Genomic DNA, 54,502 nt, shown 5'->3' with positions numbered 1-54,502 from the left:
CGTGCGGGCATTGTCCACCGCCTGGACAAAGACACCACCGGCCTGATGGTGGTGGCCAAGACCCTGCAGGCGCAGACCAAGCTGGTCGAGCAGATGCAGAGCCGCAGTGTCAGCCGCATCTATGAGTGCATCGTGATTGGCGTGGTCACCTCCGGTGCCACCATCAACGCCCCGATCGGTCGCCACGGCGGCTCGCGTCAGCGCATGGCAGTGACCGAGACCGGCAAGCCTGCCGTCAGCCACTACCGCGTGCTCACCCGCTTCCGTTCGCACACCCATGTGCGGGTCAAGCTGGAGACCGGCCGTACGCACCAGATCCGCGTGCACATGGCCCACGTCGGCTATCCGCTGATTGGTGACCAGACCTACGGCGGTCGCTTCCGCATCCCGCCTGCGGCCGAGCCGGAGATGGTCACTGCGCTGAAGACCTTCCCGCGTCAGGCCCTGCACGCACGCTTCCTCGCCCTCGATCACCCGCTCACGGGTGAGCGGATGCAATGGAAGTCGGCGCTGCCGGAAGACTTCGTCGGCTTGCTGGAGCTGCTCCAGGAAGACCGCGACAGCTTTATCGGATGAACGGTCTGACGCAGCTGCTGCACCCCGATTGGCCGGCCCCGGCCACGGTGCGCGCCTGCGTCACCACCCGTGCGGGTGGCGCCAGCCTGCCGCCGTACGACAGCTTCAACCTGGGCGATCATGTCGGCGACGACCCGGCTGCCGTCAGTGAAAACCGCCGACGCCTCAGTGAGCAATTCGACATTCATCCCGCCTGGCTCAAGCAAGTCCACGGCGTGGTGGTGGCTGACGCTGACCCGGCGCAGGTAATCGAAGCCGATGCGAGCTGGACCGACCAGGCACAAATTGCCTGTACGGTGATGACCGCCGACTGCCTGCCAGTTTTGTTCTGCGATCGCGCCGGTACCCGCGTTGCCGCAGCCCATGCCGGCTGGCGCGGGCTGGCGGGCGGCGTGCTCGAGGCTACCCTCGAGCGCCTGGCAGTGCCGGCCGGTCAGGTGCTGGTCTGGCTCGGCCCGGCCATTGGCCCGAGCGCATTCGAAGTTGGCGAAGAAGTCCGTGACGCCTTCACTGCCGAGCACCCGCAAGCCGCCGAGGCATTCGTGCCGGGTGAACGTCCGGGCAAACTGCTGGCCGACATCTACCAGCTGGCACGCATCCGCCTCGCGGCGCGCGGCATCACAGCTGTTTACGGTGGTGGCCTGTGCACGGTCAGCGACCCACGCTTCTATTCCTATCGGCGCACTCCGCAAGGTGGACGCTTCGCCTCGCTGGTCTGGCTCGATCCGCTCTGCGTCTGATTTGAGAGCGCCCCCAGCATTGCCAGCTCCTCATGCAGTCATCGTTCTTGTAGGACATTCCCGCAACTGATCTCGATCAACCCCGCTAAGCTTGAAACTCCCAGAATAAGCCTTATCTATTAGTCATCTCTGGCAGGTTTCTTCATCAGGTGTGTCCATCGCTCCGGCCTGCCCTTATTTAGGAAGGTATCCCCATGCGAATAGACCGATTAACCAGCAAACTGCAATTAGCGTTATCTGACTCGCAATCTCTGGCGGTGGGCATGGACCACCCGGCCATCGAGCCGTTGCACCTGCTGCAGGCGCTGATCGACCAGCAAGGTGGTTCGATCAAGCCGCTGCTGATGCAGGTCGGCTTTGACGTCAACAGCCTGCGCAAGGCGTTGAGCAAAGAGCTCGACCAACTGCCGAAAATCCAGAACCCGACCGGCGACGTCAACATGTCGCAGGACCTGGCGCGCATGCTCAACCAGGCCGACCGTCTGGCCCAGCAGAAGGGTGACCAGTTCATCTCCAGCGAACTGGTGCTGCTGGCAGCCATGGACGAGAACAGCAAGGTCGGCAAACTGCTGCTCGGCCAGGGCGTGAGCAAGAAAGCCCTGGAAAACGCCATCAATAACCTGCGTGGCGGTGCGGCCGTCAACGACGCCAACGTCGAAGAGTCGCGTCAGGCCCTGGACAAGTACACCGTCGACCTGACCAAGCGTGCCGAAGAAGGCAAGCTTGACCCGGTGATCGGCCGTGACGACGAAATCCGCCGCACCGTGCAGGTATTGCAACGTCGGACCAAGAACAACCCGGTGCTGATCGGCGAGCCTGGCGTGGGTAAAACCGCCATCGCCGAAGGCCTGGCCCAGCGCATCATCAACGGCGAAGTGCCGGACGGCCTCAAAGGCAAGCGCCTGCTCGCCCTGGATATGGGTGCGCTAATTGCTGGCGCCAAGTATCGCGGCGAATTCGAAGAGCGCCTCAAAGGCCTGCTCAACGAGCTGTCCAAGCAGGAAGGGCAGATCATTCTGTTCATCGACGAGCTGCACACCATGGTTGGCGCTGGTAAAGGCGAGGGCGCCATGGACGCCGGTAACATGCTCAAACCTGCACTGGCCCGTGGCGAGCTGCACTGTGTTGGCGCCACCACGCTCAACGAGTACCGCCAGTTCATCGAGAAGGACGCGGCGCTCGAGCGACGCTTCCAGAAGGTGCTGGTCGAGGAGCCGAGCGAGGAAGACACCATCGCCATCCTGCGCGGCCTGAAAGAGCGCTATGAAGTGCACCACAAGGTGGCCATCACCGACGGTGCGATCATTGCCGCGGCCAAGCTCAGCCACCGCTACATCACCGATCGCCAGCTGCCGGACAAGGCCATCGACCTTATCGACGAAGCGGCCAGCCGCATCCGTATGGAGATCGACTCCAAGCCTGAAGTGCTCGACCGTCTCGACCGTCGTCTGATTCAGCTCAAGGTCGAATCCCAGGCGCTGAAAAAAGAAGAAGACGAGGCGGCGAAAAAACGCCTCGAGAAACTTCACGAGGAAATCCAGCGGCTGGAGCGCGAATACTCCGACCTGGAAGAGATCTGGCAGTCGGAAAAAGCCGAAGTACAGGGCTCGGCGCAGATCCAGCAAAAGATCGAGCAAGCCCGTCAGGAGCTTGAAGCTGCCCGCCGCAAAGGCGACCTGAGCCGTATGGCCGAGCTGCAGTACGGGGTGATCCCGGACCTGGAGCGCAGCCTGCAGATGGTCGACCAGCACGGCAAGAGCGAAAACCAGCTGCTGCGCAACAAGGTCACCGAGGAAGAGATCGCCGAAGTGGTCTCGAAGTGGACCGGCATCCCGGTGTCGAAAATGCTCGAAGGCGAGCGCGACAAGTTGCTGAAAATGGAAGCGCTGCTGCACCAGCGGGTGATTGGCCAGCACGAGGCCGTGACCGCCGTGGCCAACGCCGTGCGCCGTTCGCGGGCCGGGTTGTCTGACCCTAACCGGCCAAGTGGTTCGTTCATGTTCCTTGGCCCGACTGGCGTGGGTAAGACCGAGCTGTGCAAGGCCTTGGCCGAGTTCCTGTTCGACACCGAAGAGGCCATGGTGCGTATCGATATGTCCGAGTTCATGGAGAAACATTCCGTGGCTCGCCTGATCGGTGCTCCACCAGGCTATGTAGGTTACGAAGAGGGCGGGTACCTGACCGAAGCCGTGCGCCGCAAGCCGTACACCGTGTTGCTGCTGGACGAGGTCGAGAAGGCCCATCCGGATGTATTCAACGTGCTGCTGCAAGTGCTGGAAGACGGTCGCCTGACCGACAGCCATGGCCGTACGGTGGACTTCCGCAACACGGTCATCGTGATGACCTCCAACCTTGGCTCGGCACAGATCCAGGAGTTGGTCGGCGACCGTGAGGCGCAGCGTGCGGCGGTAATGGATGCGGTGGGTAACCACTTCCGGCCGGAGTTCATCAACCGGATCGACGAGGTGGTGGTGTTCGAGCCGCTGGGCCGTGAGCAGATCGCCGGTATCACCGAGATCCAGCTGGGCCGCCTGCGCAGCCGTCTCGCCGAGCGCGAGCTGTCGCTGGAGCTGAGCCCGCAGGCGGTCGACAAGCTGATCGCGATTGGCTACGACCCGGTGTATGGCGCACGTCCACTGAAGCGCGCGATCCAGCGCTGGATCGAAAACCCGCTGGCGCAGTTGATCCTGGCAGGGCAGTTCATGCCAGGGACGACGATTACCGCCAAGGTCGAAGGCGACGAAATAGTCTTCGAATAAAAAATAATCTTGAGCCCCGCACGTGCGGGGCTTTTTTTTGCGCAGATTGCTCGTTTTTTTAATTCGCCAATGGCCTTCACCGGAAAAAAAAGCCTGCCATGGCGATTATTTTGCGCAGTGAGAAGCCAGATTCAGTGCTCGTTTTTGCCCTCGCGCAGGCTCGCAGAGCGCTCGTAAGCTACTGATAATCCCGGCAAAACCCCCAATTTACGGGGGCTCGCGGCAACCCTGAAAAATTATTGAAATTTATGCTTGCATCTAAAATCGAGTGCTCCTAATATACGCCCCGCTGTCAGCCACTAAGCAGATCGCCAGCGGTAACGACGATCTGAAAACAGTTTGCAAATCAGTAAGTTGAATGCAAATTGGGGGTTGACAAGCAAAACGAAGGATGTAGAATAGCCGGCCTCAGAGACGCAAACGCAGAAATGCAGAGTGTTGAAGAGATCGAAGCTTAAACAGCCTTCGAGATCGGAAGATCGAAGTTTAGTTCCGCGATAGCTCAGTCGGTAGAGCAAATGACTGTTAATCATTGGGTCCCTGGTTCGAGTCCAGGTCGCGGAGCCATTTCGGGGTGTAGCGCAGTCCGGTAGCGCGCCTGCTTTGGGAGCAGGATGTCAGGAGTTCGAATCCCCTCACCCCGACCATTTTCCGGGTCGTTAGCTCAGTTGGTAGAGCAGTTGGCTTTTAACCAATTGGTCGTAGGTTCGAATCCTACACGACCCACCAGTAAGATAAGGGTACCTCGATTGAGGTGCCCTTTTTCTTCGTCTAGCGTTTGCTTTTGTACAGTTTCACTTTCGGGGTGTAGCGCAGTCCGGTAGCGCGCCTGCTTTGGGAGCAGGATGTCAGGAGTTCGAATCCCCTCACCCCGACCATATTCCGGGTCGTTAGCTCAGTTGGTAGAGCAGTTGGCTTTTAACCAATTGGTCGTAGGTTCGAATCCTACACGACCCACCATGTAAGAGAAGGGCACCTCGACTGAGGTGCCCTTTTTCTTTGTCTGGATTTTATCTCTGCAGGTTTTCCCGCCTGCCCCCGCCACGTTGCCGACCTGCCGGCACAGCCTTTCCAGGGCGTGCTCCGACGGCGAGCGCCAGCAAGATCAGCAGCATCGCCGCCAACCCCAATGCACTTGGCCATTGCCCCAGTATTAACATCGAGCTGACGATGCCGAACAGCGGGATCAGCAGCGACAGCGGTGCTACCTGTGATACCGGGTATTCGCGCAGCAGCAGGTTCCACCCCCAGTAGCAAAACAGCGTCGCGCCGTATACCTGAAACGCCAGCGAAAACAAGGTAAACCCGTGCAACTGGGCCGGCAGCGCGGTGAATGGTGCTGAGCCGTGTGCAAGCCAGGTCAGCAGTAATAGCGGGATTGGCGGGAACAGGCTGGCCCAGACCACAAAAGCAAAGATTTCCTGCACCTTCGACTTTTTGATCAGTACATTGCCGATGCTCCAGGCCAGGGCGCTGGCGATTACCAGTGCTAAACCGACCGTGCTGACGGTGCCTGAGCCATCCACCAGCACGACGAACAGGCCAAGAGCCGCCAGGCATATGCCGATCAGTTGTGGCCGATTCAGGCTTTCGCCAAACCACAATACGCCCCAGCCCAAGGTGAAAAACGCACTTAGCTGAATCAGCAGCGAGGCACTGCCAGGTGGTACGCCCAAGGCGATGCCTTGGTTGATAAGCGCCCACATGGCCACGCCGAAGATCAAGCCGTAGCCGGCCAGCCAGCGAAACCTGACCTGCGGCCGCTTGACCACGAATACCCAAGGCAGGGCGGCAAGGCTGAAGCGCAGCGCGGTCAGCAGCAGCGGATCGATCTCGGCCAGGCCGAGCTTGGTGATGGGGAAGTTCAACCCCCAGATGGCCGTGACCATGACGGCCAGGCACAGGTGCTTTTTTTGCATTGTCAGACTTTTCCCGGAACAACGAGCGCACAGGCGCGAGAGCGGGAAATATGCGAGAAATGGCGCTGGCCTGCTTTCAGCTTGAGGCCAACTATCATTAAAATCAGGCCATGGAAGAATCTTTCGGTCTTGATCCTTACCAGAACGTCCCGCGTGATGCGGTGGTGACGGTGCGTGATTACGCCGACGGCCAGGTATTTGCCGCGCACAGCCATCAGCGCGGACAGTTTGCTTATGCCTCATGTGGCGTCATCACCGTGTTTACCGACAGGGGTAATTGGGTAGTGCCGCCCCAGCGGGCTATCTGGGTGCCGGCGCGGCTGGGTCATGCCATGCACATGTGTGGCCCGGTCACCATGCTCAACACCTATATCCGCGAGCCTGCTGCACTGGCTTTGGGCTTGCCGGAGGCGTGCCAGGTGTACGGTGTATCTGCACTGCTACGGCAGTTGCTGGACAAGGCGATTGAGGTCCCTGCGCTTTATTCCGCAGAGGGGCGTGATGGCCACCTGATGGGCCTGTTGTTGCATGAGATAGCGGCCATGCCAGCGCTGTCGCTGAATGCGCCACTGCCACAAGAGCCGCGGCTGGCGCAGGCCTGCCGCGAGTTTCTCGAGCAGCCTTCACTGGAGGTCGGCATTGACGCCATGGCCCAGCGCACGGCCATGAGCCGGCGCACGTTCACCCGCGTGTTCAGGGCGCAGACCGGCATCAGCTTCATCGAATGGCGGCAACAGGCTTGCCTGCACGCGGCGGTGATCAGGTTGGGCAACGGCGAGCCAGTCACGCAGGTGGCAGTAGCGCTTGGCTACAGCAGCTCAAGTGCCTTTGCGACTGTTTTCAAGCGGGTGCTGGGCGAGGTGCCGAGTCGCTATATGGCGGAGTCGGCAGGCGGCAGGAGAGGCGGTTAGCGAGGCGTAGCCACCGGGGCCGCAAGGCTGCGGCCCGGCAGTCTTTACATCAGTGCAGCTTGAGTCGCGGTTCGGTGCCGCGGCCGATCTTGCTGCCGATCATCAGCATCGCCGTGCGGAACGCGCCATACAGCGCCATCTGGTGCATGCGATACAGCGACACATAAAACATCCGCGCCAGCCAGCCTTCCAGCATCACGCTGCCGGTCAGGTTACCCATCAGATTGCCCACTGCCGAGAAGCGCGACAGCGATACCAGCGAGCCGTAATCCTTGTAGGCATAGGTTGGCAGCGGCTTGTTGTCCAGGCGCGCTTTCAGGCTCTTGGCCAGCATCGAGGCCTGCTGATGTGCAGCCTGCGCGCGAGGCGGCACATTGCGGTCGCTGCCCGGTTGTGGGCATGCAGCGCAGTCGCCAAAAGCGAAGATATCGTCATCCAGTGTGGTCTGCAGGGTAGGGCGCACCAGCAGCTGGTTGATTCGGTTGCTTTCCAGGCCGTCAATGTCCTTGAGGAAGCCCGGCGCACGAATACCTGCCGCCCATACTTTGAGGCTGGCCTGGATCACTTCGCCGGAGGCGGTTTTCAGGCCATCTTCGGTCACTTCACTGACCGAGGCGTTGGTCAGCACCGTTACCCCGAGTTTCTCCAGGGTCTTGTGCACTGGCACGCTGATGCGCTCAGGCAATGCCGGCAACACGCGCGGGCCGGCTTCGATCAGTGTGATGTGCATGTCTTGCGGCTGGATCTTGTCCAGGCCGTAGGCTGCCAGCTCGTGCGCGGCGTTGTGCAGCTCAGCGGCCAGCTCGACGCCCGTGGCGCCGGCACCGACGATGGCCACGCTGATTTTTTCGCCCGCTGCATTACCGGCATGGGCGCGCAGGTAGTGATTGAGCAGCTGCTGATGGAAGCGCTCGGCCTGCTTGCGGCTGTCGAGGAACAAGCAGTGCTGCGCCGCGCCCAAGGTGCCGAAATCATTGGTATTGCTGCCAACTGCAATCACCAGCGTGTCGTAGCCTAGTGTGCGCGCCGGGAGCAGTTCGCGACCGTTTTCGTCGAGGGTTGCCGCCAGCTGGATCTGCTTGCTCTCACGCTCTAGACCACTCATGCGGCCGAGCTGGAAGTTGAAGTGGTTCCATTTGGCCTGGGCGACGTAGTTGAGCTCGTCTTCCGAAGAGTTCAGCGAGCCGGCCGCCACTTCGTGCAGCAGCGGTTTCCAGATGTGGGTCAGGTTGGCGTCGACCAGGGTGATTTCGGCCTTTTTGCTCTTGCCCAGGCTTTTACCCAGGCGGGTCGCCAGTTCCAGGCCGCCGGCGCCGCCGCCGACAATCACAATGCGATGTGTCATGGAGATATCTCATAAGGTTAAACGAATGCTTGGCCCTGAGGGCCGGCGTCGTAGCCGAGGGGAGGGCGAGCGCAACGCAGCTCATAGCACCAGTCCACTCAACAAACGACTCAAGAGGCCCAGACCGATGGTCACTGCCACCACTAGCGCCAGGAGCAGCCATGGCCGAAAAGGCCTGCGCTCGACTTGGTGCTGAGGGGCTTTGAGATACTCATCGACGCGACGCTGATCTTCAGGATTCAGGCGGCTGGTCATGGCGGGCCTCGTCAGATAGACGCTTGAGACTGCACGAACGCTACAGGGTTCGCGCACCAGGCAGCAACGAATGATAATACTTTCTGTCTATGCCGCCGAGTGTACGCCGCTGCAAAGACTCTCGGCAGTGGATCAAAGACTGATCCCGACATCGAAAACGATACTGCGTCCCAGGTTGCCGCGCAGAAAATCCGGCGCGTCCGGGTGGGCGAACAGCACCCGGGCAAAGGTTGGTCCGACCAGCGACAACGACCGCCAGCCCTGGCGCAGGTATTCGGTCGGCGGCGGGAAATGGCTGTTCAGGTCGAGCACTTCCCGCTTGAGGCTGGCAAAAGCGATTATATCCAGCTCGTTCAGCTCCAGGCCGCGCTCGCGGTAATTGTGGGCTTTCTTGCGCAAGGTTGGTGCCAGGCGCAGCAGCAGTTCCTGCGCGCTGATGCGTCTGGGCCGGGCTTCGCGCCGTACCAGCTGGCTCAGCGAGAAAGCACTGCGCCGCCGTTGCAGCTCTTCGCGCCACTCGTCATTCAGCCGCCGACCCTCATCGAGCACGAAAAATACCTCGAATGCCGCGTCGCGAAACAGCACGTCCGGCGGCTCCTGCCCGGCCGGGGTGAAGTCTTCGTTGCGGTAGGGAATGTTCAGCCCCTGCAGCAGGCGCTGGCAGACCCAACGCTCGCGTTCCCATTTGCGGGCATTGGACAGAAAGGCATTGGCCTGTTCGGCCTGAATTGTGAGCAGGCGCAGGTAATCTGAGTCATCCATGGCTCAAGCTTAGCCGCTAATCTGTGAAGGTAAGATGTTGTTTAACGATGTAAATCAGCCCACCTCCAGGTCAACGCGGTCCCGTAGGAGCGGCCTTGTGTCGCGAAAGGCCAGCGAAGCTGGCCCGGCGATATCAGCGGCGAAGCTGAAAATGTGGGGCCGCTGCGCAGCCCTTTCGCGACACAAGGCCGCTCCTACGCCGAGCGCGCCAGGTTTGGAAGAATGGATAGTCAACACAGGAGACATCAAACGTGATCAGCGCACAGGTCCTGTCCACCACCAGCCTCACCCTCGGCTGGCTGGCTTACCTGCCACTGCTGCTCTGGGCCATATCCCGCAGCAGCTGGATCGAACTGTGCAGCGACCGCCGCCGCCAACACCTGCTGTTCGGCGCGATATTCGCCTTGTTTGCGCTGTGGCTGGTGCGCCGCGACTTCGACACCGGCGTCTCCTACCACTTCATCGGCATGACTGCCGTAACCTTACTGCTCGACTGGCCGTTGGCAATCGTCGCAGGCTTCATCGCCCAACTCGGCTTGCTGGCGCTGGGCCGACAGGACCTGGCCGCGCTCGGCATCAACGGCCTGCTGATCGTCGGCCTGCCCGTGCTGGTTACCGAAACCTGCGCAATCCTGGTCGAGCGCGCGCAGCCGCGTAACCTGTTTATCTATATCTTTTCAGGCTTTTTCGCCGCTGCGCTGTCAGCCCTGCTGTGCCTGACGGCTGCGCTGGGCCTGCTCTGGGTTGATGGCCTGTTCGCCATGCCCGAGTGGCTAACGGACTTTGTCGGTTACCTGTGGCTGATGATGTTTCCCGAAGCCTTTATCAACGGCATGGTCATCAGCGCACTGGTGGTGTTCTGCCCGGAATGGCTGGAGACCTTCAACCGCACCCGCTACCTGCAGGCGCCGTGGAAGGATGACGAGCACTGAGGCCCATCATCCAGGCGTGGACTCAGTGACGCGGCTCCAGATCAGCCGAATACAACTCATCTTCCGATTCCGGCGCGCTGGCAATCTTGTGTTCCTCGGCCGCCCAGGCGCCAAGGTCGATCAATTTACAGCGATCGGAGCAAAACGGCCGATTGACGCTGGCCTCGGTCCATTCCACAGGTGCGCCACAGGTTGGGCAATCAACGGACAACGGCTGGCTCATGGCTGGCCTCCTCGTAAAGTCAGGTAAAAGTGGTGCAACTGGTCGATCTGCTCGTGCAGCCAAGGCACATCGCGATCATTCACCAGCACATCGTCGGCATGCTGCAAGCGCTCCTCACGAGTCGCCTGCGCCGCCAGAATCGCCTGCACCTGCTCAGGGCTGGTGCCGTCGCGCTGCAATGTACGCTGCACTTGCAGCGCCTGCGGCACATCGATCACCAGCACGCGCTGGGTCTTGCGATACTGCCCCGACTCGATCAACAGCGGCGAAACATACACCGCATAGGGCGACTCGGCCTTGGCCAGATAGCTGAAGATCTCCTGTCCGATCAACGGGTGCAGCAACGCTTCAAGCCAGCGCCGCTGTTCAGGGTCGGCAAAAATCAGCTGGCGCAGTGCCGCTCGATCGAGCTGGCCATCGCCCTGCAGCACGCCTGCGCCAAAGCGCTCGACGATACTGGCCAACGCTGGCCGCCCAGGCTCGACCACCCAGCGCGCAGCCTGATCAGCGTCGACCAGGTGCACACCCAGCTCGACAAAACGCTCGGCCGCAGCACTCTTGCCGCTGCCGATGCCGCCGGTCAGGCCCAGGATCCAAGGGGAAAACGCCGCAGTGGTCATCAGATTCCAAGCAGTTGCAGGTAAGAGGCGTACATTTCATCACCCCAGAGCACAGCAATCCACCCCGCAATTGCCAGATACGGACCAAACGGCATCGCCGTGCCCAGCGAAGCATTACGCCAACGCAGCAAACACAGGCCGATCAGTGCCCCGACCAGCGACGACAACAACAGCGTCAACGGCAGCACCTGCCAGCCGCCCCAGGCGCCGAACATCGCCAGCAGCTTGAAGTCGCCATAGCCCATACCGTCCTTGCCGGTCACCAGTTTGAATAGCCAGAACACCGTCCACAGGCTCAGGTAGCCCATCACCGCGCCCCACAGCGCGTCCGGCAACGGCACGAACATACCCGTGGCATTGAGCATCAAACCGATCCACAGCATCGGCAGCACCAGCACATCGGGCAGCAACTGATGCTCGCTGTCGATCAAGCTCAACGCCAGCAGGCACCAGGTCAGTAACAGCGCAGACAGCGCCTGCAGCCCAGGCCCGTAGTGCCATGCCACCACCAGCGACAGCCCCGCACACGCCAGCTCCACCAGCGGATAACGCACGCTGATCGACCCCTTGCACCCCGCACAACGCCCCCGCAGCAGCAGGTAACTGAGCACAGGAATATTCTCCCAAGCCCGGATCCGATGCCCACAGTGCGGGCAATGCGAAGCCGGCAGCGCCAGATCAAACCGCCCATGTTCGGCGACCGGCAACTCCAGCACTTCCTGCGCTTCACGCTGCCACTGCCGTTCCAGCATGATCGGCAAACGGTGCACCAACACATTGATGAAGCTGCCCACCAGCAAGCCCAGCAGTGTCGCCAAACAGATGAAATAAACCGGCTGTGCGGTCAAAAGCGTCCACAGATTCATATTCAGACCAAACTACCCAACTGGAAAATCGGTAGATACATCGCCACCACCAAACCACCCACCAGTACCCCGAGGATCAGCACGATGGCCGGCTCAAGCAAGCCGGTCAACTGATCCAGCGCCTGGCTCACCTGCTCTTCATAATGACTGGCCGCCTTGCCCAGCATCTGGTCCAGCGTGCCACTGGATTCGCCGATGGCCGCAAGCTGCACCAACAACGGCGGAAACAATCGATCCGCACTCATCGCCTGATGCAACCCCAGCCCATTGGCCATGCCCTGGCGCAAACGCAGGATCGCCTGCTCATGCACCACGCCACCACTCACCGACGCCACCGTCGCCAATGCGTCCAGCAACGGCACCCCCGCCGCGTACGCCGTGCCCAAACTACGCGCAAAGCGCGCCAACGCTGCCTGCGCCAGCAACCGCCCCAGCACCGGCACCTCAAGCACCCGCAGAGATATCCACAAGCGCGCCACAGCGTTGTGCCGATACAGCCAACGCAGCGCCACTGTGGATAACATCATCAATGCCCCCAGCCAAGGCGCATGCCGCGCCAGCCCTGTGGACAAGTCCAGCACCCACTGGGTGAACGCCGGCAAGCTCTTGTCAAAACCGGCAAACAACCCCTGAAAGCGCGGCACCACCTCCAGCAGCAGCAGCGCCGAAACCCCCAGCCCCGTCAGTAACAGCAGCAGCGGATAAATCATCGCCTTACGCACCCGCCGCTGCAGCGCCTGACGCTGCTCAAGCATGTTCGCCAGCTCCTCCAGCTGCCCATCCAGCTTGCCCGACTGCTCACCCACCCGCACCAGGTTGCAGTACAGCCGATCAAACCAAAGCGGCTGGCGCTGTAACGCATCCGCCAATCCCAACCCCGCTGCCACATCCTGCTGCAATTTCACCAGCAACCGCCCCAGACTCTCGTCGCCACCACTGCGCCCCATCACCTCAAACGCTTGCAACAACGGCACCCCCGCCTTCAGCAGCGTCGCCAACTGCCGACTGAACCCCGCCGCATCCGGCTTACCCCGCCGCTGCGGCCAACTCAGCTGCCAGCCACCAACCGGCCGCAGCCGCGCAATACTGATGCCCCGCCGCAACAGCCCAGCCCGCACCCACGCCGGGCTGCGCCCCTCGCACTGGCCGCTGACCCGCGCACCGCTGCGGTCGGTGCCCTCCCAGGTGTAAATACGCGATGTAGTACTCATGCACAGCTCCTTGCGGCTGATGCGACAAGCCCGGTAACAGCTTGCCGCGCCCATCCATGGGCGGGTTGCGAAGATGCTCACTAGAGTAGTTCAGCGAACATGACGTCCTGCCGAGCAGGGGTGACAAAAGGTGTCTGTTGAGGCCTACTGCGCGCCTGCCAGGCTGACGTCCACAGTGGATGAAGGCTCAGCCGAATCAACAAGGAAACGCGTTCATGAAAGCCCAACAAGGCATCACCCTGATCGAACTGATGATCGTCGTCGCAATCATCGGCATCCTCGCCACCATCGCCGTACCGATGTACACCAACCACCAGTCCCGCACCAAAGCCGCAGCCGGGTTGCTGGAGATATCCGCGCTGAAGACCGCGATGGACCTGCGCCTGAACGAAGGCAAGGACGTGCCCGATGTGGCTGCTCTGGGCGGACAGGCGACTACGGCGCATTGTGCGATTGCTGCCAGTGGCGTTGCTGCTAGCGGGGTAGGGAGCATTGCCTGCACGCTGGTGGAAGCGCCGGGGAATGTGGTGGGGAAGGTGATTACCCTGAGCCGGTCGGCGGCGGGGTGGGTTTGTAGTACCAGTATTGAAGAGGATCTGGCTCCTTCGGGGTGTAAGGCGGGATAACGCTTAACTCGGTCACTTGCCCCGGCGGTTGCGATCTTGAGTTACGTCCGCAGGTGCGCGATTGCTGGTAAGCAGGGGTTTGCCTAAGCGTTGCGGCTAGTGGTACGTTCGCGATACGCCGGTGTAGCTCAGTCGGTAGAGCAGCGCACTCGTAACGCGAAGGTCGCAGGTTCGATTCCTGTCTCCGGCACCACATCCAGCTCCACTGCATTCCGCTGAATGCTTTGGAAGCCCTCTAAACCGGCCTTCTGGCCGGTTTTTCGTTTCCACGACCCTCCGTCGGGAACCAACTAGATCCCCAATAACCGGGGGTATTTCTGGGGTACAGCGTCTTTCCTGAATGGAGAACGTACCTCTATGCCACGTCTAGCCATCCCGCTCAGCGACCTCAAATGCCGCACGGCCAAACCGCGTGATCGTGCTTACAAACTGTTCGACGGCGGGGGTATGTACCTGTACGTCGCGCCCAGTGGCTCGAAGACTTGGCGGCTGCGGTATTTCAAACCCAACGGCAAGGAAGGCACGCTGATCATCGGCAAGTACCCAATCGTTTCGTTGGCCGTTGCGAGGACCAAGCGCGATGAGGCCAAGGCTCTGTTGCTCGACAACCTTGATCCGATGGAGGAAAAGCAGAAGGCCAAAATCGCTGCCCAGCGGGCGAGCCTTCTGTTTGAAACCGTCGCCTTGGAGTGGCACGGTGAAATGTCCCGACGCTGGACCGAGGGCCATGCCAAGACGGTGCTGAGCAGGTTGCGTACCCATGTGTTTCCGCTGATTGGTCAGCGGCCTATCGCTGAACTCGACACCCATGATCTCCTTGAGGTCACCCAGCGGATCGAGGATCGCGGCACCATGGATGTAGCGCTGCGTGTGCAGAACTACCTCTCCACGATCATGCGGGGTGCGAAGCGGGCGCGGCAGATCACTCAAAATCCGGCGCTCGATCTGGCCGGCTCGATTCAAGCGCCGCGTACTGTGCACCGTCCAGCACTCTCGCTGAACCGCCTTCCTGAATTGTTGGACCGAATCGACAACTACACCGGTCGCGAGCTGACTCGGCTCGCAGTGCTGTTGACGCTGCATGTGTTCGTGCGCTCCAGCGAACTGCGCTTCGCCCGGTGGGATGAATTCGACCTCCAACGGACGATGTGGGAGATCCCCGATACCCGTGAGCCGATTGAAGGCGTCCGCTATTCCACACGCGGGACCAAGTTGAGTGGGGACATTCAGATAGTGCCGCTGTCGCCTCAAGTCATCGAGATCCTTGAACAGCTGCGCAGTTTGAATCGCTTCTCTGAACTGGTTTTGCCCGGCGACCACAGATATTGGAGGCCCTTGTCGGAGAATACGGTTAACCAGGTGCTGCGCAATATGGGGTACGACACCACCAAGGACGTGGGCGGGCATGGTTTCAGGACCATGGCTTGTAGTGCCTTGCTCGAATCAGGGCTGTGGACGGACGCGGCGATTGAGCGGCAGATGAGCCATCAGGAGCGTAACCGCGTGCGCGGCGCGTACATTCACAAGGCCCAATGTTTGGAGCAGCGTCGGTTGATCATGGCGTGGTGGAGTAACTACATCGATGCCAACAGATCGGGCCACGTCACTCCGCATGAGTTTGCCCATCCGGTAGGCGACAACGTCACCGCCTTGCCAAATGGTCATGGCGCATTCAATCGCGGGTGAGTCTGCAAGATCGGCGCGGGCTGCTCTTTCACGCGGGTCCATCCAAACAGGGCTGGAGAGCCGCCCTGTTTGGATGGATCTCACTTTGAAAAGCTAAAAGCCAAGACGTTGTCCGGGGTTTACCACTGAATTCCAGCGGTGGATAACCGCTTCTCACATGCCCAATATCGCTGAGTTTCGACCCTTGACCGGGTTTATCCGCAGGCGTAGAACTGGCCGTGCAAGCGCTGTCGATGACAGCAACCCAGGTGGCCCAAACCTTGAAGGTCACGCCGCTCCTGCGGTGGCTCTCCCCCAAATGGCGATTCGCGTCCGGCAGCTCGCCCGGTCACCTCCCCGGTGATGGATGCTTACATCAGATCATGGCCCTCGTGCGCCAGACAACACCTCCTACTTCGCTGCCCTGCAGCAACCTATTCGCTTGGCCATTTCACGTGCGCCAACCTGCGCCCGTCTCTTTCACTGGAAAGAGACGGGCGCTCCTGACACTGCTGCAGCCCTGATCGCACATGGCTCAGCGGCAATTTGGGCGCGGTGACCTCGCCGTCAGCACCGCACAAACTCGGCTATCCAGCGTTAACAGGACCATGGCAGCGCTTCGCGGTGATCAGTGCGTGAAGTTCCCTAGTCCGAGCAAGGCGTTGAGTATGGAGCGCAACGGGGTTCGCCAGTCGGTGCCGCAGGGCCAAGATCGCGAACAGGTTAAGCAGATCGTCGATGCGCTTTGCAGCCGTGACCAGAGACGGGCCGCAGCGATTGTCCTGTTGGCGCGAGTCACCGGCATGCGCTTGCGTGAGGCTATCTTGGCTGACCTGCCACGGCTAAGCCGTGAGGCTCACAACCTAGGCAAGATTGGCACCTCGACTCGAAGCAATCGACGCATCGGCTAAAGGGCGGCTATCGGCCAGCAGCGCCAAACGGTGATCACTACCGGCGGTAGTGTTCTAAGCAGATGACGCGAGCTATGGAAGCGACTCTGTCAGGATCGTGGTCAAGGCGGGAGGCCTGATTGTTGAGGAAATGTATGAGCTCCAGGAAGGGTAATGGTCGTTTGACTATGAACAGTTCTTGAGCGGTGGATCTGGGTTCACCGACTTAAAATTTGAGGTCTACTCAAACAAAGCAGCTTTCCCTGATTCAGATCCTCTCTGGGATCTCGGGCTCCCCGTGATGGAGCCGTCGCAGCACGCGGCACCGAGTCTCCTGGCTGCTGGGGGCAGATGAGGTTGTGTTTTCGGAGCCTTGCCCTTACCATGACCCCATGTCAGTGACTAGGGGTATCCTCCGGTCAATAAGCTGACCTCTAGAGGTCTTGATCCATGTTACATTTGTATGGCCTCCCTGCTCTGTAGTCGTTTGAGTGGGGGGCCATGCAGACTGTAAACGCCTCTATAAGTCCTCTCCTCCGCCAGCGGCCTCCCGGCTTCCTCCTCTGATTGCCCCTTACCCCCTTAGCTTGACTCTGAAATTGTAAATCGACCGCGTCCTCGCCCGTCCTTTGACACCTCTCGTAGCACTCATGTTCATTCATTTTGTGTTCTGGTGTGTGCGTGTGCATGAAAATGGACTAGCATAAGTAATTAACAGTTTGTTAGTCTTTATCAGTAGTGATAAAAATCGCTGGCGTTTAATCTACTTAGAGATATATTTTGTGTCTAGTTTAGACTTTGAATCTGCATTCGAAGCCATGTATCACGGAAAGCATGACTTCGAAGATTTCAAATCAGGAGAGATTCTCTCTAAGTATCGCGCACTAGTATTTAAAAAGAAAAAAGTTTACGAGGCTGGTGCGGATCTTAAGGTCTATCATAAGTTTCTAAGTCTATTTGTTTTTCAGTGGTTGGAATTCAATGAGAGATGTGTTTACTCCTATCGCAAGGGGATGAACGTTGTTGATGCTGTTAAAAAGCATGCGAACAGCAAGCATTTTTTTCAGACTGATTTGAATGACTTTTTTGGAAGTATACAAGGCGATCTTGTAAAGCTGTGTATTCGTGGAAGTTTGGATAGAATTCCAATTTCTGATGCCAGTTCGTATATAGATAGAGTGGTTGATCTGGTTACGGTGGAAAATAAGCTTCCAGTAGGTTTTTCCACCTCGCCCTTGATCAGTAATGCGTGTCTGTTGCCGTTCGATAATGCGTTGGAAGCATATTGTAATCACAGCGGGCTTGTATATACGCGCTATTCGGATGATGTGATTATTTCCGGTGGTGATAGTAAGCTCTACGGTATCGAGAAAGTTGTTGAGTATACATTGGCTCAATGCTATGGCGGAGATTTTACTATAAATTCTGCTAAAACAAAATTTAGTTCAGCTGGTAATAAGGTTAAAATTCTTGGAATGATGATTCTGCCTAACGGCACTATCACGATTGACACCAAGTTAAAGTCTGATATTGAGGTCATGCTTCATTTTTTCATAAAGGATAAGCAGCGCTTTATGGATAAGGTAGATGCTGAAGGGACTGCTGCTGCACTTGCTAAGGTGTCCGGCTACTTAAACTATATCAACACTACAGACCCAGCATACTTGAATAAGCTTCGGAAGAAATATGGGGCGTCCGTCGTCGATATGTTTATTCGTGGGTCGGTAAAGTCCCTATGAAAATTAGTATCGAGATTGAGAATATTCAGCATGTATCACTGCTGAAGTTTGATATTGATCTGACTTTAAATAAGCTTACCTGCCTCGTGGGGAAAAATGGCATCGGTAAAACAACCCTGGTTAAAGCGATTCAAAATATTAGATTTGCCGATACATTCGCTCAAACCTCCCAGCCAGGCATTTTTAGCAGCACGAGCCTCATAAAGTATCAAGTAGATGCGGAAAATTATTCTTTTTATTTTGATCCGGATATTCGAACATTAAACTCTAAGAGCATTATTCCAGAGGATATAAAGAATAATATTGACGTAGAGTTGCCAATGCCGTACGGGCAGCGTTTTAAGTTTTTTCAGACACTGTCTCAGGCTGACAAGGATATTCGTAGTAGTATTGTCTTGAGGTCTTATGATGTACCTAATGAACTTATTGAGTTTCTGAACTACATCTATTCGTCGAGAAAGTTTGATCGCCTCATTCAGGTCAAGGTTAAGCGCACAGATTATTATTGCATTTTGTTGGATGATAATAGGTACATTCGCGAAGACTATTTAAGTTCTGGTGAGTATCTGCTGATAAGCGTATATAGAAAGATTGCAAGTGGTTGTCGACTTATAGTGATCGATGAACTGGATATGTCACTTGATGCTGCTGCTCAAACGAGGTTGGCAGCTCGGTTGCGTGAGTTTTGTGTAATATATGGGGTCAATATCTTATTTACGACTCACTCATTGGCGCTGATGAAGACGCTAGAGGATGATGAAATCTTCTATTTGCTTGATGATCCGCGCTGCATTCGCCCCGTCCCAGCATCTTATAGCTATGTAAAAAGCTTGCTGTTCGGTTTCAAGGGGTGGGACAGATACATCCTTACTGAGGATGATGTTCTACAGAAGCTCATTGAGTATGTTCTGAAAAAATACCACGCTGGCGCGCACTTTCAATATAAGGTTATTTATATTGGTGGAGGGAGCGGTGTTGTTGATCTGATGAAGCGAAATGCAAGCGAAGAGTTTTTTGCTGGCCAAGATAAAGTCATATCTATCTTGGATGGTGATCAGGCTCAGTTGAGGTATGTAAGGAATTTTAATAACGTACATTGCATTCCTTTCTTGAGTGTAGAAAAGCAATTTCATGCAGACTATTATGCTGGGTCGGCTTATTTGGGCGCGAAGCTTGGTCAAATTCAACAGCTTGATAATAAATCTTTTTATAAACATGTGCTAAAAAACAACCTCATGAGTGAGACTGAAATTATAGAGTATCTTTGCAGTAACCATGCAGTAGAGACTCAGGCCTTTGCTCAGATTTTTGATACATTCCTGTACCCAGCCCGCTAGCTATACTGATCAATATGGGCTTTCAAACATGGCTCGTTTAAAGTTGCAATGTAACCTATAGAAAAAATACTAAGCGAAATAAATAAGTCGCCCAGATAAAAGAACATATTGAAGTATGCTTCGCTACAAAGTCGCATTCCGCAAATAAATGAATGTGGCAGCTTTCAATGCTCACGTTACTTTAATGGGTTTTATTACAGGTCGGGAAGTGCGATGCCGTAATCATGTCCGACAGGCATGGGCTAATTTAGACATCGCTTAACACAGAGCAAGCTGAAGCGCCCCAGATCAGCGCTTAAATTCTCTCCAGCTGCCATTTGACCTGCCGGCGCGCGGTTGCAATAATGTCTGAGAACAAAAGAAGCTTCACATTGGGTTCGATATACTGCACAGGAAAATCAGTGGATCGCCGACCACCGAGCAACAGGACAATTATCGGCTTTGCTGTGTATTTTGCAAACTCATGCCGATACCTTGTGGCCTGCTGGTAATCCTCATGGTTCAAGCCGTGCGAGGGTCTCTTGAATTCTATAAGTAGGTACTCACCATTCAAATTTTCATTGAGCAGAAGGTCCGGTCGATCTGCACCAGATTTCCCCTGGTACTTCAGACCTAAATACTCCTCGACTTGTTTTTTCAACCCTTCATTTGAGCTGAAAGCAGTGTATTCCGCCCCAAAAATCCAGAGAGCCTTCTCGATAGCGCGGTGAACCGTGACCTCAAGACAGGCCTTGTTTTCTACCAGATTTTCCAACCAGTCCAGGAAAGCCATTCGAGCTTTTGCTTGCTCCACCAGGATTGCCATGTCCGCTAGGCCGAACTGCTCAAGCGCCTCAGCGACTGCTGCTACGTCTGCCTTCTTCGCCTCAGCAAGGTGCTCAATGACGGCTGCGTAATCGGAGCGCTCAATGGCCTGAAGCACCACAAATGCGATTGCCTCCACCTTGTGTTCAGGCTCGTCGTAGTACTTGTCCAGGACCTTCTTGATGGCCTCCTCAGCAAACTGACGCTTGTGCTCAGGGAGCTTCGACATACTCAGGTTCAACGCCTTCTTCAACCTAGCATGCGCAAGCTGCATCTCTTGGGCATGAGTCTGATGAAGCGCCTCCTTCACTGTCTGCTGGACATATTCAGTGACCTGCTGGTAGCTCTCGCTGTTCTCGATCACAGAATCCCAGCCAGCCGTGATGTAGTCCCTCAAGCCATCAGCACTGATCTCACCGTAAAGTTTTCGCAGCAGCTTAGGCGGTACATCGTCACATCCATCCAGCCCAAAGAACCCCGGTTTACCAATGGCCTTACCATCGACGAGCAACGTGATGCCTGGCTCCCGTAAGCCTGCCCTTTTGTTGCTGATGGAAAACTTCAGCGCTACGTCACCCGCAGATGACAACGTCTCGGATTCTTCCTTATAGGTGCCTTCGAGATCATCAATGCCCAGAGGCTTTCCATTGATGATGATGGTGAATCCTGACTGCCGGCCATACTCCTTAATCAGCTCTTGCCTGAGCTGGACAGGATTCGGGTAGCTCAGATCTTGCCGGAGATGCGTCAGGTGGATCGAGGTGCCATGATCGCCCTCTCCACAGATCGACACCGCTATGTCGATGGGAAGGTGCTCAATGTCAGCAGCCTGCTGGAGATTGTCGACGCTCAGCTTAAATGACGCAGACTGGCCACGGGCGCGAGTGCTCAAGGTCATCACCGATGCCGCCATCAGCCCTGCAAATTTACCGATGCCCTTTCGGCCTTTGATAACCCTTTGCTTTCCGAGAGTCCGCTCCCCCCGCCTCAGGCGGCAGTCGGATGCGATCTTCATGTACTGAGATTTCAGCTCAATCACAGTCATGCCATTGCCGTTATCGCTGACGACGATGGGTTTATCGCTCAGTGGTTCTGGTAGGACGATAATGACTTCTTCTGCGTCGGCATCCCACGCATTGTCCACTAGCTCCTTAAGAGCTTTCTCGGTCGACGAGTACCCTTGCCCTAGCAGCGTGGCTAGGCGCGCATCGACCTGGAAATTGGCTTGCTCCATGACTCATCCCTGGATCCAATCAAGGATGGCAATTTAATATCGCAAGGCATGGCGTGTCACTACCCTTCGATCACCTTACGCGTTTATGGCCGATTCCTGCCTTTCGTGAAGGATCGCTATGTGTCGGATTCTGCCGTTCCCTACGTATCATTTGAAGTGGGTGGGAGGAGCCTCCGCAATTCCCGATTCGATTCCACTGAAAGCCATAACTAGCTGATTTTTTTATAGATACCCTATGAGGTACGCCAAAAAATCCACCAAATTTCAGTCCCGCGAAAACCGGGCCTCCACGGCCAATAACCGTCCGTCTGTCTCCGCAGTGTCCCCAGCTGCGGAGTCCGTCCCTATCCCCAGGTCCTTGATAACTTAACAGCTGAGGCGGTTACTGATCTCGTCGCGCTGCCATCCTCCGCCATGGGCGATTGAGAAATTTCCCACAGCTCTGAAACTTGCACCCGGTGGTGTGGACAGCTAGATTAGCCACGTCGCGGCCAATTCCGCGACCGGGTTTGGCGACTCGACCGAAAAGGCGCAATGGCGCCCCTACCACGATTGCTGGCGCTTTTTTTGTGTCTGCAGTTTCGTGTAATGGCGGCTGTGCGTGGGAGACCTCCGGGTCTGCCGGGTTCCTTTTCCTCGGTTCGCCAACCCGCGTACAGCTGCCACCCAACCGTTTGGCGACGGCTGGTGTGGTGCATCAACAGAAAAGGACTCCATGCATGATCACAACCACTCCGTTGCGGATCCCCGCATCCGTTCCCCACCGTACCAATCTTCTGATGTTTTGCACTCAGCCGTTGTGCTGCGTTTCCACGTTGGGCCTGTCCGGCTCAAGGTTGAAGCAGGTGTTCGCATGAATAACCAGGAGCGCCTGTCGACAATCCAGAGCTACGCCTGGACCCTTGAACTGCTCGGTGAGGCACTCGTTCAGCACGACGATGTACTGGAATGCGAACACAACACACAACTGACCTTCCGCAACATGGCGGGCATCCATCAAGCGATGCGCATCATCAGCCGCTTGGCGGCCGAGCAGTGTGGGAAATTGCTTCAGGACAAGGGCTCGGATCCGGCCGACTAACGCTCAGTTTGATTGAGCGAGGTGAGGAGGGCTGCTTGCGTGAGACCGAGCTGTCCGCTTCTGCATGAATATCGCCAAGCGTATGCCGTTGGTTGCCGTGGCTACGACTGGTCCGATGGCCCTCATCGCCAGCAATGGTCAGCTCCGATAAAAAATTCTATCCAATTCAGCGAAATACCTATTGGCTCAACCCCTTGAACCCAAGCCCCATCAGGTCTAGATTCCCCCAAGTCACGAAAAATCCCGTGACCGAGTGTAGGAACCCGCTGGTAAACTTGGCGCACGCGCTAAGCGCCTCCATCACCACTGCTGGCGCTTTTTTTGCGTCTGCTGTTCTGTGTCATGGCGGCTGTGTGTGGGCAGGCTTCGGCCTGGCCGGGTTCCAAGTTTCCCGGTATTCCTACCCCATACACAGCTGCCACCCAATCCCGTAGGAAGGATCGTGGCAGCTCCAGTCCTGAACTTGGAGTTTCATGCATGCCTATCCGCATTCTGAGCAGAATTCTCGCATTCGCTCGCCGCTGTTGCATCCAACAATCAACCACGTCGGTTGTGTCCTATCCGATCCACAGCGGGAGCCGCCTGGCTTCTGGTAAGGGGAGGGTGTCGCCATGACTATCCAAGATCGTCTCGCGACCATCCAAAGCTATGCCTGGACCCTCGAGCTTCTCGGTGAAGCGCTCGTTCAGCACGACGATGCCATCGAGGGCGAGCACAATCCGCACCTGACTTTCCGTAACACGGCGGGGATCCATCAGGCGATGCGTATCATCAGCCGCCTTGCGGCCGAGCAGTGTGGCAAGTTGAAGGGTGACGAAGGCGCCGAGCCGGTCGAGCAAGACTGACCCACGTGAGTTGATTGGTGAGCGGGCGACTTGCGTGAGACCGAGATCGCCTCACTGTCACAACGGAAAGGACGTTGCTACATACCTCTGCGTCTCCACATTGGATATTGTGTTCAATCAGCCGCTCAGTTGCACCAGATGTAGCGCTGACCAGCGCCATGCCGCTTGCGTTATGAAACTCAATTGCTGTGACCACTAAATCGGCATCACAGTGCCGGTTTTTCTCTCCTAAGGCTGTTAATCAGCAGAGCATTGCCGGTTTGTGCCCTGTGCAATATGATAATCAGCATTCAGATGCTGATTAATGGTATGCACATGCCGCTCAGACTCACGATCCAAGCCTTCTCCGATGGTGCATGGAGCGATGCAGCGACGCTCACCGTTGACAACCCCGAGCGTGTTGCCGATGGAGGGTGTCTGGTCGCATACGACAACGACTACATCATCAACCACGTTGATCGCATGGAAGACCGCTGCGAACTGGCCCTGAGCGTTAACCTTCCATTGAACTGGGACCACCACGTCGTCAAAGGGTATCCAGCATTCCTCTACGACATCATTCCCTCTGGTGCGGCAAGGGACTCTCTTGAATCCCGTTACGGGCGTCTTAAGCCCGAAGGCATGGAAATGGGGCTGTACCTTCTAAAAAACTTCACGCCGGCCCCTATTGGGCATTTGCGCATCAAGGAGTCGGTGGAAGGCCTTCAGCCGGATCGGAGCGAGGCTTTCGCCCATGCTGAGGTCGTGGGCAGGACGAACGAGTTTCTTGAGTACGCCTACGAAACCGGCGCTGCATTGGGCGGCGCTACCGGCGCCAACGGTCAAGCGCCCAAGCTGGTCATGACCCAAGCCCACGACGGTGCTCTGTACGCTGATGCGATGCTTCCGGATGACCAAGCGTGCCGTCACTGGCTGATCAAGTTCGCGCGTAATCGAGGCGGCGAGCTCGACAAAGACATCCTGCGAACAGAGTTTCACTACTACAAGGCGGTTGCTGCCCTCGGCCTTGAAACAGTTCCCACCGATGGTTTGGCGCTTGAAGAGGCAGTGAAGCCAAGCCTCTGGATGCCACGATTTGATCGCCGCGTAGTGGATGGCGTGGTAGAGCGGATACCGCTGGAGTCGGTGTACTCGATCTGCGGCATTACCGGCTACGGGCATCCGATGGCACACGCCGAAGTGGTTGAGCGACTGGTGGGTCTATGGATCGATAACGGCCAGCAGGATGAGGTGGACGACCTGGTATTCGAGTACGTGCGGCGCGATCTGCTGAACCGCATTTTGGGGAACACCGACAACCACGGCCGCAACACCTCCATCACCCGTGAGGATGGGAGGTTTCGCTTGGCTCCAATCTATGACCTCGCGCCAATGATCCTGGATGAAGAAGGTATTTCGCGGACGACGAAGTGGGCGGCGGAGCGCAAGGGCTCTTCCAAGTGGAGCGACAACTGCGCTGAGCTTGCTGGGTACACTGATCCCGATGTTCTGCTGCAACGGTTGATGATTGCGGCTGAGGAATTCAGGGCGTTGCCCGATCTGCTGATCGATGCGCCTGAATCGATGCGCAATGCAGCCCCTCTACCTGTGAATAACCTGGATAAGCGACTCGTGGAGTGGGGATTGCGATGAAAAAACTACAGCCTGAAGAGCGCGCTCAGCTCGTCGAGGACATCGTCCAGCGCAACGCGGCGGGGCTCGATCCAATTGGGACATCCATCCGCCGGCTGCGGCTCGAGGTCACCGGGCTTGATCAAGCGACCTTCGCGACCATGTGCAAGATGTCCACGAAAAGCCTGTACGAACTGGAGAACGGCAAGTCGAATCCTAAGCTCAGCACGTTGGAGGCCGTGCTACGTCTGTTTGGCGTGCGGATGGGGATGGTGATGACTGCCAGAGATAAGACTACTGCAGCCGTCGTGGACAACAATATCGGCCAGTTGAAGGCTCACGGCCCAAACGCTGTGTCTACGCGGCCGGTGGCCCATCATTCGCCGCTGGCCAGCGCTGACGTGTTGGCCGGACCGAAACGAGGGAAAAGCCCTGCGGCAGCCAGAGCGAAGAAGGCAGTGTCGAAGCCGGCCTCGCCACGGGCACGGGAAAGCAGTCAGGAAAAGTGAGTAACGCAAGGCCCGTGCGGCGAGCGTGCTCTTATTGATTGCATGCAGTGGATATCCCCGCATGACGTAGCGCCTCGATAATAAACGGTGATTTTTTCTCCAGATACTCAGCCATTCCATCCGTATTGCTCGACTCCAGCTGAAGCTTCAACGCTTCATACTGCTGGCGGATCGAGGCATCGCGCCTAAGCAAATCTCTGAACCCCAACATCTGGGTGATCGCAGGGTGACCACAGGTACACGCGTGAAGCTTGTGCGTACGAATCCCATCCACATTACGCCGATAGAAGTGATGCCCTTGCGTTAGATCACTTCCTCGTACATAGCCTAAACCCACCAACACCTCGTCCCGCGCCGACGCATTGCGGTGATCATGAACCTCGATTAGCACGTCGATCTCGGGCTTGGCTGCGAGGCCTGGAACAGAGGTACTTCCAACATGGTGTATGGCTATCAGCTCATCGCCAAAGGCCAAGGCGATGAGCGACTCGTCCGCTATAAATTGGGTGGGCCAAGTGGGGTTGTACGGGGTTATCTTGCTGGTCAGTGCCATTTCCGTTCCTTGGCGGCGGTACCTAGAGCACCGAATTTTCCCTCAGAAGACGTGCATTCGCTAGCGTCTGATCAAGAACTATCGGGCATGTACCCGACAGGCCTGGACGACGCGATCACCCATGCTCCGCCGCCAACATTGATCTGAACTGAGAAATGCTCTCTGCAGACAGCCCTGCACCTTCAAACACTGCGCAGGTGAAGCTAACGGGGGCGGTGCCTGGAGCAGTAATGATGCGGTCTGCCGTCACCGCTCTTGAGCTGCTTTGGTAAAGCGCGCAGCCTTCGTAACCGACGACAGTCTGCAGGAAATCAGCGCTGTTCGAGGTATGAGCAACCGTGTCCAGAAGCCCGGCTCCTGCAAGTGCCAGCGTTCCTCCACAGATACCGGCAATGATTGCTCCGCTTGAACGGCTGGCATGCAGAAAGTCGCGAATATCGGGGGCTTCTTCACGTTCCCAGACCATCCCTCCAATGACGACGACAACGTCCGGTTTCCAGTCCAGACATTCTTGCAAGCTGCTATCGACCGTTACCGCCAATCCACCCTGCGAACGGAAATGTCCCGTAGTGGGGGAGAAGAACCTGACGTCTATCCCGTAAAACGGGGACGCCGTACCCGCGATGAAGGCATATTCCCAGTCCGCAAAACCGGGGGTCAGTATCAAAGCCACGCGTGCCATCAGACAGAATCCTCCATGAAAGCGCGCAACATATGACGGAAACACAGGAACATCAATGTCTGTCCGCCCCGGCCCAGACGCTGCGCTCCACTCCCACTCAATGCAGCACCTGACTCAAAAACAACCGACTCCGCTCACTCTGCGGATTCTCAAAGAATTCCCCAGGCGTAGCCTCCTCAACAACCTCCCCCTGATCCATGAACACCACCCGATGCGCCACGGTCCGGGCAAAGCCCATTTCATGCGTAACACACACCATGGTCATGCCGTCTTCGGCCAGGTCGACCATGGTCTGCAGCACTTCCTTGACCATCTCCGGATCCAACGCCGAGGTGGGTTCGTCAAACAGCATGATCTTCGGCTTCATGCACAACGCCCGGGCAATCGCGACGCGCTGTTGCTGGCCGCCTGAAAGCTGGCCGGGGTATTTGTGCGCCTGTTCGGGAATGCGCACCCGTTCCAGGTAATGCATCGCCACCGCCTCCGCCTCCTTGCGCGGCATCTTGCGCGCCCACATCGGGGCGAGGGTGCAGTTTTGCAGGATGGTCAGGTGCGGAAACAGGTTGAAGTGCTGGAACACCATGCCGACTTCGCGGCGGATGGTTTCGATCTGTTTGGCGTCGCTAGTCAGCTCGGTGCCGTCGACGACGATGCGGCCGTGCTGGTGTTCTTCGAGGCGGTTGAGGCAGCGAATGGTCGTCGATTTGCCCGAGCCAGATGGGCCGCACAGCACGATGCGTTCACCCTGGCGTACGCTGAGGTTGATGTTCTTCAGTACCTGGAACTCGCCATACCATTTGTTGACGTTCTCCATCTGGATCATGGTCTGTGCGCCCAGTGGATCCAGGGCTTTGCCGGTCGCTTGACTCATTTGAAACTCCTTGCCGGAGCACAGGCGCGCCGTCCCGGTGGAGGCGGGCACGCCGGGTGTGGAAGAGGATGTTGAAGTCAGTGCAGGACGCTTTCCAGGAACTGGCGGGTGCGAGGCTCCTTTGGTGCGCTGAAGATTTCCGATGGCGGGCCCATCTCGATGATCTTGCCGCCGTCGAAGAACACCACGCGGTCGGCCACTTCCCGGGCGAAACCCATCTCGTGGGTGACGACGATCATGGTCATACCTTCGGCCGCGAGGCCTTTCATCACGTTGAGCACGTCGCCGACGGTCTCCGGGTCGAGTGCCGAGGTGGGCTCGTCGAACAGCATCAGCTTGGGTTTCATCGCAAGAGCCCGCACGATCGCCACCCGCTGTTGCTGGCCGCCGGACAGCTCCGCCGGGTAGTGCTCGGCCTTGTGCCGCAGGCCGACGCGGTCGAGCAGGGCGAGGGCGTGAGCCTGGGCTTCTTGCTTGCTCGAGCGCTTGAGCTTGACCGGGGCGAGCATCATGTTCGCCAGCACGCTCATGTGCGGGAACAGGGTGTAGTCCTGAAACACCATGCCCACCTCTTCGCGCAGCCTGGCCAGGGCTTTGCGGTCACCGGCATTGGCCGAGTCGCCATTGGCGATCACCACGGTGCCGAGGGACGGCTCTTCCAGGCTGTTCAGGCAGCGGATGAAGGTCGACTTGCCCGAGCCGCTGGGGCCAATGATGACCACCACTTCGCCTTGTTGAACGTCCATGTCCACGCCCTTGACCACCTCGTGCGCACCGAAGCTTTTGTGCAGGTCGCGAACCGTCAGGATCGTGCTCATACGCCCGCCTGTGCCCGGGTCAGGGTTTGCAGGTTGAGGTCGGCCGCGCTGAGTCGCTCGCGGCGTTGCTGGTTGGCAATGCGCTCGGCGCTCAGGCGCTCGCTGGCACGTGCCAGGCTTGGCTTGAGTGAGCCGAGCGAGGGGCCGCCTGCGGAGCTGCGGCCTTGCACGTTGCTGACCGGGTCGAGGCAATCACGGACTTTCTGCTCGGGCAGATTGAGGGCGTGACCGAGTTGCTCGAGGGCGCAGGCATCGACCATCTGCGTGGTGATCTGGTTGGCCGGCAGGCCCTGGTCCATGGCCATCCGCACCACGCCGCCGACCACATGGTGGGCTTCGCGGAACGACAGGTCGACTTCGCGCACCATCAGGTCGGCAAGGCCGGTGGCGGTGGAGAAGTCTTCACCGGCGCGGCGTACCGCCAGGTCGATGTTGGGCGTTGCGGTGCGCAGCACCAGGTCGAGTAGTTTCAGGCAGCGTAGGGTTTCTTCGGCGGCTTCCCAGAAGCCGCGGGTGCCTTCGCGGTTGCCGTCGCCAGTGTGGGAGAAGTTGGTGCCCTTGATGCTCACGCTGGCGCCCATCAGCAGGCCGACGATGTGCCCGCTGCGGCCCTTGAGGTACTCGAGCACGGTGGGGTTTTTCTTTTGCGGCATGATGCTGGAGGTGGCGGCGACGCTGTCGGGGAAGTCGATGAGGTTGAACTCATGGGTGCTCCAGACAAAGTAGTCCTGCGCGACGCGGCTCCAGAACACCGCCAGGTGGCTCAGGTGCGACAGGCTTTCGAGCAGGAAGTCGCGTGAGCCGATGGCGTCCAGCGCATTGTCCAGGTAGCCGTCGAAGCCGAGCAGCTCCGCGGTGCGTGCGCGGTCGATGTCGAACGGCGTGCCGGCGAAAGCGGCTGCGCCGAGTGGACACTGGTTCATCGACTCCAGAGTCTGGATCAGGCGCTTGCTGTCGCGCTCCAGCGCCTGTTCCACCGCGCTCAGGTAGTAGCCGTAGGTGATCGGTTGCGCCGGCTGCAGGTGGGTGTAGCCGGGCATCACCACTTCAGCGTACATCGCGGCGCAGCGCAGGGCCGTGGCGCGCACGGTCACCAGTTCATCGATCAGGTCCATCAACAGCTCGCGGCAGCGCAGGCGGTCGAGTGTGGCGAGTATGTCGTTGCGGCTGCGACCGGTGTGCAGGCGCCCGCCGATGTCGGCGCCGATCTGCTCGATCAGGTGTGCTTCGTAGTTGAAGTAGGCGTCTTCGCGGGACGGGTCCAGCTCGACCGCATCCGGCCCGGCCTGCTCCATGTCCAGCACACCCTTGGCCAGCGCACTGGCATGTTCGCCGCGAATCAGTCCCTGTTCGGCAAGCATCAGGATGTGCGCCTTGTTGACGTTGCCCAGGTTGGCGAAGCCGCTGGCGAAGCCTTCCAGGCGCGGGCGATAGATGTACTCGTTGACTTCCGGCGCGGTGCTTTCTTTCAGACGCCGACTGACTTTGGATTCTTGCATGTTGGAACCTCTCCAATGGAAGTACGTACCGCCGGGCGACCCAGACGACGTTCGAGATAACGGCTAAGCCAGGTCAGTGCCGAGCAGATGACGAAGTACACCAGCAACACCACGGCGTAGACCGAGAAGGCCGGGCTGACGCCGGTCATTACGGTTTCCCGTTCGATGATGATCTGGCCGACCTTGAGGAATTCGCCTACACCGACCAGGGCACCCAGCGACGTGGCTTGCACGAGGATCGTCAGCAGCCCGGTATAGGCCGGCAGAATGGCTTTCATCGACTGCGGCACGATCACGTGCAGGTAGATCTGCCAGGAGCGCAGGCCCAGCGCCCAGGCGCTTTTCCACTGGTGGCGGGACACCGACTCCAACCCGCCCCGCACGATCTCGATACCGTTGGCGCTGCCCCACAAGGTCAGGCCGACGGTGACCGCGGCAAACGGGCTTAGATCGACGCCGAACATCGGCGCGCCGAAGAAGATGAAGAACACGTTGACGATCAGCGGAATGGAGCGGAACAGCTCCACGTAGACATGAATCGTCCACCACAGCACGCGGTTCTTGACCGTGGCCAGCACGCCGAGCACGGCCGAGATAAGCGTGGTGAACAACAGCACCACCAGCGCAAGTTGCAGGGTCATCAACAACCCTTTTAAAACGAAGCTCCAGTTTTCGAAGATGAAGTTCATGCTCGCCTCACTGCCGGAAAGGGCGTTGTAAGTGGGCGGAAAGGCGCGCAGTCAGCAGCGCGAGCACGCCGACCAGCACCAGGTACATGACGCAGATGGCCGTGAACATCTCGATGGCGCGAAAGTCCGTGGCGATGCGGTCCACCGCGACGAAGGTCAATTCCGCCAGACCGATGGCCTGCAGGTACGAAGAGTTCTTCAGCAGCGAGATCGCGGTGTTGAGCATCGCCGGGAGGCTGGTGCGAAACGCGATCGGCAGGGCGATCAGGGCAAAGTACTGCGCCGGCTTGAGGCTGAGTGCCAGGCTCGCCTCGCGCATGCCGCGCTCCACGGTGGCCAGGCCGCCGCGGATGTTCTCGATCTGGTAGGCCCCAGCCCACAGCGACAGGCACACCACCCCCGACCAGAACAGCGACAACCCTAGGCCAATGGCCGGCAGACCGTAGAAGATGAAGAACAACTGCACCAGGATCGGCGTATTGCGGATCAACTCCACGTACAGCACCACCGCCTGCGACAGCACCGGCACTTTCATCACCCGCACCGCGCCGCCCAGCACACCGATCAGCATTGAAAAGAAGATGGCCAGCGCGGTGATCTTCAGCGTCATCAACACGCCGTCGAGCAGCGCAGGCCACTGCGCTATCAAGTAATGGATGTCGAAATCCATGATCGCGGCCGATCAGAGCGATTCGGCAGGTTTGGCCTGCTCGAACACACTGATGTAATAGCCCTGGATATTCTTCGGTACAAACTGCTCTACCCAGCCGCGGTACAGGTGCTCTTCACGCATGCGCAGCACCGCCGCGCTGAGGAAGTCGCGCCACTGCTCTTCGTTCTTGCGCACACCGATGGCCGCATCGGAGATCTGGAACGGTTCGCCGATCAGGCGCGCGTCCTTGTCGTTGTCGGCGACCACCACCAGCGTTGCGGCGTCGTGGGTGTAGGCATCGGCGCGGCCCTGGCGGAAGGCTTGCAGGGCATCGGCGGCGCTGTTCATGCGCAGGGTTTTCACGTCGGGCATGTGGTCTTCGAACCACTTGGCCTGCACCGAGCCCTTGAGCGTGGCGAGGGTCTTGCCCTTGAGGTCGGCGATCTTCTGCGCCGGGCTGTCCTTCTTCACCACCACGTCACTCGCGCCCCAGCGGTAGGGCGTGGTGAAGTCGATCACGCGCTGACGCTCCGGGGTTACGCCGAGGGTAGCGATGAGGAAGTCGACCTTGCGCCCCAGCAGTTGCGGCACTCGGTTTTCGGCAGTCACGCAGGTAAAGCTGACCTTGTCCTTGGAGCCCAGGGCCCACAGTGACACCTGCTTGGCCATCTCTACTTCGACGCCGGCAAAGTCGCCCTTGTTGTCTTGATAGCCATAAGGCGGCTGGTCGCAACGCACGCCAGCTCGCAGCTGGCCTGCCTCTTTGATAGCTGCAGGAACGGCCGGCAAGTCGACGGCCAGTGCGGTGGACACCGCCGCCATGGACACGCACGAAAGGGCCAGCGCAGCGCTTAGTTTTTTATACGAGAACGACATGATGCCTCCTGATTACCGGGCTGCATCGCCCCACTGGCGTGCGGCGAAACGATGAGTACAAGGGCAGAGCTGAAATGAAGCTTGAGCACCGGTTTTGTTTTTGTTGTTGCGGGTATGCGCTCGGTTGGCATCGCGCTGCATCGGGGCAGACGTCGATGTAGATCTAGTTATAAAATCTTCGGGTCATGCAATCAAATGACAATCCATCAACTAGTCATGCAGAAATGATATGGCCATTAATTTCAAGCAGATCGAAACCTTCCGCGCGGTGATGGTCAGCGGCTCCATGACGGCGGCGGCGCAGGCGTTGCATACCTCGCAGCCGAATGTCAGCCGCCTGATCGCACAACTCGAGCGGGCCAACGGCTTCAAATTGTTTGAGCGGGTGGGCGCGCGATTGGTGCCAACCGATGAAGGCGCGCAGTTTTTCGCCGACGTCGAGCGCGCCTTCATCGGCCTGCATAGCCTGGAAAACTCCGCCCAGCACCTCAAGCGCGGCGGCACCGGGCGCTTGCGCATCGGCGCTGTGCCGTCGCTGACCCACGGCCTGCTGCCGGCGATCATCCAGCGCTTTCGCCAGCAGAACCCACACGTGCATATATCGATCCACACCAATGACTCGCCCAACGTCGCGCACTGGGCGGCCACCCGTTTCTGCGATGTCTGCCTGGTGTCGTATGTGGCCGAGGACATGGCGGGGGTGCAGTCGGAAATCATCTGTGATGTGCCTGGGGTGTGCATTTTTCCCAAAGGGCATCGGCTTGGTGCCTTGGAGGTAGTGACACCGGCAGATTTGAAGGGCGAGGAATTCATCTCGCTGTCGCACACCGACGGCTCCCGCACGCGGCTCGACCGACTGTTTGCCGAAGAAGATCCGCGCGTGCTGAACATGGATGCGACCCATGCTGCCACTGTCTGCTCACTGGTCGGGCTTGGGCTGGGCGTCAGCGTGGTCAGCCCGCTGGTGGCCAACGAGTACCTGCATACCGATATCGACATCCGGCCGTTTGCGCCTGAGTTGCGGTTTTATACGTATTTGCTGTTGTCGTCCGACCGGCCTGAGAACGTGCTGACGCAGAGGTTTCGGGTGTTGGCGGGGGAGATGTTGAGGGAGGCGGCGCGGGGGAGTTTGGAGAGGGAGCGGTAGGCAACGTGACTTCCTGGCCCGCTAGATAAAGCAAGTATTCAGAGTTGCCTTGAGCTATTGTTAGCTGCGCAAAAAATTGCCTGATGCACTTTTTTCAAGGATTGAAATGAAAGCCCTATTGCTTGTGCTATCGACCTTGCTCCTGCTTTCCGGCTGCTCCACGCCGCTCACCGCCACCAAGGCCAGCCCTTCCATCGCCGAAACCAAATCGGTGCAGTTCGGTGGGAAGACGTTTGTCCTCAAGTTCCAGAAGCAGGGCCTGTGGGAATATTTCCCTGAAGATGAAAGCATGGATGCCTGGACCGAGATGGTCGACTTTACTGTCGTGCCTCGCGAGATGAACCGCTTCAAGCCCCTCGACCTGGCCAAACGTGCCATTCAGCTGCATCAGCAGGAAAACCCGAACATGCCGGCAGTTCTGCTGACAAAAAATAGAACCGGGATCGACTACGCGATGATGTACTACCCCGATTCAGTCCGTAAGGACGGGCAGTTTTCGGAGATTAGCTACTTCAAGTACTACACCGATGGCACCACCGGCCAGACGATCATTTTTCACTTCGCCCGGACCATTCCAAAACCGAACGATCCCACCCAGAGCGCAATAGCGATGGGGCAGGAGATCCCGCCGCTGATGGAAGCATTCCCGCTGTACCGGCCGTGACACGGCTGAGTGAACAGTACCTTCGCCAAGGTGGCATTCGTGGTTGCGTTTGCCGAGCGTAAGCAGGGGGACAATCTGATGCTGGTCTGTGAAACGGAGGGAGAAGCAGTAGCCTCAGTGTCAGGCCTGGCGGTGGAAGGGCGCTAATTAAAATCTCATCCCTTTCAAGCAAAATTAATTAAAAATCTCTGTTTTAGGTTAGCCATGAAAAATCTACTGATTGCTTTCATCCTGTTGGGTTCGGCGGTGTCTGTTAAGGTTTTAGCGAACACGCTAGAGGTCGAGCATCATCGGATCGAGCAACGCTGGTATTCGTTCAGCGAAGTAGTAGAGAAAAGAAAGAAATATGACAGGGTGGATATTTCTCGAGGGTATATCGAATACTATTTCGAGGGTGAAAACCATGCCTCCAACGCTCTGGAGGAGCGCCTGTCGCCGCGTGAAAAATTCTACGCCGATCATGCAACCGTTGGCACTTATGCCGTAGCTGATTACGCGACCGCGCTGGACAAGGCGTGCGTAGATGTGGTCTCTGGGTCGCTGGGATCGTTCAGAGGCAGCTATGAAAACGCTAAGAGACCTGACAGGCAACAATATAAGAGAACGGTCGTTGGTATCAGGTCATTAAGCTACAAGGGCCCTGAGTTTAACTTCAAGAGTCCTGCCTCTTGGTCGTCTATAGAGTTGCCGAAGGACAAGAGAAGCCTTCTGTGTGAGATTTATGAAGTCAAGGATGAGGCCAATGACGTGAAATACATTGTCTACGCTGCATCGGTGACAACCGCTATGTTCGACGAAATTCATTCGGCACCACTGCCCGCTAACAAACCGAATAATTAGCTCATTGCGATAATGCTGCGGCACCTAACGCTGTGGCATCAAGCGGATCAGCTTTGAGCCTGGCACGCTCAGTAATTGTCTGCCAACCGACACATTTTGCTGTCGTCCAACGCCACGGGTTTGCCTGGCTCCGATCCATGTGGAAGCTGCCTGACAGCTACCGTACAGTTGGAGTACCCCGACGCGTCAAGTTCGTAGTCTGCCCCCGGTTGCGGTCCGAATGTGAACCTGTTGTAGCAACGATCGCGGTTTTAGACAAACGACACGGGCTCGCCTGCGGGTACCTTGAATTCACTCCGGACTGTGCCAACTGGTTGGCTGTCAGGGGCCGGCATTCCCAGGCTTTCATTAGTCCCCTTTCGCGTGATACTCATTAGGCTCACGCGGTGCTGTGCTGGCTTGACCATCAGATCATTACCAGCGGATACGGGCAATTTCTGCGTCGCTCATCTGGCGCCAATCATCCTTGCTGATCCCGTAATCCTGCTCGGCGGATTCCAGAGCCAGCTCCAGCGTAATCATCAAATGATCGCCTTCAATCTGCTGGCTGGCGTAGTCCACGAAGCGAATCTCCATGTATACCGGCGGCTCGTGCTCACCCGCAACCTCAAGACCAAACAACACGATCGTCGAGACGCTGGGGCGGTAGGCGCAAGGTATTTTCACATCAGCAACCATATGCAGCGGTTGTGGCTTCATATCTGATACCTGAGTCGCTGGGCCTGAGGGGTAGCCGCTATCTGACGTCTGTGCCTGGGTACAGCTCGGGCGGTGGCTGGTAGTCAGGGTTTTCGAATTGACTGTTGGTGTAGAAGGTCTCGGCGGTTGGCCCAGCATTCTTGTAGGTTACATTTTCGTTACGGACCAGATGCCAGCCCGTACCTTCTTTGTCACGCTCGATCAGCGTTGGGGACAGCGTGCATTTTCCACTGGAACCTGAAGTGAGGAGGAACTGATAGTAGCGCCCGGCTTCAGGTGTGAATTGGGTTGTGACAAAGCAGGTCCTGGTACGCGAGCCCTCCCATGTCATATACACAGTTGTTTCCAGGCCCGGCCGAATCGTTGATTCGTAGTAGTCCCAGGTCAGGTCTTGCCCCGCTTTGGGCATGCCAATGTCTTGGGTATGGGTAAAGGGGAGAGGCCCGGTACGCACCACACCGCCGGTCTTCACACCGTTGTCGGTCTGGTAGATTGCCGCATGCTGGGTGAAATTGACGACACGAATCCAGGCTGGATTCGGCTCATTCGCTGGTGCGACAAAGTAATCGGTGTGGGGAAGATACTTGCAACCTGCGAACATCGGCAACAGCACTAAACAGAATCTCAAGCGTGTCGTCATTGACCCATTTCCCTGCAGAATTTCCGCTATGACCGCGTCTGCAGGGGTTTATTCGTCACCCGCGCTGCTTTTCTCGGGGTGGATGGCCATTGGTCTGCGTGCCTTATCACGAACTTCTCGCTCGAGCCAGGCAAGTGAGCCAGGGTGTGACGGTTGGCCAGGCTCAACACACGTGCAAGAACGAGGTCAGAACGATTCGACTGGCTTCTTGGCTTGTTGAGCACTCCTGAACCAGCAGAGTGAATTTCACCAGTTCCTCCATCACATCGACTACCCGGTCGTAGTACGGTGAAGGCTTCTTTCGATCTGCCTCGTCGAACTGCAGATACGCCTTGGGCACAGACGACTGATTCGGGATGGTCAGCATGCGCATCCACCGACCCAGAACCCGCATCTGGTTCACTGCGTTGAAGGACTGCGAGCCGCCGCACGCCTGCATCACCGCAAGAGTTGTACCCTGTGTGGGGCGTACGGCACCCCATGGTCAGATCCAGTCAATCTGCGCTTTGAACACCGCAGACATCGCTCCCTGTCGTTCCGGAGAGCACCACACCTGTCCGTCTATCCATCAGCGACAGATCAAGAGCTGGAAAAGTATTGACAGAGTCCCTATCAAATTCGCTCATCACAGGGCTCCGATCCGATCCAGAGCCTGCTTCAGATCAGCGCCCTGAAGCGTTTTCAGATCCAAGTTGAAGAACGCGGTAAATCGCCTCTTGATACGTTCAACGGTCGCTTCAAATGCGGCCTGAACCTGCTCATCAATGCCGTCGACCTCAGACGGGTCGGACAGCCCCCAGTGGCTTTTGATGGCCGGGCCGAAATACACCGGGCAAGGCTCGCCGCCCGCCTTGTCGCACACGGTGATGACGATATCGGGTGGTGTGTCTACGAAGACTTCCGAGCCTTTGCTGTACAGGCCGGACGTGTCGATTCCCAATCCTTGCAGAGTGCTCAGCGCTCGCGGATTGAGTTTGCCGCTGGGGAAGCTGCCCGAACTTATGGCCGTGATGCCGTCTGGGGCGACATGGTTGAAGAGCCCCTCGGACAGGACGCTACGACAGCTATTGGCCGTACACATGAACAGAATCTTCATAACGCAACTCCTAAGCGCTGATGCTCAAGCGCACGGCAAGTGCTGCCAGTGTCGTAAGCAAAATGGGAAAGGTGAGTACGCAGCCAACCTTGAAGTAGTAACCCCAGGTGATGCGGATGTTTTTCTGGGCCAGGACGTGCAGCCAGAGCAGCGTGGCCAAACTGCCGATGGGGGTGATCTTCGGGCCGAGGTCGCAGCCAATGATGTTGGCGTACACCATGGCCTCGTGTGCGAGTCCCGATACCCCACTGCCCTGGATCGACAAGGCACCGATCAGCACGCTGGGCATATTGTTCATCACGGATGACAGCAGCGCGGCGGTGAAACCGGTACCCAGCGTGGCAGCCCACAGGCCATGGTCGGCGAAGGTGCCAAGCAGCGAGCTGAGTCCTTCAGTCAGCCCGGCATTCTTCAGCCCGTAGATCACCAGATACATGCCAAGCGAAAACAGGACGACTTGCCAGGGGGCGTTGAACATCACTTTGCGTGTCGAGATCACATGCCCCTTTGCGGCAATGATCAGCAGCACCAAGGCGCATGCGGCGGCGACAGCACTGACAGGAATACCAAGCGGCTCAAGGACGAATAACCCCAGCAACAGAAGTACCAGCACCCACCAGCCTGCAAGGAACGTATGACGATCTTTGATGGCTTTTTCTGGCCGCCTTAGTTGCTCCGGCGAGTACTCCAGCGGCACCTCCTTTCGATAAAACAACCAGAGCATGCCCAGGGTCACCACGACGCTGACCAGATTCACCGGCCACATGATTGAGGCGTACCGGGCGAATCCGATATCGAAAAAGTCGGCAGAGACGATGTTCACCAAGTTCGAGACAACCAGCGGCAGGCTGGCAGTGTCGGCAATGAAACCGGCAGCCATCACGAAAGCTAAGGTCGCCGCTGGACTGAAGCGGAGCGCGGTCAGCATCGCGATCACGATGGGAGTCAGTATCAATGCTGCGCCGTCATTGGCAAACAGGGCCGAAACCGCTGCCCCCAAGAGCACCATCAGTGCAAACAGGCGTGCGCCGCTGCCTCTTCCCCAGCGAGCCACATGAAGTGCTGCCCACTCGAAAAAGCCCGCCTCATCCAGCAGAAGGCTGATGATGATCACCGCGATGAACGTTGCCGTGGCATTCCACACTATGTGCCAGACCACTGGGATATCGCTGAGCGTGATGACACCGGTCAACAATGCGAGTACCGCCCCAGCAGACGCGCTCCAGCCAACGCCAAGTCCACGGGGTTGCCAGATCACCAGTACCAGCGTGACCAGAAATATTGAAATTGCCAACAGCATGTCAGTTCTCCAGAAACACTTAGCAACAGGAAGCCTGGCGTACTGGGCGACCTTCCATCGAAGCAAGGCGACCTTGATCATCGCCGAGCCAGGAACGGTTAGCCTCAAGGGTCGTGTGGAGTACCTCCACTGCCCACTGAGGGAGTTCTGGATGAAGGCGGTAATAGATCCATTGGCCCTGACGGCGATCTTCCAGCAGCCCGCAGGTGCGCAACTGAGCAAGGTGTCGGGACACTTTTGGTTGGTGATCGTCGAGCGCCCAGATCAATTCGCAGACACATAGCTCTCCCTCGGCAGCGAGCATCAGCATGATTCGGGCGCGAGTTTCATCACCGAGGCATTTGAAGAACGTGTGGGGCTGAAAGGACATGGCCGACCTGTATATTCGTTTATGCACATATTCGAATTTACAGATATAAATACCTCAGTGGAAGCAGCTTTTTTCTACGCGCGGTGCGTTTTCTTCTCACCTGGTGCCAACATCTGTACGGGTGTTTCATCAGCATGCACAACGTGTTGGGTCAACACTGCTTCGCGCAGCGCATCCACCAAGGGCTGGAGCTGCACGCCGGTTTGCCCTACCCATTGAGCCAGTGTTGAACGCGGGATGGCCAAGCCTGCTCGGCCAAAGATCCTTTCTTGCCGGTACAGCGGCAGATGGTCGGAGAACTTGGCCACCAACACATGTGCAAGCAGCCCGGCAGTGGGGATGCCCTTGTCGATCACTTGGGCGGGCACCGGCGCCTGGGTGAGTGTTTCGCACTGGCGGCAGGCCCACTTGCCTCGCACATGCAGCTCAACTGTGAACACCCCCGGCGTGTAATCCAATTTCTCGCTGACGTCTTCGCCGATGCGTTGGAGTTGGCAGCCGCAGACACATTCGGTGCTTTCCGGCTCGGCACTAATTCCCCTCAACTTCAGGTGGCAGCCAACTGCCTCAACCTGCGACTCAACCCAGGCGTCGTGCCCGTAACTCGCTTGAACGCCCGACTGAAGGCCGCCTGAGACGTATAGCCCAACCGCTGCGCGACCTCTTCAATAGGTACTCTTTCCAGCGTGAGCCACTGGCTGGCAAGCCGCATTCGCACTTCGGTAACGTAGCGCAGTGGGCTCATGCCAATCGTCAGTTGGAAGCGCTCGGCAAAGACCGAGCGGGAGGTATTGCATTGCTCCGCCAACTGCTCGACGGTCCAGTCTCGGCCCGGTTGCTGATGAAGCGCCAGAAGTGCACCTGCCAGCCGAGGATCGCGCAGAGCGGCAACCAGGCCGGAGGCGTTGCCGCAGGCGCACTCGACCCAACCGCGAACGACCATGGCGGCGACCACATCGGCCAATCGCGCGAGGATGCCGGCGAAGCCAACGCGTGCGGCGCTGACCTCGCGCTCCATGGTGGTGAGAATAGGCACCAGCCCGGGGTAACGCTGGCCGCCGGCATCAATAAGCATCAGGCCAGGCATCAGCTTGCCAAGGCCATGGAGGCTGCCCAATTCGAATTCCATGCATCCACTGAACAAAAGCGTGGTCGGCATGGAGCCGGGATCGGTTCCGGTGTCCACCGCGCTTACGGTTTCGCCGAGAGGCTCGCCGTCCAGCAGATCAATGTCCTGCACGGGTACCTGCGTATGCGAGAGCAAGTGATGGGCCGCGCCATGGCAGATGAAAACGGCGTTACCGGCGGACAGCGCATAGGTCGTCCCGTCTTCCATACGTAGCACCGCGTTGCCGACCGCCAGGAAGTGGAACCAAGCATGCCCGGGTTTGGCAGCAAAGGCCAAGCCGAAGGCTGGGCCCGCCTGGATACGGCGGTACTCGACACCGCGCAGGCGCATGCCGCGCAACAGCTCGTTGATGAGGTCGGAAGAAAGGGCAAATTGGTCTGTCGACATCGATCCGGTGTTTTAATCAAAAAGTTGAGTTTTTCGATCATAGATCATCCGGATTCTCGCGCCTAGACTACCGGTCGCAATTGAAGATTGGGAGATCCATGAAGTGACTGACCTTATATGCAATGCCTTACCCGACAGCCGTCGCGGCGCCGCGCCGTATGCAGAACCCATAACTCCAGCGTGGATGGCCGTATTCTCGTTGGCGATGGGCGTGTTTGGCTTGCTGACCGCTGAGTACCTTCCGGCCAGCCTGTTGACGCCGATGGCAACCGAGCTGGGGGTGTCCGAAGCGCTGGCTGGCCAAGCGGTAACGGTGACAGCGGTGGTGGCGCTGTTCGCTGGCCTGTTGGTGCCAGGCCTGACTCGAAGTATCGATCGGCGCTGGGTGTTGCTGGGGTTTTCCACGTTGATGATCGCATCCAACCTGCTGGTCGCCGTTTCCTCCAGTTTCGCGGTGCTGTTGTTGATGCGTATCTTGCTCGGCATCGCGCTTGGTGGGTTTTGGAGCATGGCGGCAGCGGTGGCGATGCGCTTGGTGCCCGTGGCTTTGTTGCCGCGAGCGCTCTCGATCATTTTCAGCGGCATCGCCGTCGGGACGGTGGTCGCGGTCCCGCTGGGTAGTTATCTGGGCGGGCTCTATGGCTGGCGCAGCGCGTTCTTTGCAGCGGCGGCGGTGGGGGTGGTGACCCTGGTTTTCCAGTCGCTTACGCTGCCGAGTCTTGCGCCACGTCAGCCGGCACGCCTGCGTACGGTGCTTGAAGTGTTGCAGCGCCCAGGCATTGCTATGGGGATGTTCGGTTGTGTGCTGGTGCACAGCGGCCACTTCGCGATGTTCACGTATATTCGGCCATTCCTCGAAGATACGACCGGCATTGGCCCGCAGGGCCTGTCGCTGATGTTGCTGGGTTTTGGTGTAGCGAACTTTGTCGGCACGTTGGTGGCCGGGTGGATGCTCACTCGTCACCCATTGGCCACCCTGGTGTTGATGCCAGCGTTGGTAGGCGTTGCGGCACTGGCGCTGGTCTTGTTGCCAGCTTCGGTGCCAGGGCAGGCTGTACTGCTGGCGGTCTGGGGCCTGGCCTTTGGGGGTGTGCCGGTGGCATGGTCGAACTGGGTTGCCAGCGCGGTCCCTGATCAAGCGGAGAGCGCTGGAGGCATGGTGGTAGCGTCTGTGCAGTCGGCCATCGCCACAGGCGCAGCAGCGGGTGGGGCAATGTTCAGCCTCGGTGGCAGCGCAGGCGTATTCGTGGCGGCGGCCGTGCTGATGCTGCTGGCCGCGTTGCTGATTGCACTGCGTGTGCGAGTTCCTGCGGTAGATGGAGCTGTGCTGAAAGGGGTTTTGCCTTGATGGGCATTTTCGTCACAGTGTTATCTCGCTACCTGTACCAGCGGCCACGGCTGGTAAATGGGCTGAACGTGGGCCCAGGCCTCACGTTTGTCGCATCTGGCGTTTCGATTGCGGCATTGAGTCAAAAGCGTACGCCGCTGGAGTGACTCGTCGGCAGCCTCAGTTATCCATCTCAGCAATCTCTATCTTACGCCGTACAGACTCCGAACCAGCAGCCCGCCGCACCGCAGCCACCCCAGCAACCGGCTCAACCTTGACCACCGGCGCCGGTTGAAACCACACCGGCCACGAGCTGCGGTGGCGGTTCTTGACTTCGACGCAAGGGATCAATCGCTCGCGCAGCACATCGGTCTCGCCCACAGTCTTCGCCACGCGGTACTTCACGCCATGCACGCACTCGCGATCACCGAACTCGCAGCGGTTCAGCGAGGTGCCGCCGCAGGGGCCGTTGGCGAGACCTTTGGGGCAGGATTCTGGGCAGATATAAAGCGTGTCTTGCAGGCGACAACTGCCGCAGGTGTCGCAACCCACCAAGGGCCTTTTGACGCCGCGCTCAAGGCCATGCAGCAGGCGTGCGGCGCCAGGTGTCGCCCACAAAGGTCTGGTCACCGCCCAGCCAAACGCACGACTGGCCCAGTTCTCGTGGTCGAACAAAAACCCGTGCATGCCCGACAACAAGCGATAGCGAACCCGCTCCCGCGGGCTGGCGCTGACCCGTGACTGGCCAAGCCTCCAGTCCGCGCCGGGCGGGGTGAAGGTCACTGCGGGCAGGTCCGGCATCTGCCAGCTGGCAGTCCAGGCAGGCGCCCATTGTTCAAGGGTGTAAACACTTGCCAGCACTTGCCCCAGTTCACGCTCGAGCGTTTGCAACTGGGCAAGCTCATGCACTCCGGACAGGTGCACGCCGGCATAGCCCATCAATTTCAAACCGACCACCTGCAACGCCAGCCGCTGAATACTGCGCGCCTGGGCATACGCTTTGGACACTGCCAGCTCAGCCGCGAGCACGTCGCGCATGGACGGAGTGACGACGGCGCCGGCAACGTGTTCGAGCATCTGCGCGCGCCCGTGGGTGAGCGCCATAAGGCAGGCGATCAGCGGTTTCGGTGTGCGCTGACGAGCCATCCACTGCAGCGCTTCCTGATGTTTTTGATCGTCGTAGCCGAGCTGCAGGGTGAGGAAGTCAGCACCGGCACTGAGCTTTTTCTCTGCCTTGAGATACTGCGCAGCGCCTTCTTCTTCACGGTACTTGAACGGGTTCAGGGCTGCACCGAGCAGCCAGTTGGGGCGGGCCTGGCGGGCGATCTGCAGGGCGGGGACGGACTCGAGGTAGCGCACCGGCTGTTGGCCGGGCGTGTGCCCGGGCAAGCGGTCGCCGGTGAGTATCAGCAACTGGTCGAGGCCGGCGGCATCCATGTGTTGCAGCTGGCTGAGCAGGTCATGGCGCTCACGGGCCTTACCGGAGAAATGCAGCAGGGCGGGTACGGGTGTGGCGAGCGAATTGAAGGCGTCCAGCGGTGACATATCTAACGGGCTGCCGACGCGGTCGCCGATGGACACGGTCAGTGGCCAGCCGCACAGCTGTTTGCGGGCCATGATCGCTTCAAGCGCGGCGAAGCGCTCGGCAGAGGGCTTGGGCACGAATTCCATGATGCAGACGAAGGCGTGCTCATGCAGCGCGGTTTTCAGCAGGCTCATGCGGGGCTCGGCAGCGGCAGTGGATCTGGCCGGCATTGTGCGGCAGATGGGTGAGGTTGGCTTGTCTGATTGCGCTGGTGACAGGTGTGGAAAAGACATGCCATGGCGCGGCTGGGCCAATCTCAAGTCGGTGTACGTCAAAGCGCTGTATGAGAATTTCTTGAGATGATCATAAATTATATGAGTTTGTCTCAGCATCGCATCTCCCACAGACTTGCCCCATTGAAATTCAACGGCAAGGAACACCTCTCATGGCACTGGCACACAATCTCGGCTTTCCACGCATCGGCTGCGATCCCGAACTGAAGAAGGCCCAGCAGGCGTTCCTCACGGGCGCGCTGGATGAAGCCGGCCTGCGTGCGGTGGGCCGTGAGTTGCGTGCCAAGCACTGGCAGCTGCAGACAGACGCAGGCATCGAGCTGCTGCCAGTCAGCGACCACGCGCTGGAGCTGACACAGTGGTTCGACCGCAACAGCCACCACCTGGCCCCGCAGCTCAGCGTTGATCAGCAGTTCGCTTTGAACTGGGAGCAACTGCTTGAAGAGGTAAACGAGGCCAAAGCGCTCGGCCATGCGGTCAAGCCAGTCGTGCTCGGCCCGCTGACTTACCTGTGGCTGGGTGAATGCCAAGGTGGCGACTTCGACAAACTGGACTTGCTCGATCGCCTGCTGCCGCTGTACGACCAGATCCTCAACCAGCTGGCTGCGCAAGGTGTGGAGTGGGTACAGATCGACGAACCGATCCTGGCGCTGGAACTGCCACAGTCCTGGAAGAATGCCTACGAGCGGGTTTACAACATCCTTCAGCGTGCGCCGCTGAAAAAGCTGGTCGCGACCTACTTTGGCGGCCTGAACGCCAACCTCGGCCTGGCCGCCAATCTCCCGGTCGACGGCCTGCACATCGACCTGGTGCAGGCCCCTGAACAATTCCCGACCATTCTTGATCGCCTGCCGGCGTACAAGGTGCTTTCGCTGGGCGTAGTCAGTGGCCGCAACAGCGGGCACTGGAACCTGGACGACGCGCTGCACGTACTGCGCCTCGCCGCCGAGCGCCTGGGCGACCGGTTGTGGGTCGCGCCATCGTGCCCACTGCTGCATAGCGCTGACGAGCAAGACGATGCCGAGCGCAACAATGAGCTCGCCCTCGCCGCTGACAAGTGCCAGCAGGTAGCACTGCTGACCAAGGCGCTCAACCAATCGGACTTAGCCCAGGCTCGCGCCGCGTAGCAGGCGAGCCACTGTTCATATCCAGATACAACCTGGCTTTGCCGCACCTGCCGAGTTCTGTTTCGATGCCGCTCGGCCATCCGGCCTACAGGGAGTGTTGGGATGAAAGTTCTGGTGGTGGGTGCCAGCAAAGGGCTGGGCAAGGCATTGATCGACGGGCTGGGAGCAACGGGCGATACGCTGATCGGGGTGTCACGCACGCAGCCTGAACCGTTGCCGGTTCGCGATGGCATTGCAGTGCAGTGGATCGCAGCGGACATGGGCCAGCCCAAGTTGGCGGCGCAGCAGATTGCACATGCAGTAGAGGCGGGCGGTATCGATGCCCTGATCTACAACCTTGGTTTGTGGGAGACGCAGGCGTTCGAAGCCGGCTACAGTTTTTCAAGCGACGATGATGAGCAGCTGGAGCACATGGTCAGCTGCAATATCACCGCGACAATCCTGCTGATCAAACGTCTGCTGCCGGTTCTGTTACGCAGCCAAGCGCCGCGAATCATCCTCACCGGCTCGACCTCCGGCCTGAGTCAGAGCGGTCGCCCTGAAGTTACCTTTGGCGCATCGAAATTCGCCTTGCGCGGTATCGCCGAAGCGCTGCGCGAAGGCTACCGAGATCAACAGCTCGGCGTCACCTGCCTCAATCTTGGCTATCTGAATACCGAAGATGGCCTTGAAGTGCCGTTGGCCGAAGCCGCAGCACGCGGTGCAGGGGAGTTGATTCCGGTGCACGATGTGGTGCTGATGGTGCGCACATTGCTCAGCTTGTCGCCAGCCAGCTACGTACGTGAGCTGACTCTGCCAGCCATCGCTGACGAGCGCTTCTGAACCTTCTTGAGCAGCCAGGCTGCCGGCACACGCCGCCAGCCCGGTTCACACATCGCCAACCTAGCGCTCGATCGCCAGCGCCACGCCCTGACCACCACCGATGCACAGGGTCGCCAGGCCTTTTTTGGCATCACGCTTGATCATCTCGTGCAGCAGGGTTACCAGCACGCGGCAACCGGATGCACCAATCGGGTGACCGAGGGCAATGGCGCCGCCGTTGACGTTGACCTTGTCGGCATCCCATTCCAGCGACTTGCCCACCGCCAGCGCCTGCGCGGCGAAGGCTTCGTTGGCTTCGATCAAGTCCAGATCGGCCAACTGCCAGCCGGCCTTGGCCAGGCAGCGCTGGGTTGCCGACACCGGGCCAATGCCCATGATCGCCGGGTCAACCCCAGCACTGGCGTAGCTGGCAATCCTGGCCAGCACCGGCAGGCCCAGCTCGGTGGCTTTGGCCGCGCTCATCAGCAGTACCGCCGCTGCGCCGTCGTTGAGGCTGGAGGCGTTGCCGGCGGTGACGCTGCCGTCTTTCTTGAACGCCGGGCGCAGTTTGGCCAGTGCTTCGGCGGTGGATTCGGGGCGGGGTTGCTCGTCGCGCTCGACCACCTTTGGCTCGCCCTTTTTCTGCGGCAGCACGATGGGTGTGATCTCGTCCTTGAAACGCCCGGCTTCGATGGCGGCGACGGCCTTGCGCTGGGATTCGGCGGCAAAGGCGTCCTGCTGCTCACGGCTGATGTCGAACTTGTCGACCAGGTTCTCGGCAGTGATGCCCATGTGGTAATCGTTGAAGGCGTCCCACAGGCCGTCGCTGATCATGCTGTCGATCAACTGGCCGTGGCCCATGCGCTGACCGGTGCGGGCCGAGGGCATGACGTAGGGCGCCAGGCTCATGTTCTCCTGGCCGCCGGCGATCACTACTTCGGCATCGCCGCAGCGGATCGCCTGGGTCGCCAGGTGCAGGGCCTTGAGGCCCGAGCCGCAGACTTTGTTCAGGGTCAGCGCCGGCACGCTGAACGGCAGGCCGGCTTTGACCGCAGCCTGACGCGCCGGGTTTTGCCCGGCACCGGCGGTCAGCACCTGGCCAAGGATCACCTCGTCGACTTGTGCTGGGTCGAGCCCGGTCTGTTCGAGCAGGCGCTTGATTACTGCTGCGCCCAGATCGACGGCCGGCACGCTGGCCAGAGCGCCCTGGAAACTGCCGATGGCGGTGCGGGTGGCGGCGACGATGACGACTTCATGCATGTTGTTGTTCTCCGATGAAGGTAGCGCGACGAGGCGACGCAGTGTCACCCAGCATCGGTGCAAACGGTTCATTTGTTAAGTTTGTTTTTCTTTGCCATTGATCTGGAAAGCAAATCAATCACTCCTTCAAACGGCCGGACACTGATGAGTGACGCAGTGAATGCCTCCGCGACCATCGGCAATGGCGTCAATGTTGAGCTGCACGGGGCAAGGGGCTGAACTTCTCTGATCCGGGCTTGCTCCTGGATGCTGCCTGCGAGGGCCTGGGCGTGGCCTTGGTCAGCCAGTTGCTGGCCCAGCGCGCAGCGGTGCAGGGTTTACTGCAGGCGTTGTCGGCGCAGCGGGTCAGGGGCCCGGCGTGGGGCGTGCCTGGTGCACCTCGACAGCCAGGATGACCCGCTGGCGCGGGCGTTCATGCGGTGGCTGCGTGAGCAGCTGGGGCGATCTGCGGTTGGAACCACCCCCCGTCAGCCCGTAATATGTGTCGGATAACTTGCGGGGGTAGTCTCACCCTCAGATCAAACGGAACCGGCCCGCGCGGCGCGGCTCCCTAGCCTAAACCTGACGAGGTACAGACATTGGCCATCATTCATCCCAAGGTTCGCGGTTTCATCTGCACCACGACCCATCCGAAGGGCTGCGAGCTCAACGTCCGTGACCAGATCGAAGCCACCCGCAAGCTGGGCGTGCGCGATGATGGTCCGAAAAAGGTCTTGGTGATCGGTGCTTCCAGCGGCTACGGCCTGGCAGCACGCATCACTGCAGCCTTCGGCTTCAAAGCCGATACCCTCGGCGTGTTCTTCGAAAAGCCAGGCACCGAAACCAAGCCAGGCACCGCCGGCTGGTACAACGCTGCTGCATTCGACAAGTTCGCCAAGGCTGAAGGCCTGTACAGCAAGTCGATCAACGGTGACGCCTTCTCCGATGAAGCCCGCGCCAAGGTCATCGAGCTGATCAAGAACGAAATGGGCGGCAAGGTTGACCTGGTCATCTACTCGCTGGCCTCGCCTGTGCGCAAGCTGCCACAGACTGGCGAAGTGATTCGCTCGTCGCTCAAACCAATCGGCCAGCCGTACAAGTCGACTGCCATCGACACCAACAAAGACGTGATCACCGAAGCCTCGATCGAGCCGGCCACCGAGCAGGAAATCGCCGACACCATCACCGTCATGGGTGGTCAGGACTGGCAGTTGTGGATCGACGCTCTGGCTGATGCCGGCGTGCTGGCCGAGCAGGCGCGTACCGTCGCGTTCAGCTACATCGGCACCGAAATCACCTGGCCGATCTACTGGCACGGTGCACTGGGCAAGGCCAAGCAGGACCTGGACGACACTGCCCTGCGCCTGGACCAGAAGCTCGCCAGCGAGATCAAGGGCGGCGCCAACGTTGCCGTGCTCAAGTCGGTGGTCACCCAGGCCAGCTCGGCGATCCCGGTAATGCCGCTGTACCTGTCGATGGTGTTCAAGATCATGCAGGAAAAGGGTCTGCACGAAGGCACCCAGGACCAGCTCGATCGCATGTTCCGCGACCGCTTGTTCCGAGAAGACGGCGCGCCGGCTGAAGTCGACGAAAAAGGCCGCCTGCGCCTGGACGACTGGGAACTGCGCGACGATGTCCAGGACGCGTGCAAGGCCCTGTGGCCACAAGTGACCACCGAGAACCTGTTCGAAATGACCGACTACGCCGGTTACAAGAAGCAGTTCCTCAACCTGTTCGGCTTCGAGCGCGCTGACGTCGACTACGACGCAGACGTGGCGACCGACGTCCAGTTCGACTGCGTTCAGCTGTAATCTGCAAAGCGTGTGTTTGGTGATGGCGTGGGGCTGAAATTTTGCTAGCGTGAGCGGACCCCAACAAAGAGCCCGCCATGAGCAGCCTGACCCAACCCGCCAGCGCCCTGCGCCACAAAGCCGCCGATGGCTACAGCCTCGGCGGTTTTGTCTGGCGCCATGCTCGACCTGATCCCCAGCGCCCGCTGGTGATCATCAACCCGGCCACTTCGGTGCGCTGCGCTTACTACTCGCGTTTTGCCGACTACCTGTTTGCCCAGGGCTGCGATGTGCTGTGCTTCGATTATCGCGGCATCGGCGAATCACGGCCGCCGTCGTTGCGTGGCTTCACGGCGTCATGGAGCGATTGGGGGCAACTGGATTTCGAGGCAATGCTGCAGTATGCGGCCGAGCACTTCCCCAGGCAGCCAGTGGATGTGGTCGGGCACAGCTTCGGCGGTTGGGCGGTAGGCCTGGCGCCCTCGGCGCAGAAGGTGCGGCGGGTGGTGATGGTCGGTGCGCAGTTTGCCTATTGGCGCGACTATGCCGTGGCGCAGCGCTGGCGCTTGTTGGCTAAATGGCATGTGGCAATGCCGCTGCTGACCAAGGTGATGGGCTATTTCCCGGGCAAGCGCCTGGGTTGGCTGGAAGATACCCCGGCCGGGGTTGTCGCTGACTGGAGTACGCCCACGCCTGCGTACGAACAGCGTCCTAGCGGGCGCTTGCTGGCGGCTAAGCCATTCGCTCAGGTGCGCGCGGCAACATTGGCGATCAGCTTGAGCGATGACCCGTTCGGTACGGTGGCTGCTACCGAGCGTTTACTGGCTTATCTGAGCGAGGCGCAACCCGCGCATCTGCGGATTGCCCCGGCAGACCTACGCGTCGCCGAGATCGGCCACTTTGCCTTCTTTCATGACCGATTCAGGCAGACGCTGTGGCCGATTGCACTGGAATGGTTGCAACACGGCCAGCTGTCACCGAGCACGCCCGGCCAGCGGCTGCGCTGACGCCGCAAGCAAAGGGGCTACGCAGGCAGCCCCATTGTCATCAAGCCAGGCGCTTGAGCGGCTGCTGGGCGAACTTCACCCCAGCCAGGCCATACGCGATCAACGCACGGATATTGCCGTGGTCGCTGCCATCTGGCGTGGCGACCACGCTGCGGTAATGCTCACCAAAGGCCAGCAACGCTTCGCGGTCGCTCAAGCCTTCCAGCGCGGCCATGCCGAGGGTCTTGCACGAGCCTTCGTTCTGCCCGGCGGCGTTTTCCACGTTACCGTTAGTAAACGCCTGCGGCTGATAGCTGTAGTGCTCGGCGATGAAGGCAAGGGTGTCGGCAAAGGCGTGTTCGCCGCTTTCGAGGCTGGCGCGCAGGGTGTTCAAGTCAGTCACGGGGTTTTCCTTGTTCGAACGCCGCTTGCTGTTCGGCGCTGGCTTCTTTCTGGTATTGGGCTTTCCATTCGGCGTAGGGCATGCCGTACACCGCTTCGCGGGCGTCATCCAGGCTGATCTCGACCTGCTGCTCATCGGCAGCCGCCTTGTACCACTTGGACAGGCAGTTGCGGCAGAAACCGGACAGGTTCATCAGGTCGATGTTCTGCACGTCGGTGCGTTTTTGCAGGTGATCGACCAGCCGGCGAAACGCGGCGGCCTCGAGTTCGAGCTGTTGTTGTGGGGTCATGGGCTTCTCTCAGATCATGCGGTTCTTCAGGTGGCGGCCACCGTTGATGACCACCTGGCTGCCGGTGCTGTAGTGGCTGTCGAGCAGGTACTTGACAGCCTCGATCAGCGGCCCGGCGCCGGGTTCGAATTCCAGCAGGGCTTTTTTCAGGGTCTGCTGGCGGTAGGCTTCGTCGCCGCCTTCCTTGAGGATCAACAACCCCGGCAGGATACCGTTGACGCGCACCGTCGGCGCGTACTTTTCGGCAAACGACAACACCATGTTCTGCAGCGCGGCCTTGGTCGCGGCGTAGCCGATATGGCTCTTGCTGCCGCGCGAGGAGGTTTCGTCACAGATGTGGATGATGTCGGCCTTGTCGACCTTGCGCAGCATGTCGCCCAGGGCCAGGTTGAGGTGATAGGGCGCCTCGACGTGCAGGCGGAACATCAGCTCAAGATTGACCAGGTCGTCATCCAGCCACACCGAGGCGTTGTGGATGATCGCCCGCAGGCCGTCGTAGTGGCTGCTCAAGTGATCGATCAGGGCGTCGCGGTCGGCCTGCTGGCACAGATCGGCGCGAAACTGGACGATGTTGGGGTGCGCAGATTGCGCATGGACATGGCGACTGGCAGCGACCACCGTATGGCCGGCCTGTGCCAGTTCAAGTGCCAGAGCCAGCCCTACGCGTTGGCTGGCTCCGGTGATCAGAATGGGGCTGTTCATGTTCAGGGCGGTCTACTTGTGTGCAGGCAGTGATGCCCCAGCATACCCGAACTGCTTCCCTCTGGGGTGCGCCTCAGCGGCTGCGCAGCCCGCGCGTGGGCTCTGCGCTGGCGGCTGGCGCCGGGTGTAGCCAGCTGGCCAGCAGCCGCGTCGACAGCGGGATGAATACATAGACCATGACTGGCGTCAGGCCCAACGTGCTGAGCAGCACCCGTGGCAGCAGGTCGAGTGCGCCGAGCCAGTGGCCGAAGATCAGGTTGAACAATAGCGAGACCGGGAAGAACGCCAGCCAGATTGCCACGGCCTGCTTCCAGCGCGGCGGCTTTTGCACTGTATTGGCGCCGAACCAGTCGTCGATGCCGCTGACGCGCTGCTCCCTGGGGCGTTCGAACAGGCCGTCGCCGCGTTGCAGCCAGGCGCGGCGCGAGGCCGAATGCTCCCAGGCGTGCATGGTCTGCTCGCTGGTGAAACGGAATATGATCTGGAATTCGTCGCCATCACCGGGCGGGGCGAGGATGCCCGAGCCAAGGTAGCCGGTGAAGTCAGTGGCCAGCTGCTCGCCTTCATGCAGCCAGGTCAGCAGGTCCTGGTAGCGGCCATGGGCGGCGCGGCGCGACACCATCAGGGTTACGGGTGGGGTAGACATTGTGTATCTCCTGGCGACAGGGCTGGCGGGTAGCCGGCCCTTAGGCTTGCGCGCCCGGGGTGGTGGGCGACGCAGGCATGCATGCAAGAATCAGGCGCGGATTATCGCGGATAAACTGTGACTCGTCAGTGTCAGCGGGCGAACGGTTGGTTATTTGTTTGCCCGTCCCGGCGTAGAATGTGCTTTGTTTAATCAAATCCGGGTTTTCACCACGCATGAACGAGCAGGCACTCCCTATAGCCGATCTGGACCACCAAGAGCTGTTTCCAATCCGCGAGGTTTCGCGCCTGACCGGGGTCAACCCGGTGACGCTACGTGCCTGGGAGCGTCGTTACGGCCTGATCCAGCCAACTCGCACCGACAGCGGCCACCGCTTGTACTCGCAGGCCGACGTCGACGCGGTACGCAGCATTCTCGGCTGGCTTGAGCGCGGCGTGGCGGTGAGCAAGGTCGGCAGCATTCTCGCCCGTGGCCAGGCGCTGGCGCAGGACAGCAGTGCTGCAAGCAATGCCGATGACCTGGCCAGGTGGCGTACCCAGGTGCGCGAGGCAGTACAGTGCTTTGACGGCGCTGGGCTCGATCGTTTGTTCGATCAGGTATTTGCCAGTACTACCCAGGAGCAGGTCTTCAACGACATATTCATGCCGGTTTGGCACACGCTGCGCGCGGCGCCGCGCGGTTTTGGTCATGCCAGTGAGTGGGGTTTTCTCGACCAGTTCTTGCGCGGGCGGGTGCTGATGCGCCTCCAGCTGGCGCGGGCACCGCGGCGCCAGCGCGTCGTGCTGGCGCCGCTGTCAACCGCGTTGCAGGAGCTGGAGTTGCTGGTGGCCGGGCTGCTGCTCGGCAGCGAAGAAATCGGCGTGGTACTGCTGCCGGCCAGTCAGCCGCTGCAGGAGCTGGCGCTGATCTGTCGGCAGCTGGAGCCGGATGCGGTGGTGCTGTTCTCCAATCAGCGGCCAACTGCCGAGTTGGGTAAGCGCCTGGCACGTTTGGGCTTGGGTTGCCCGTTACTGCTGGCAGGGGAGGCGGCGGAGTTTGCTCACGACACGCTGGCCGGCAGTGCGGTGGTCTGCCTGGGAGCCGAGGTCAGCCTGATGCGCCGACGCTTGCGCCAGTATCTGGCCGGTCAGCTCGATACTTGAAGCTTAAGCGTGCAGTTCGGGATGGGCGCTGCGGTGGGCCTGGAGGATGTATTCGCGCAAGCGCTCGATCTCTTCTGCCGGGCTGCGGCTGAGGTCGTACGCGGCTAGGTTTGCACCGATACGCCGCCGCAGCACGCCGTGCAGGCCGATCGGCGCAATGCCGTCAGGGGCAAAGCTCAGGTCGAAGCGCTTGGGCGCCTGTTTCAGGCCGCGCACTTCAAGCAACACACCCTTGAACGAGATGTCCCGGACCCACAGGTTGCTGCGTTTGTCTTTGCTTTCAAGCAGCGCCGAGGGTTCTTCGAGTGACAAGCGCCACGGGCGTAATTGCGGGCCGTCTTCGTAGATTTCCGGAGAGCCGAGTTGCAGATGCAGGGCGTGGAATTCGTCTTCGACCAGTTGCAGCGGAAAGCTGATCTGCTGGTTGTTGAAATGCGCCTGCAAGGTAACCTGATCACTGGCCGCAAGGCGCGTCAGCAAGGTCTGCAACTGGCGATCGCCGTTGACCAGCAGACCGGACATAGGGTCAGCCAAGTTCAGCTGCGGCGAATGCTGCAAATCTTGGATGAAGCTCATCTCGGCCTGAGTGAGCAGGGTATCTGCTTGCATGGTCGCATCCGAATGTGGCGATTTTTTCAACAGTGACAGGATGGACAGCGGCGGCGGCGGTTGGTTCATTTAAGCAGCTCGGATTTCAGATCGGCGAGCTGCGCCTGGCATTGTTCCAGGCTGCGCTGCAGTTCGACCTGGCGGCTGACGTCCTTCTGGATGCCAATGAAATAGCGGCGCTGGTCGGCTTCGTTGTACACCGGCGTGATAGACAACTCATTCCAGAACCGGCTGCCGTCCTTGCGGTAGTTGAGCAACACTTCGCGGCACGGTTTGCCGTCGAGCATGGCCTTGCGGATGCGTGCGCGGGCCAGTTGGTCGCGGTCATTGCCCTGCAGAAAGCGGCAGTCCTGATAGAGGATTTCGTCGCGACTGAAGCCGGTCAGGCGCTCGAAGGCGGCGTTCACGTAGATTAGGATGGTGTCGTCACCTTCCTGTTCACAGACCACGATGCCGTCATTGGAGGCATCGACCATCGATTGCAGCAGTTGAGCGTTGATCATGTGCGGACCAGAGATTGAATAGCGGCGACTTACGCCTCAAGCGGCCTTTTGCCATTGCAGGATGCTAGTATCCTACGTTTTTACTCAGTTTCGGAATCCTCCCGCAGATGAAAGTCGTCATTATTTCCGGTTCAGTGTACGGCACCGCCGAAGAAGTTGCCCGTCATGCCGAGGCGTTGCTCAAAGCCGCTGGCCTTGAAGCCTGGTACGCGGCGCGGGCCAGCCTGGCCGACATCGAAGGCTTTGCCCCGCAAGCCCTGCTGGCTGTCACCTCGACTACCGGCATGGGTGAGCTGCCGGATAACCTTATGCCGCTGTTCTGCGCTATTCGCGACAGCCTGCCAGCGGCATGGCGCGGCCTGCCCGGCGCGGTGATCGGCCTGGGCGACTCCAGCTACGGCGACACCTACTGCGGCGGCGGCGAGCAGATGCGCGAGCTGTTTACCGAACTGGGTGTGCACGAAGTGCTGCCGATGCTGCGTCTGGATGCCAGCGAAACGGTCACCCCGGAGGCTGACGCCGAGCTGTGGTTGGCCGAGCTGGCCGCCGCACTGAAGGCCTAAGCTTGCTCGCGCAGCAATGCCAGCCAGGCTTGCGCTGCCCGTGACAGATACGCGCCGCGGCGCCAGATAAAGGCAATGTCCCAGCGCAGCGCCTCGGGTGCCAGTAATGGCAGACGGACCACCCCAGGGCGCTCCAGTGCGCGGGCAACCACCCGCGGCAGCAGCACCACGCCTTGGCCTGCTGC

54 protein-coding genes, 6 tRNA genes and 6 pseudogenes (2 of these 66 only partly in view) are annotated in these 54,502 nt (G+C 59.2%); 32 read left to right on the top strand and 34 right to left on the bottom strand.

Annotation, left to right across the window (positions count from 1 at the left end; translation table 11 throughout):
- The 8 genes from rluD to HU736_RS14135 form a co-directional block, all read left to right on the top strand.
- A protein-coding gene (rluD, locus tag HU736_RS14170) for a 23S rRNA pseudouridine(1911/1915/1917) synthase RluD (RefSeq protein ID WP_186701330.1) crosses the window boundary here: on the top strand, positions 1-576 show its 3' portion. It extends 387 nt beyond the left edge of the window; only the last 576 of its 963 coding nucleotides appear in the window; its start codon lies off the left edge, out of view; it ends in the stop codon at positions 574-576.
- Entirely contained in the window at positions 573-1,316 is a 744-nt protein-coding gene (gene pgeF / locus HU736_RS14165; protein WP_186701331.1) for a peptidoglycan editing factor PgeF, read from the top strand. Before rluD ends, pgeF begins: the two co-directional genes overlap by 4 nt.
- Positions 1,317-1,510: 194 nt before the next feature.
- Positions 1,511-4,075 (top strand): ATP-dependent chaperone ClpB, encoded by a 2,565-nt coding sequence (gene clpB, locus HU736_RS14160; protein ID WP_186701332.1) that lies wholly within the window; start codon positions 1,511-1,513, stop codon positions 4,073-4,075.
- 491 nt (positions 4,076-4,566) lie between these two features.
- A tRNA-Asn gene (locus tag HU736_RS14155) sits at positions 4,567-4,642 on the top strand.
- Between the two features lie 3 nt (positions 4,643-4,645).
- Positions 4,646-4,722, top strand: a tRNA-Pro gene (locus HU736_RS14150).
- 6 nt (positions 4,723-4,728) lie between these two features.
- Positions 4,729-4,804, top strand: a tRNA-Lys gene (locus HU736_RS14145).
- Positions 4,805-4,876: 72 nt separating this feature from the next.
- Positions 4,877-4,953, top strand: a tRNA-Pro gene (locus HU736_RS14140).
- Positions 4,954-4,959: 6 nt separating this feature from the next.
- Positions 4,960-5,035: transfer RNA gene (locus HU736_RS14135), tRNA-Lys, on the top strand.
- Between the two features lie 50 nt (positions 5,036-5,085).
- On the opposite strand, the gene HU736_RS14130 is transcribed toward HU736_RS14135, so the two are convergent.
- The gene (locus tag HU736_RS14130; RefSeq protein ID WP_186701333.1) at positions 5,086-5,994 is read right to left on the bottom strand and encodes an EamA family transporter; all 909 of its coding nucleotides are present in this window, start codon (positions 5,992-5,994) and stop codon (positions 5,086-5,088) included.
- Between the two features lie 110 nt (positions 5,995-6,104).
- Here HU736_RS14130 and HU736_RS14125 point away from each other — a divergent pair, with 110 nt between their 5' ends.
- Entirely contained in the window at positions 6,105-6,905 is an 801-nt protein-coding gene (locus HU736_RS14125) for an AraC family transcriptional regulator (protein ID WP_186701334.1), read from the top strand.
- 49 nt (positions 6,906-6,954) lie between these two features.
- Here the strand turns inward: HU736_RS14125 and HU736_RS14120 are convergent, their stop codons facing one another.
- The 3 genes from HU736_RS14120 to HU736_RS14110 form a co-directional block, all read right to left on the bottom strand.
- Positions 6,955-8,250 (bottom strand): NAD(P)/FAD-dependent oxidoreductase, encoded by a 1,296-nt coding sequence (locus HU736_RS14120; RefSeq protein WP_186701335.1) that lies wholly within the window; start codon positions 8,248-8,250, stop codon positions 6,955-6,957.
- 81 nt (positions 8,251-8,331) lie between these two features.
- Positions 8,332-8,505 carry a DUF3094 family protein gene (locus tag HU736_RS14115; protein ID WP_101316250.1) on the bottom strand — a complete coding sequence of 58 codons (174 nt, stop codon included), beginning with the start codon at positions 8,503-8,505 and terminating at the stop codon, positions 8,332-8,334.
- A 132-nt stretch (positions 8,506-8,637) separates the two neighbouring features.
- Positions 8,638-9,267, bottom strand: a complete 630-nt coding sequence (locus HU736_RS14110; protein WP_101316252.1) for a DUF1780 domain-containing protein — start codon at positions 9,265-9,267, stop codon at positions 8,638-8,640.
- Between the two features lie 251 nt (positions 9,268-9,518).
- On the opposite strand from HU736_RS14110, the gene HU736_RS14105 reads away from it, so the two are divergent.
- Complete coding sequence (locus HU736_RS14105; protein ID WP_186701336.1) at positions 9,519-10,199, top strand: energy-coupling factor ABC transporter permease; 681 nt, start codon at positions 9,519-9,521, stop codon at positions 10,197-10,199.
- Positions 10,200-10,221: 22 nt separating this feature from the next.
- Here the strand turns inward: HU736_RS14105 and yacG are convergent, their stop codons facing one another.
- The 4 genes from yacG to HU736_RS14085 are packed head-to-tail and all read right to left on the bottom strand — an operon-like array spanning position 10,222 to position 13,119.
- The gene (gene yacG / locus HU736_RS14100; protein ID WP_186701337.1) at positions 10,222-10,422 is read right to left on the bottom strand and encodes a DNA gyrase inhibitor YacG; all 201 of its coding nucleotides are present in this window, start codon (positions 10,420-10,422) and stop codon (positions 10,222-10,224) included.
- The gene (gene coaE, locus HU736_RS14095) at positions 10,419-11,042 is read right to left on the bottom strand and encodes a dephospho-CoA kinase (RefSeq protein ID WP_186701338.1); all 624 of its coding nucleotides are present in this window, start codon (positions 11,040-11,042) and stop codon (positions 10,419-10,421) included. The genes yacG and coaE overlap by 4 nt, the downstream gene beginning before the upstream one ends.
- The gene (locus HU736_RS14090) at positions 11,042-11,908 is read right to left on the bottom strand and encodes a prepilin peptidase (protein WP_186701339.1); all 867 of its coding nucleotides are present in this window, start codon (positions 11,906-11,908) and stop codon (positions 11,042-11,044) included. The genes coaE and HU736_RS14090 overlap by 1 nt, the downstream gene beginning before the upstream one ends.
- A gap of 2 nt (positions 11,909-11,910) precedes the next feature.
- Positions 11,911-13,119, bottom strand: coding sequence for a type II secretion system F family protein (locus tag HU736_RS14085; RefSeq protein WP_186701340.1), 1,209 nt, complete (start codon positions 13,117-13,119; stop codon positions 11,911-11,913).
- 215 nt (positions 13,120-13,334) lie between these two features.
- Here HU736_RS14085 and HU736_RS14080 point away from each other — a divergent pair, with 215 nt between their 5' ends.
- From HU736_RS14080 to HU736_RS14055, 6 genes and pseudogenes are all read left to right on the top strand, one after another.
- Entirely contained in the window at positions 13,335-13,745 is a 411-nt protein-coding gene (locus tag HU736_RS14080; protein WP_186701341.1) for a pilin, read from the top strand.
- Positions 13,746-13,862: 117 nt separating this feature from the next.
- Positions 13,863-13,938: transfer RNA gene (locus HU736_RS14075), tRNA-Thr, on the top strand.
- Positions 13,939-14,102: 164 nt separating this feature from the next.
- A complete protein-coding gene (locus tag HU736_RS14070) occupies positions 14,103-15,431 on the top strand; it encodes a tyrosine-type recombinase/integrase (RefSeq protein WP_186701342.1) in 1,329 nt (442 codons plus the stop codon).
- 533 nt (positions 15,432-15,964) lie between these two features.
- Positions 15,965-16,285, top strand: a pseudogene (locus HU736_RS14065) (integrase domain-containing protein); the annotation flags it as partial.
- Positions 16,286-17,082: 797 nt separating this feature from the next.
- Complete coding sequence (locus HU736_RS14060) at positions 17,083-18,039, top strand: reverse transcriptase domain-containing protein (RefSeq protein ID WP_186701343.1); 957 nt, start codon at positions 17,083-17,085, stop codon at positions 18,037-18,039.
- Positions 18,036-19,376 (top strand): ATP-dependent nuclease, encoded by a 1,341-nt coding sequence (locus tag HU736_RS14055; protein ID WP_186701344.1) that lies wholly within the window; start codon positions 18,036-18,038, stop codon positions 19,374-19,376. The genes HU736_RS14060 and HU736_RS14055 overlap by 4 nt, the downstream gene beginning before the upstream one ends.
- A 295-nt stretch (positions 19,377-19,671) precedes the next feature.
- Here the strand turns inward: HU736_RS14055 and HU736_RS14050 are convergent, their stop codons facing one another.
- Entirely contained in the window at positions 19,672-21,414 is a 1,743-nt protein-coding gene (locus HU736_RS14050) for an ATP-binding protein (RefSeq protein WP_186701345.1), read from the bottom strand.
- An 853-nt stretch (positions 21,415-22,267) separates the two neighbouring features.
- Between HU736_RS14050 and HU736_RS14045 the strand changes: the two genes are divergently transcribed.
- The 4 genes from HU736_RS14045 (at position 22,268) to HU736_RS14030 (ending at position 25,460) form a co-directional block, all read left to right on the top strand.
- Entirely contained in the window at positions 22,268-22,495 is a 228-nt protein-coding gene (locus HU736_RS14045) for a hypothetical protein (protein WP_186701346.1), read from the top strand.
- A 611-nt stretch (positions 22,496-23,106) separates the two neighbouring features.
- The gene (locus HU736_RS14040; protein WP_186701347.1) at positions 23,107-23,340 is read left to right on the top strand and encodes a hypothetical protein; all 234 of its coding nucleotides are present in this window, start codon (positions 23,107-23,109) and stop codon (positions 23,338-23,340) included.
- 276 nt (positions 23,341-23,616) lie between these two features.
- Positions 23,617-24,972, top strand: coding sequence for a type II toxin-antitoxin system HipA family toxin (locus HU736_RS14035; RefSeq protein ID WP_186701348.1), 1,356 nt, complete (start codon positions 23,617-23,619; stop codon positions 24,970-24,972).
- Complete coding sequence (locus HU736_RS14030) at positions 24,969-25,460, top strand: helix-turn-helix domain-containing protein (protein ID WP_186701349.1); 492 nt, start codon at positions 24,969-24,971, stop codon at positions 25,458-25,460. The genes HU736_RS14035 and HU736_RS14030 overlap by 4 nt, the downstream gene beginning before the upstream one ends.
- Before the next feature lie 31 nt (positions 25,461-25,491).
- Here HU736_RS14030 and HU736_RS14025 read toward each other — a convergent pair whose 3' ends face one another.
- The 8 genes from HU736_RS14025 to HU736_RS13990 all read right to left on the bottom strand — a co-directional run bounded on the left by HU736_RS14025 (position 25,492) and on the right by HU736_RS13990 (position 32,100).
- Positions 25,492-26,013, bottom strand: coding sequence for a GrpB family protein (locus tag HU736_RS14025; protein ID WP_186701350.1), 522 nt, complete (start codon positions 26,011-26,013; stop codon positions 25,492-25,494).
- 115 nt (positions 26,014-26,128) lie between these two features.
- Positions 26,129-26,695 (bottom strand): DJ-1/PfpI family protein, encoded by a 567-nt coding sequence (locus tag HU736_RS14020; RefSeq protein ID WP_186701351.1) that lies wholly within the window; start codon positions 26,693-26,695, stop codon positions 26,129-26,131.
- A 97-nt stretch (positions 26,696-26,792) separates the two neighbouring features.
- A complete protein-coding gene (locus HU736_RS14015) occupies positions 26,793-27,566 on the bottom strand; it encodes an amino acid ABC transporter ATP-binding protein (protein WP_186701352.1) in 774 nt (257 codons plus the stop codon).
- Positions 27,567-27,643: 77 nt separating this feature from the next.
- Positions 27,644-28,384 (bottom strand): amino acid ABC transporter ATP-binding protein, encoded by a 741-nt coding sequence (locus HU736_RS14010; protein ID WP_189691831.1) that lies wholly within the window; start codon positions 28,382-28,384, stop codon positions 27,644-27,646.
- Positions 28,381-29,883, bottom strand: coding sequence for an argininosuccinate lyase (gene argH / locus HU736_RS14005; RefSeq protein ID WP_101316294.1), 1,503 nt, complete (start codon positions 29,881-29,883; stop codon positions 28,381-28,383). Before argH ends, HU736_RS14010 begins: the two co-directional genes overlap by 4 nt.
- Entirely contained in the window at positions 29,853-30,572 is a 720-nt protein-coding gene (locus HU736_RS14000; RefSeq protein WP_186701353.1) for an amino acid ABC transporter permease, read from the bottom strand. Before HU736_RS14000 ends, argH begins: the two co-directional genes overlap by 31 nt.
- A gap of 7 nt (positions 30,573-30,579) precedes the next feature.
- Entirely contained in the window at positions 30,580-31,242 is a 663-nt protein-coding gene (locus tag HU736_RS13995) for an amino acid ABC transporter permease (protein WP_101316298.1), read from the bottom strand.
- Between the two features lie 12 nt (positions 31,243-31,254).
- Positions 31,255-32,100: a transporter substrate-binding domain-containing protein gene (locus tag HU736_RS13990; protein ID WP_186701354.1), complete on the bottom strand. Its 846-nt coding sequence runs from the start codon at positions 32,098-32,100 to the stop codon at positions 31,255-31,257.
- A 229-nt stretch (positions 32,101-32,329) separates the two neighbouring features.
- On the opposite strand from HU736_RS13990, the gene HU736_RS13985 reads away from it, so the two are divergent.
- From HU736_RS13985 to HU736_RS13975, 3 genes are all read left to right on the top strand, one after another.
- Positions 32,330-33,247: a LysR substrate-binding domain-containing protein gene (locus tag HU736_RS13985; RefSeq protein WP_189691832.1), complete on the top strand. Its 918-nt coding sequence runs from the start codon at positions 32,330-32,332 to the stop codon at positions 33,245-33,247.
- Between the two features lie 106 nt (positions 33,248-33,353).
- Entirely contained in the window at positions 33,354-33,911 is a 558-nt protein-coding gene (locus tag HU736_RS13980; RefSeq protein ID WP_186701355.1) for an HI_0983 family protein, read from the top strand.
- Between the two features lie 204 nt (positions 33,912-34,115).
- Positions 34,116-34,751, top strand: a complete 636-nt coding sequence (locus HU736_RS13975) for a hypothetical protein (RefSeq protein WP_186701356.1) — start codon at positions 34,116-34,118, stop codon at positions 34,749-34,751.
- A 414-nt stretch (positions 34,752-35,165) separates the two neighbouring features.
- Here HU736_RS13975 and HU736_RS13970 read toward each other — a convergent pair whose 3' ends face one another.
- The 8 genes and pseudogenes from HU736_RS13970 to HU736_RS13935 all read right to left on the bottom strand — a co-directional run bounded on the left by HU736_RS13970 (position 35,166) and on the right by HU736_RS13935 (position 40,372).
- Entirely contained in the window at positions 35,166-35,450 is a 285-nt protein-coding gene (locus HU736_RS13970) for a hypothetical protein (protein WP_103435974.1), read from the bottom strand.
- A 37-nt stretch (positions 35,451-35,487) separates the two neighbouring features.
- Positions 35,488-36,090: a hypothetical protein gene (locus tag HU736_RS13965; RefSeq protein ID WP_103435975.1), complete on the bottom strand. Its 603-nt coding sequence runs from the start codon at positions 36,088-36,090 to the stop codon at positions 35,488-35,490.
- Positions 36,091-36,313: 223 nt separating this feature from the next.
- Positions 36,314-36,658, bottom strand: a pseudogene (locus HU736_RS13960) (NAD(P)H-dependent oxidoreductase); the annotation flags it as partial.
- Positions 36,659-36,715: 57 nt separating this feature from the next.
- Positions 36,716-37,186, bottom strand: coding sequence for an arsenate reductase ArsC (locus HU736_RS13955; protein ID WP_186701357.1), 471 nt, complete (start codon positions 37,184-37,186; stop codon positions 36,716-36,718).
- Positions 37,187-37,196: 10 nt separating this feature from the next.
- Positions 37,197-38,486 carry an arsenic transporter gene (locus tag HU736_RS13950; RefSeq protein WP_186701358.1) on the bottom strand — a complete coding sequence of 430 codons (1,290 nt, stop codon included), beginning with the start codon at positions 38,484-38,486 and terminating at the stop codon, positions 37,197-37,199.
- Between the two features lie 19 nt (positions 38,487-38,505).
- Positions 38,506-38,856, bottom strand: coding sequence for a metalloregulator ArsR/SmtB family transcription factor (locus HU736_RS13945; protein WP_103435978.1), 351 nt, complete (start codon positions 38,854-38,856; stop codon positions 38,506-38,508).
- A 77-nt stretch (positions 38,857-38,933) separates the two neighbouring features.
- Positions 38,934-39,392: pseudogene (tnpC, locus tag HU736_RS13940) on the bottom strand (IS66 family transposase); the annotation flags it as partial.
- A gap of 11 nt (positions 39,393-39,403) precedes the next feature.
- Complete coding sequence (locus HU736_RS13935) at positions 39,404-40,372, bottom strand: AraC family transcriptional regulator (protein ID WP_101316326.1); 969 nt, start codon at positions 40,370-40,372, stop codon at positions 39,404-39,406.
- 184 nt (positions 40,373-40,556) lie between these two features.
- Between HU736_RS13935 and HU736_RS13930 the strand changes: the two genes are divergently transcribed.
- Positions 40,557-41,720 (top strand): MFS transporter, encoded by a 1,164-nt coding sequence (locus HU736_RS13930; protein ID WP_189691837.1) that lies wholly within the window; start codon positions 40,557-40,559, stop codon positions 41,718-41,720.
- Positions 41,708-41,866 (top strand): annotated as a pseudogene (locus HU736_RS21875) (LysE family translocator); the annotation flags it as partial. The gene HU736_RS13930 and the pseudogene HU736_RS21875, both read left to right, overlap by 13 nt.
- A gap of 13 nt (positions 41,867-41,879) precedes the next feature.
- On the opposite strand, the gene HU736_RS13925 reads toward HU736_RS21875, so the two are convergent.
- Complete coding sequence (locus tag HU736_RS13925) at positions 41,880-43,418, bottom strand: methylenetetrahydrofolate reductase C-terminal domain-containing protein (RefSeq protein ID WP_186701360.1); 1,539 nt, start codon at positions 43,416-43,418, stop codon at positions 41,880-41,882.
- 251 nt (positions 43,419-43,669) lie between these two features.
- Here HU736_RS13925 and HU736_RS13920 point away from each other — a divergent pair.
- A pseudogene (locus HU736_RS13920) lies at positions 43,670-44,638 on the top strand (5-methyltetrahydropteroyltriglutamate--homocysteine S-methyltransferase); the annotation flags it as partial.
- Between the two features lie 108 nt (positions 44,639-44,746).
- A complete protein-coding gene (locus HU736_RS13915) occupies positions 44,747-45,466 on the top strand; it encodes an SDR family NAD(P)-dependent oxidoreductase (protein ID WP_103435981.1) in 720 nt (239 codons plus the stop codon).
- A gap of 60 nt (positions 45,467-45,526) precedes the next feature.
- On the opposite strand, the gene HU736_RS13910 is transcribed toward HU736_RS13915, so the two are convergent.
- On the bottom strand, positions 45,527-46,705 hold the full coding sequence (locus HU736_RS13910) for an acetyl-CoA C-acetyltransferase (protein WP_186701362.1): 1,179 nt from the start codon (positions 46,703-46,705) through the stop codon (positions 45,527-45,529).
- A gap of 203 nt (positions 46,706-46,908) precedes the next feature.
- Between HU736_RS13910 and HU736_RS21870 the strand changes: the two are divergent.
- The 3 genes and pseudogenes from HU736_RS21870 to HU736_RS13900 form a co-directional block, all read left to right on the top strand.
- Positions 46,909-47,197 (top strand): annotated as a pseudogene (locus tag HU736_RS21870) (LysR substrate-binding domain-containing protein); the annotation flags it as partial.
- An 86-nt stretch (positions 47,198-47,283) separates the two neighbouring features.
- The gene (fabV, locus tag HU736_RS13905; protein WP_186701363.1) at positions 47,284-48,495 is read left to right on the top strand and encodes an enoyl-ACP reductase FabV; all 1,212 of its coding nucleotides are present in this window, start codon (positions 47,284-47,286) and stop codon (positions 48,493-48,495) included.
- Positions 48,496-48,572: 77 nt separating this feature from the next.
- Positions 48,573-49,481 carry an alpha/beta hydrolase family protein gene (locus HU736_RS13900; RefSeq protein WP_186701364.1) on the top strand — a complete coding sequence of 303 codons (909 nt, stop codon included), beginning with the start codon at positions 48,573-48,575 and terminating at the stop codon, positions 49,479-49,481.
- Between the two features lie 40 nt (positions 49,482-49,521).
- On the opposite strand, the gene HU736_RS13895 is transcribed toward HU736_RS13900, so the two are convergent.
- The 4 genes from HU736_RS13895 to HU736_RS13880 all read right to left on the bottom strand — a co-directional run bounded on the left by HU736_RS13895 (position 49,522) and on the right by HU736_RS13880 (position 51,500).
- On the bottom strand, positions 49,522-49,863 hold the full coding sequence (locus HU736_RS13895) for a HopJ type III effector protein (protein WP_186701365.1): 342 nt from the start codon (positions 49,861-49,863) through the stop codon (positions 49,522-49,524).
- Positions 49,856-50,152, bottom strand: a complete 297-nt coding sequence (locus HU736_RS13890; RefSeq protein WP_186701366.1) for a DUF1244 domain-containing protein — start codon at positions 50,150-50,152, stop codon at positions 49,856-49,858. Before HU736_RS13890 ends, HU736_RS13895 begins: the two co-directional genes overlap by 8 nt.
- 9 nt (positions 50,153-50,161) lie before the next feature.
- On the bottom strand, positions 50,162-50,854 hold the full coding sequence (folM, locus tag HU736_RS13885) for a dihydromonapterin reductase (RefSeq protein ID WP_186701367.1): 693 nt from the start codon (positions 50,852-50,854) through the stop codon (positions 50,162-50,164).
- Positions 50,855-50,927: 73 nt separating this feature from the next.
- Positions 50,928-51,500, bottom strand: a complete 573-nt coding sequence (locus tag HU736_RS13880; RefSeq protein ID WP_103435988.1) for a putative antibiotic biosynthesis monooxygenase — start codon at positions 51,498-51,500, stop codon at positions 50,928-50,930.
- Between the two features lie 215 nt (positions 51,501-51,715).
- On the opposite strand from HU736_RS13880, the gene HU736_RS13875 reads away from it, so the two are divergent.
- Positions 51,716-52,642, top strand: a complete 927-nt coding sequence (locus HU736_RS13875) for a MerR family transcriptional regulator (RefSeq protein ID WP_103435989.1) — start codon at positions 51,716-51,718, stop codon at positions 52,640-52,642.
- Between the two features lie 3 nt (positions 52,643-52,645).
- On the opposite strand, the gene HU736_RS13870 is transcribed toward HU736_RS13875, so the two are convergent.
- Positions 52,646-53,251: a hypothetical protein gene (locus HU736_RS13870; RefSeq protein WP_103438692.1), complete on the bottom strand. Its 606-nt coding sequence runs from the start codon at positions 53,249-53,251 to the stop codon at positions 52,646-52,648.
- Positions 53,252-53,316: 65 nt separating this feature from the next.
- Positions 53,317-53,754: a PAS domain-containing protein gene (locus HU736_RS13865; protein ID WP_103435990.1), complete on the bottom strand. Its 438-nt coding sequence runs from the start codon at positions 53,752-53,754 to the stop codon at positions 53,317-53,319.
- Between the two features lie 107 nt (positions 53,755-53,861).
- Between HU736_RS13865 and HU736_RS13860 the strand changes: the two genes are divergently transcribed.
- Positions 53,862-54,317, top strand: a complete 456-nt coding sequence (locus HU736_RS13860; RefSeq protein WP_186701368.1) for a flavodoxin — start codon at positions 53,862-53,864, stop codon at positions 54,315-54,317.
- On the opposite strand, the gene HU736_RS13855 is transcribed toward HU736_RS13860, so the two are convergent.
- Positions 54,314-54,502: the final stretch of a LysR family transcriptional regulator gene (locus HU736_RS13855; RefSeq protein ID WP_103435992.1), read on the bottom strand. Its footprint extends 690 nt past the window's final position; 189 of the gene's 879 nt are visible here — the last part of the coding sequence; its start codon lies off the right edge, out of view — the gene reads right to left on this strand; the stop codon is at positions 54,314-54,316. The two genes, HU736_RS13860 and HU736_RS13855, sit on opposite strands and share 4 nt — an antisense overlap.

It is taken from the genome of Pseudomonas shirazensis, from assembly GCF_014268785.2.
Lineage (GTDB): Bacteria > Pseudomonadota > Gammaproteobacteria > Pseudomonadales > Pseudomonadaceae > Aquipseudomonas > Aquipseudomonas shirazensis.
This window is presented reverse-complemented; position numbering and strand designations above follow the sequence as displayed.

What these genes read in the sequence shown, in the direction of transcription:
- pgeF (WP_186701331.1), top strand. Translation starts at nt 573, where the DNA reads ATGAACGGTCTGACGCAGCTGCTGCACCCCGATTGGCCGGCCCCGGCC.
- clpB (WP_186701332.1), top strand. Translation starts at nt 1,511, where the DNA reads ATGCGAATAGACCGATTAACCAGCAAACTGCAATTAGCGTTATCTGAC.
- HU736_RS14130 (WP_186701333.1), bottom strand. Translation starts at nt 5,994, where the DNA reads ATGCAAAAAAAGCACCTGTGCCTGGCCGTCATGGTCACGGCCATCTGG.
- HU736_RS14125 (WP_186701334.1), top strand. Translation starts at nt 6,105, where the DNA reads ATGGAAGAATCTTTCGGTCTTGATCCTTACCAGAACGTCCCGCGTGAT.
- HU736_RS14120 (WP_186701335.1), bottom strand. Translation starts at nt 8,250, where the DNA reads ATGACACATCGCATTGTGATTGTCGGCGGCGGCGCCGGCGGCCTGGAA.
- HU736_RS14115 (WP_101316250.1), bottom strand. Translation starts at nt 8,505, where the DNA reads ATGACCAGCCGCCTGAATCCTGAAGATCAGCGTCGCGTCGATGAGTAT.
- HU736_RS14110 (WP_101316252.1), bottom strand. Translation starts at nt 9,267, where the DNA reads ATGGATGACTCAGATTACCTGCGCCTGCTCACAATTCAGGCCGAACAG.
- yacG (WP_186701337.1), bottom strand. Translation starts at nt 10,422, where the DNA reads ATGAGCCAGCCGTTGTCCGTTGATTGCCCAACCTGTGGCGCACCTGTG.
- coaE (WP_186701338.1), bottom strand. Translation starts at nt 11,042, where the DNA reads ATGACCACTGCGGCGTTTTCCCCTTGGATCCTGGGCCTGACCGGCGGC.
- HU736_RS14090 (WP_186701339.1), bottom strand. Translation starts at nt 11,908, where the DNA reads ATGAATCTGTGGACGCTTTTGACCGCACAGCCGGTTTATTTCATCTGT.
- HU736_RS14085 (WP_186701340.1), bottom strand. Translation starts at nt 13,119, where the DNA reads ATGAGTACTACATCGCGTATTTACACCTGGGAGGGCACCGACCGCAGC.
- HU736_RS14080 (WP_186701341.1), top strand. Translation starts at nt 13,335, where the DNA reads ATGAAAGCCCAACAAGGCATCACCCTGATCGAACTGATGATCGTCGTC.
- HU736_RS14070 (WP_186701342.1), top strand. Translation starts at nt 14,103, where the DNA reads ATGCCACGTCTAGCCATCCCGCTCAGCGACCTCAAATGCCGCACGGCC.
- HU736_RS14055 (WP_186701344.1), top strand. Translation starts at nt 18,036, where the DNA reads ATGAAAATTAGTATCGAGATTGAGAATATTCAGCATGTATCACTGCTG.
- HU736_RS14050 (WP_186701345.1), bottom strand. Translation starts at nt 21,414, where the DNA reads ATGGAGCAAGCCAATTTCCAGGTCGATGCGCGCCTAGCCACGCTGCTA.
- HU736_RS14045 (WP_186701346.1), top strand. Translation starts at nt 22,268, where the DNA reads ATGAATAACCAGGAGCGCCTGTCGACAATCCAGAGCTACGCCTGGACC.
- HU736_RS14040 (WP_186701347.1), top strand. Translation starts at nt 23,107, where the DNA reads ATGACTATCCAAGATCGTCTCGCGACCATCCAAAGCTATGCCTGGACC.
- HU736_RS14035 (WP_186701348.1), top strand. Translation starts at nt 23,617, where the DNA reads ATGATAATCAGCATTCAGATGCTGATTAATGGTATGCACATGCCGCTC.
- HU736_RS14030 (WP_186701349.1), top strand. Translation starts at nt 24,969, where the DNA reads ATGAAAAAACTACAGCCTGAAGAGCGCGCTCAGCTCGTCGAGGACATC.
- HU736_RS14025 (WP_186701350.1), bottom strand. Translation starts at nt 26,013, where the DNA reads ATGGCACTGACCAGCAAGATAACCCCGTACAACCCCACTTGGCCCACC.
- HU736_RS14020 (WP_186701351.1), bottom strand. Translation starts at nt 26,695, where the DNA reads ATGGCACGCGTGGCTTTGATACTGACCCCCGGTTTTGCGGACTGGGAA.
- HU736_RS14015 (WP_186701352.1), bottom strand. Translation starts at nt 27,566, where the DNA reads ATGAGTCAAGCGACCGGCAAAGCCCTGGATCCACTGGGCGCACAGACC.
- HU736_RS14010 (WP_189691831.1), bottom strand. Translation starts at nt 28,384, where the DNA reads ATGAGCACGATCCTGACGGTTCGCGACCTGCACAAAAGCTTCGGTGCG.
- argH (WP_101316294.1), bottom strand. Translation starts at nt 29,883, where the DNA reads ATGCAAGAATCCAAAGTCAGTCGGCGTCTGAAAGAAAGCACCGCGCCG.
- HU736_RS14000 (WP_186701353.1), bottom strand. Translation starts at nt 30,572, where the DNA reads ATGAACTTCATCTTCGAAAACTGGAGCTTCGTTTTAAAAGGGTTGTTG.
- HU736_RS13995 (WP_101316298.1), bottom strand. Translation starts at nt 31,242, where the DNA reads ATGGATTTCGACATCCATTACTTGATAGCGCAGTGGCCTGCGCTGCTC.
- HU736_RS13990 (WP_186701354.1), bottom strand. Translation starts at nt 32,100, where the DNA reads ATGTCGTTCTCGTATAAAAAACTAAGCGCTGCGCTGGCCCTTTCGTGC.
- HU736_RS13985 (WP_189691832.1), top strand. Translation starts at nt 32,330, where the DNA reads ATGGCCATTAATTTCAAGCAGATCGAAACCTTCCGCGCGGTGATGGTC.
- HU736_RS13980 (WP_186701355.1), top strand. Translation starts at nt 33,354, where the DNA reads ATGAAAGCCCTATTGCTTGTGCTATCGACCTTGCTCCTGCTTTCCGGC.
- HU736_RS13975 (WP_186701356.1), top strand. Translation starts at nt 34,116, where the DNA reads ATGAAAAATCTACTGATTGCTTTCATCCTGTTGGGTTCGGCGGTGTCT.
- HU736_RS13970 (WP_103435974.1), bottom strand. Translation starts at nt 35,450, where the DNA reads ATGAAGCCACAACCGCTGCATATGGTTGCTGATGTGAAAATACCTTGC.
- HU736_RS13965 (WP_103435975.1), bottom strand. Translation starts at nt 36,090, where the DNA reads ATGACGACACGCTTGAGATTCTGTTTAGTGCTGTTGCCGATGTTCGCA.
- HU736_RS13955 (WP_186701357.1), bottom strand. Translation starts at nt 37,186, where the DNA reads ATGAAGATTCTGTTCATGTGTACGGCCAATAGCTGTCGTAGCGTCCTG.
- HU736_RS13950 (WP_186701358.1), bottom strand. Translation starts at nt 38,486, where the DNA reads ATGCTGTTGGCAATTTCAATATTTCTGGTCACGCTGGTACTGGTGATC.
- HU736_RS13945 (WP_103435978.1), bottom strand. Translation starts at nt 38,856, where the DNA reads ATGTCCTTTCAGCCCCACACGTTCTTCAAATGCCTCGGTGATGAAACT.
- HU736_RS13935 (WP_101316326.1), bottom strand. Translation starts at nt 40,372, where the DNA reads ATGTCGACAGACCAATTTGCCCTTTCTTCCGACCTCATCAACGAGCTG.
- HU736_RS13930 (WP_189691837.1), top strand. Translation starts at nt 40,557, where the DNA reads ATGGCCGTATTCTCGTTGGCGATGGGCGTGTTTGGCTTGCTGACCGCT.
- HU736_RS13925 (WP_186701360.1), bottom strand. Translation starts at nt 43,418, where the DNA reads ATGAGCCTGCTGAAAACCGCGCTGCATGAGCACGCCTTCGTCTGCATC.
- HU736_RS13915 (WP_103435981.1), top strand. Translation starts at nt 44,747, where the DNA reads ATGAAAGTTCTGGTGGTGGGTGCCAGCAAAGGGCTGGGCAAGGCATTG.
- HU736_RS13910 (WP_186701362.1), bottom strand. Translation starts at nt 46,705, where the DNA reads ATGCATGAAGTCGTCATCGTCGCCGCCACCCGCACCGCCATCGGCAGT.
- HU736_RS13900 (WP_186701364.1), top strand. Translation starts at nt 48,573, where the DNA reads ATGAGCAGCCTGACCCAACCCGCCAGCGCCCTGCGCCACAAAGCCGCC.
- HU736_RS13890 (WP_186701366.1), bottom strand. Translation starts at nt 50,152, where the DNA reads ATGACCCCACAACAACAGCTCGAACTCGAGGCCGCCGCGTTTCGCCGG.
- folM (WP_186701367.1), bottom strand. Translation starts at nt 50,854, where the DNA reads ATGAACAGCCCCATTCTGATCACCGGAGCCAGCCAACGCGTAGGGCTG.
- HU736_RS13880 (WP_103435988.1), bottom strand. Translation starts at nt 51,500, where the DNA reads ATGTCTACCCCACCCGTAACCCTGATGGTGTCGCGCCGCGCCGCCCAT.
- HU736_RS13875 (WP_103435989.1), top strand. Translation starts at nt 51,716, where the DNA reads ATGAACGAGCAGGCACTCCCTATAGCCGATCTGGACCACCAAGAGCTG.
- HU736_RS13870 (WP_103438692.1), bottom strand. Translation starts at nt 53,251, where the DNA reads ATGCAAGCAGATACCCTGCTCACTCAGGCCGAGATGAGCTTCATCCAA.
- HU736_RS13865 (WP_103435990.1), bottom strand. Translation starts at nt 53,754, where the DNA reads ATGATCAACGCTCAACTGCTGCAATCGATGGTCGATGCCTCCAATGAC.
- HU736_RS13860 (WP_186701368.1), top strand. Translation starts at nt 53,862, where the DNA reads ATGAAAGTCGTCATTATTTCCGGTTCAGTGTACGGCACCGCCGAAGAA.